The following is a 56,515-nucleotide window of genomic DNA, read 5'->3' on the forward strand; positions in this document are numbered from 1 at the left end:
GGACCGCGGACCCTACGCGGGTCCCGTGGGCTGGCTGGACGCCGCTGGGAACGGCGAGTGGGGCATTGCCCTCCGCGGCGCCGTGATCGAGTCGCCGGACACCGTGCGGCTGTATGCCGGCTGCGGCATCGTGGACGGATCTCAACCCGAGGCCGAGCTGGCTGAAACGTGGGCGAAGTTCCGCCCGATGCTGGAGTCCCTCGGCATCAGCACCTGAGCTGGCCTTCCAGCCCCAGGGTCTGGAATCGCAGACAAGTCACCGCCCGACCCGCTTGATTTTTGGTGTGGTTTAGTTATCCAATAGTGAAACTAAGTTTCCTGTGATGCACATCTCATAATCTGGGGCTACACTATGAACCGATTTAGAACCGCATACCCCTGCAACAAAAGGTAAAGAAACATGCAGCTCAAGTCCCTGGCCACGGCCAAGATCACCGCCAAGGCAGCAGCAGTCTTCGCCGTCGGCGCCCTTACCCTCACGGCGTGCGGTGGTGGCAGTTCCACGCCCGCCGCGTCCGAAGGCGGCATCCAGCTGATCAACGCAGGCAAGCTCACGGTCTGCTCCGACATCCCCTATGAGCCGTTCGAGTTCGAGAAGGACGGCCAGACGGTCGGCTACGACATCGACATCGCCAAGGAAATTGCAAAGGACCTCGGCGCTGAACTCAGCATCGTGGACAGCTCCTTCGAAGCGATCGAAACCGGCACCGCCCTGACCCAGTGCGACCTTGGCATCTCCTCGATCTCCATCACGGACACCCGCAAGTCGGTCATGGACTTCTCCACGCCTTACCTCGACGACGACCTGGCCCTGGTTGCCAGCGAGGGATCCGGCATCGAGAGCCTGGACGACGCCAAGGGCAAGAAGGTAGGCGTGCAGCAGGCCACCACCGGCGCCGACTACGCGCAGGAACAGGGCCTTGAGGCGCAGCAGTTCGAGGACACGGGGCTCCTGGTCCAGGCACTCCAGGCCGGCACCATCGACGCCGCACTGGGCAACCAGTCCGTCCTGGGCTACGCCATCAAGGACGACCCCAAGTTCAAGAGCGTTGAGGATTTTGCCACCGGCGAGCAGCTGGGCATCTCCGTCAAGAAGGGCAACAGCGCCATGCTGGAAAAGGTCAACGGCACCCTTGAACGCCTTGAAGAAGACGGCTCGCTGGAGAAGTTCAAGACCACCTGGTTCGGCGAGACCGCCAAGTAAACCAGAGCATGGGCCCAAGGCGTCCGTAGCCTTGGATCCTTTCCAGCCCTGAGAACCACGCAGCCGGGGCCCCGGACAAGCTGTACGCAGTCCGTCCGGGGCCTCTGCCACGCATAACGAATGTGAGCAACCCATGGCAATGGCAATGACAGCACGTCAACGCGCCAGAGTAAGCCTGTACGTCCAGGCCGGAATCTTTGTTGTGGCCGTCGCCGCGCTGATCCTGGCCACCGACTGGGAGACCATCGGCAACAGCGTCTTCAACTTCGCCAAGATCGGCCCCATGTTTCCGGGCATCTTCATCACCGGCCTGGTCAACACCCTGATTTACACCTTCCTGGGCTTCATCGTGGGACTCTCCGGCGGCCTGCTGCTGGCCCTGATGAAGCTGTCCAGCTTCCCGCTGTACCGCTGGATCGCCACTGGCTACATCGAGTTCTTCCGCGGCATCCCCGCCCTGCTCGTGTTCATCGCCTTCGGTTACGGTGTTCCGCTGGCCTTCGGCGTTTCGTGGAACGTCACGGTGATCGTGATGATCTCGCTGGGCATGGTTGCATCGGCATACATCGCTGAGACCCTCCGCGCCGGCCTGCAGGCTGTCCCCAAGGGTCAGCTCGAAGCCGCCCGTTCCCTCGGCATGCCGCAGTGGCGCGCCATGGTGACCATCGTGATCCCGCAGGCGTTCAAGATCGTCCTGCCGCCGCTGACCAATGAGATCATCCTGCTGACCAAGGACTCCTCACTGATCTACGTCCTGGGCCTGACCGCCTCGCAGTACGAGCTCACCAAGTTCGGCCGCGACGGCATCTCCAGCCTGGGCGCCGGCCTGACGCCGCTCCTGGTAGCCGGTGCCTTCTACCTGGTCATCACCATCCCCCTGAGCCTCCTGGCCCGGAAGTTCGAAAGCCGCTCCGCGCGGACCAAGCGATAGGCAGGGAAGACAATGAACGACGTCGTACATTCCTCCAGCGGCAGCACCAGTACCATCCACGCCGCCGGCGTAGCGATCAAAGACCTGCGCAAGTCCTACGGATCCAACGAGGTCCTCAAGGGGATCAGTCTGGACGTGGCACCGGGCGAAGTGGTGTGCCTGATCGGGCCCTCCGGCTCGGGCAAATCAACCCTCCTCCGCTGCGTCAACCTGCTGGAGCAGCCCAACCAGGGCACCATCCAGGTAGGAGGCTTCGAGGCCACCGATCCCGACGTGGACATCGACAAAATGCGCCGCAAGGTGGGCATGGTGTTCCAGCAGTTCAACCTGTTCCCGCATCTGGACGCGAAGCGCAACTGCTCCATCGCCCAGACCAAGGTCCTCAAGCGCTCCCAGGCCGAAGCGGACAAGGTGTCCATGCACAACCTGGAGCGCGTGGGACTCGGGCATCTGTCGGACCGTTTCCCCGACCAGCTCTCCGGCGGCCAGCAGCAGCGTGTGGCGATTGCCCGTGCACTGAGCATGGACCCGGAACTGATGCTCTTCGACGAGCCCACGTCCGCGCTGGACCCCGAGACGGTGGGCGACGTCCTCTCCGTCATGCGGAACCTGGCCCAGGAGGGCATGACCATGCTGGTGGTCACGCACGAGATGGGCTTCGCCCGCGAAGTGGCTGACCGCGTGGTCTTCATGGACGGCGGCGTGGTGGTGGAGGAAGGCGCGGCCGAGCAGGTCATCAGCGCCCCCACCCAGCCGCGCACCAAGGAGTTCCTGCGCCGCGTGCTCGACCCCACGCACATCGAGATCGAGGAGTAGGCCCTCCCCGCTTTCGCTACGCACAATCCCCGGCGCTATGGATCTTTCCGCAGCGCCGGGGATTTTGCGCGTCACGGGGCACTCTGCGCCCCGCTTTTGAAGGAGGTGTACGACGGCGGCACGCGCCTTCTGTGCGGGCATTTACTTCCGCGGTGCCGGGGCACACAATAGGTCCCACCACAGCCCTGGCTCAGCAGCGCGCTGCCCGTCCGGCCGCCGTCCCACCGTGCGGCGCATCCAGGAGCGCAGATATGAATCCCCAAGCCACACCACCGGCGGCGGCAGTATCCGAACGCGCTGCACGGCTGGCATCGGTACCATCGTTCCAGCGGGTTGACTCCTTCATCCGGCGGTACCTTAACCGGGGACAGGACCAGCGCACCGTCTGCGACTTCACGTTCGGCAACCCCCACCAGATGCCGCCGGACCGCTACGTCAACACTTTGCGGGATGCCCTGGTTCCCCGCAATGATCAATGGTTTGCCTATAAAACCAACGTGGAGACGGCGCAGGAGGCGGCCGCACAGTCCCTTGAACGGCTGCTGGACGTGCCCTTCAAGACAGAGGACATCTTCCTGACCACCGGCGGGTTCGCCGCGATCGCCCTGGCGCTGAAGACCGTGGCGGACCCCGGCGACGAGGTGGTCTACAGCCTGCCGCCGTGGTTCCTGTACGAGCCGCTGATCCTCGAAGCCGGGCTGGTACCGGTGAAGGTGAAGGTCGACACTGCCACCTTCGATCTTGACCTCGCCGCCATCGAAGCGGCCATCACGGCGCGGACGCGGGTTGTGATCGTCAATTCGCCCAACAACCCCACTGGCCGGATCTATCCCCCGGAGCTACTGCTCCGGCTCGCCGACCTGCTGGAAACTGCGTCTGCGAGGATTGGGCGGCGCATCTACCTCATCTCGGACGAGGCCTACAACCGGATTGTGTTCGGCGGCGCGCGGTTCCACAGCCCGGCGGAGTACTACCCGTACACGCTGCTGGCCTACTCCTATGGCAAGACGCACCTCTCTCCCGGCCAGCGGGTGGGGTATCTGGCCCTGCCCCCGGCCATGCCGCACCGGGAAGAGATGGCTCCGGCCATCAGCGGCCTGCAGGTGGCGATGGGCTGGGTCTACCCGAATGCGCTGCTACAGCACGCGCTTCCGGCGCTGGAGAAGTTCTCCATCGACGTCGGCCAGCTGGAGCGGCGCAGGGACCGCCTGGTGGACGCGCTCGGCAGCATGGGCTACCGCATGCAGCCGCCGGAGGGCACGTTCTACCTGTTCGTCAGCACCCCCGGCCCGGACGACGACGCCTTCACCGAGTCCCTCGCCCGCCGCGACGTCTTCGTTTTCCCGGGCACGCTGTTCGAGACGCCCGGGTTCTTCCGGATGTCCCTGACAGCCAACGAGGACATGATCGAGCGGAGCCTGCCCACATTCGAAGCAGCGATCAAGGAAAGCAGGAGCGGAACATGAACGGACGGGCGTACCCTCCAGGGGTGCCGTGCTGGATCGACACGACCCAGCCTGGAATCGACGCGGCAGCTACCTTCTATGCCGGACTCTTCGGCTGGACGTTTCGGGAGGCAGCTCCGGGCGGCGGGACGGACCGCTACCTGGTGGCCCAGCTGGACGGCGCGGACGTGGCAGGGATCGCCAGCGGCCGCGAAGATACAACGGCCTGGAGCACCTACATCGCGGTCGAGGACGCAGACGCCGCAGTGGATCGGCTGATCGCTGCCGGTGCCGGGCTGCGGGCACCGGCAACAGATGCGGGAGAGGACGGCCGCAGCGCGGCGCTAACTGATCCGGAGGGCGTCGAATTCCGTCTCTGGCAGCCGAACCGGCAAGGTGGGGCACAGGCCGTCAACCGGCCCGGGACCTGGAACTTCAGCGACCTCCACACACGCAATCCGGAGGCGGCCGTTAGCTTCTACCAGGGCGCGTTCGGCTGGCAAGTGGACAAGGTGGGCTTCGGGGCAGACGACGCCGGCTTCGGATTGATGGTCCGCGTGCCCGGGTACGGCGAGCACCTTGAAAAGACCGTCGATCCGGAGATCAGGGCACGGCAGTCCGAGTTCGCGGCTCCACCCGGATTTGCAGACGCCGTCGCCTGGATCGTCCCGATTGGACCCGACCGGACGCCGCACTGGCATGTCACGTTCGCTGTGGCCGACCGGGACCGGACAGCCCTCGACGCCGAACGGCTCGGCGCCCAGGTCCTTCGGCAGGACGACACCGGGTGGACCCGTGAGGCCGTGATCCGGGACCCGCAGGGGGCTGTCTTCACCGCCAGCCAGTTCACGCCGCCCACGGGGTGACCGGTCCCGCGGGGGACCTACGGCCTACGGCACCAGCACTCCCCCGACACCGGCCGCGACCGAGTCCTTGATCCGTGCGTGCAGCTGCCGCAGGGAATGACGGTCGGTGCGGACTTCCACGATGGTGCGTCCGGACACCGGCCGCGCGAGCGCCTCGGCGAGTCCCGCCGTCGTGCTGACCACCGAATGCCCCACGCCGTACGCCGCGGCGAGTGCCGCGATGTCCACCGCATGCGGGGTGCCGAAGAGGCGTTCGACGGCGTCTCCGTACTTCCCGCCTTCCTCCACCGCGCCGTGCTCGAGCAGCGCGAAGATGGCGCCGCCGGCATCGTTGAGGACCACCATCCGCAGATCCGGTTGCTCTTCCCCCGCGCCGAGGAGGAGGCCGCCGGCGTCGTGCAGGAAGGTGACGTCACCGAGCAGGACAGTGGTTTCCTGCCGCCCGCCCAGCGCGATGCCCGTGGCGGTGGAGATGGTGCCGTCAATCCCGGCCAGGCCCCGGTTGGCGTAGACGGTGGCGGCCGGTTCCGGCGCGGGCAGGCCGGCGAGGTCGACGTCGCGGATGCCGTTGGACGACCCCAGCAGCAGCTGCCCGCGGGCGTGGCGCCACACCAGTGCCCCCACGGAAGGACCGGTGGCCGCAGCCTCCGCGGCCAGAACGCCGTCCAAGGCGTGCTGTGCGGCGGACCCGGCGAGCAGCCAGGTGTCCAGCCAGGCGGAGGTGCCGCGGCCGGCAAAGTCGGCGAGGTCGGACAGGTTCTCCAGCGGCAGTTCCGTGCGGCGGCCTGGCTCGTACCAGGCCACCGGAACGGGCTGGTACAGGGCTGACTGTACGTCCGGGCGGGCCAGCAGGGCGGCGACGGGGCGCGAGAGGGTGGGCCGGCCGAACAGCACCACCCGCTCAATGGGCTGCCTTGAATCCGGCCCGAAATGTTCCAGCAGCAGCCGGTACGGGCCCACGGCGTTGGGGCCGAACCGGGAGTTGGATGACGGCTCGGCGAGCAGCGGCAGGTTGTGGGCGCGGGCGAACGCCTCGGCCACCGGTCCGGCGTCGTGGCCGGCCAGGACAACGGTCCGCCGCTCCGGCAGCTCATCCGCCGCCGGCGGCAGGTTCATGACCAGCGGCTCTGTTCCGATCCGGTAGCGCTGCCGCTCCACCACCGTCGGGAGCCCTTCCTCCGGTGCCGGAACCAGCGGATCCCGGAACGCGAGGTTGAGCTGCACCGGCCCTGGCGGGATCTCGGCGAAGGCGCCGGTCGCCGCGGAAAGCCCGGTCTGGATGGCGCGTTCGGGGTTGCTGCCCGCGGGGACGTCCGCAGCGAACCGGACCTGTTCGCCGAAGAGGTCCGGCTGCACGGTGGTCTGGTTGGCGCCTGTTCCGCGGAGTTCGTCCGGCCTGTCCGCGGACAGGACAATCAGCGGGACGGCGGCGTGGTTGGCCTCCATCACGGCCGGCAGCAGGTTCCCGACGGCGGTTCCGGACGTGGTCAGCACGGCGGCCGGGGAACCGGTGGACAAGGCAAGGCCCAGGGCCGTGAACCCGGCGGCACGCTCGTCGATCCTGACCAGCAGTTCCACCCGGCCCGCTGCGGACGCCTCGGCCAGCGCGTAAGCCATGGGGGCCGACCGGGAACCGGGCGAAACCACCACGTGCCGCACCCCGCCGTCGAGCAGGACTCCGACGGCGATGCGCGCCGCCGCCAGCGCGCCCAACTCAGGCGCGGCCTCCTGCGCGTCGGTTGTGTCGGAAGGGGCAGCGTCAGGGGCCGGTTCGTTCAGCGAAGTCACCAATCCAGTCTGCCACCCCCGGACGCCAGCTCACTTCTGGCGGTTCAAACCCAAACCCCCGCTCAGATCTGGCGGCCACAACCCAAACCCTCTCTCACCTACGGCGGCTTAAAGGGGTACGCTCTCTCACTGTCCGCCGCCCCAGCAGGCAGACAGTGAGAGAGCGTTGATCCCAAAGGCGCCAGAAGTGAGCGCGCGTGCGGAGGGTCAGTCGCGGACGGGGAACACCTGGATCACGGACGGACGCGGGGCGCGCGCCTGGCCGGGAGCCGGCGTCGTGCCTGCCGCAACGTAGTCGGGGAAAAAGGACACCTGGTTCTCGAAGGTTCCGTCCTCGCCCGGGTGCTGCACGGCAACGAACACGGTGCGCTCCTCGTCGTGGATGATGGGGCCGCAGGTCTCGGCGTCACGCGGGACGGCGAGGAACTGCTCCACCTTGCCGCGCTCGGCGCCCTCCAGCGTGACCTTGAACAGCCCGTCCGCCCGGCCGATGCCGGAGGGGGCGCCGTCGGTGGAGATCCAGAGGTTGCCAACGGAGTCGAACGCCAGGTTGTCCGGGCAGGAGATGGGCGAAACCTTGTCCACCGGGAAGCCGGAGAAGTAGGTGACGTCGCCCTGGGCCGGATCGCCGCAGACCATCAGCAGGTTCCAGGTGAAGGCGGTGGAGGTCTGGTCGCCGGTTTCGGTGATCTCCACAATGTGGCCGTCGCGGTTCTGGTTGCGCGGGTTGACCTCAGTGGCGCCCTCGTTCGTGCCGGCCCCGCGGTTGGAGTTGTTGGTGCAGGCCACGTAGACCTTGCCCGTGTGCAGGCTTGGCTCCACGTCCTCGGCGCGGTCCATTTTGGTGGGTCCAACCTTGTCGGCGGCCAGACGGGTGTACACCAGGACCTCTTCCACGGACATGCCGGGCACGGCGGACTTGCCGTCAAGCACCAGCGGCAGCCACTCGCCCGTGCCGTCGAAGGCACCGTCCGACGGAACCGCGCCGGTGCCGGTGATTTCGGCGGCGGGCGAGTTTCCGGTGAACTTTGCCACGTAGAGGCTGCCGGCGGACAGGAGGGTCATGTTGTGCTTGCGGTCGCCCTCGCGGTACTTGTCCTTGGAGACGAACTTGTACAGGTAGTCGAAGCGCTCATCGTCGCCGGAGTAGGCCACCACGTGACCGGACTTCGCGATGATGACGTTGGCGCCCTCGTGCTTGAAGCGGCCCAGCATGGAGTGCTTCTTCGGGGTGGACGTGGGGTCGAACGGGTCCACCTCCACGATGTAGCCGAAGCGGTTGGCTTCATTCTCGTAGCCGGGGTTGCGGGTGTCCCAGCGCGGTTCGTCCAGCTCCCACTGGCGGGCGGTGGGCTTGGACGTGATGCCGTAGCGCTTGTCGCCGGCGGACGTGCCGTTGCCTACGAAGTAGCCTTGGAAGTTTTCCTCACCGGACAGGATGGTGCCCCACGGGGTGGTGCCGCCGGCGCAGTTGCCGAGGGTGCCCTTGATGAAGCGGCCGGCAGGGTCCTCCGCGGTCTTGACCAGGGGTGAACCTGCGGCCGGCCCCGTGAGCTCGTACACCGTGGAGTTCAGGAAACGGCGGTTCAGTGCCGCACCCTTGACGTAGGTCCACGGCTTGTTCTTGTTCTGGCGCTCCAGCTCCACCACGGACAGGCCGTGCGCAGCTGCCCCCACAGCGCGCATCTGGTCTGCCGGCATGCTGGGCGGGAACATGATGGCGTCGTTGGTGTACTCGTGGTTGGAGAACAGCACCGCGCGGCGGCCCTTGCTGCCCGGGATCTCCAGGATGTCCGTGTAGTCGTTGTTGTAGCCGAACTGCTTCTCCTGCGCCGCCGCCGTCTGGTTGGCCAGGTCGAACTCCGGCGCGTCGTTGAACATGGGGTCGCCCCAGCGGATGACCGGCCGCCAGGTGAAGCCTTCGGGAACGGTGACCGCGTCAACCATGGCGTCAATGGACGGGATGGCGGTGAACTGGAGCTTGGACTTGCCGAAGCCTTCCTTGGCTGCCTTGGACAGGCCCGCGGCGGAGGCGGAGTCAGGCGAGGTCACTGCTGAACCGAGGACGACGGCGAGCGCACCGGCGGCGCCGAAGCCCAGGGCGGCGCGGCGGGACATGGTGGCGGAGGCGATGTCGCGGAAGTAGCTGTTGGAGCTGGTGTTGCAGACATCGCCGGCGCAGGCGTTGTCGCACTTCAGGGCGCAGGTGACGGCACTGCGCTTGCCCTTGGTATGGCCGAGCATCGGCAGCAGCGTGAATTTGCGGGTGGGCGTTTCAGACATGAGGGTGCCTTCCAAAATGTTCCTCTGGGGTCCGTGCCACCCTGTCAGGTGCTTTCTACGGGGAAACATCAGACAGGTGAAGCCAAGATTAACCGCATGTGACCTGCAGGAACGTCTGCGGAAGTGAGCGGGCGTCCCAGGGAAAGCCGCCACAAGTGAGCGGGCGTCCCAGGGAAAGCCGCCACAAGTGAGCGAGCGTCCCGGGGGAAGCCGCGGGAAGTGAGAGAGGGTCTCAGGCGGCGAGGACGCCGTGGACCCGGCGCAGCCTGGCAAGCCACCAGTCCCGCCGCTCCGGGGAGGCCGCATACCGCTCCAGCAGCCCGGGATCGGCCGTGACGTCGCGCAGGCGGATGGCGCCGTCGTCGGCCGTCAGGGGGTCCAGGGTGACGTCCGATTCAAACAGGGACACGGTCCCCAGCCCGCACGCGTAAGGCAGTTCCGGCAGTGCGGCGGCCAGGGCCAGGCCTGCACGGATGCCCACCGAGGTGTCCAGCGCGGAGCTGACGACGGCGGGCAGGCCGGCCTGCGCCACGATGTCCAGGGCCCGCCGCACTCCCCCGAGCGGCGCCACCTTGACCACCACCAGGTCGGCGGCGCCGGCCCGGGCCACGCGCAGCGGGTCGTCCTCCTTGCGGACGCTTTCGTCGGCGGCGATAAGCACAGGGATGCCAGCCGCACGCAGCTGCGTGCGCACTTCCGCGAGGCCCTCGATGGTGGGCACGGGCTGCTCGGCGTATTCGAGCCCGACGGCGGACAGTCGGGTGAGTGCCTTGACGGCCGTGGGCACGCCCCATCCGCCGTTGGCGTCCACGCGCAGGGCGGCATCCGGCAGGGCGGCCCGTACGGCGGCGAGCCGCGCAACGTCGTCCTCGAGGGTCTGGCCCCGCTCCGCCACCTTGACCTTGACGGCGTCCACCCGCCCGAACCGGGCCAGCACACCTGCCACCAGTTCAGCAGGAACCGCCGGCACGGTGGCGTTCACCGGAATGGCAGTCCGCAGCGGTGCGGGGAACCCGAGCCAGGCGGCCTCGATGGCAGAGGCAAGCCAGCGGGAGGCCTCGGCGTCGCCGTACTCGGGGAACGGGCAGAACTCCCCCCACCCGGCCGGGCCCCGCAGCAGCAGCGATTCGCGCTCCAGGATGCCGCGGAACTTCACCCGCATGGGCAGGCTGACCACGTGCGCGCCGGCCAAAAGGTCTTGCAGCAGGGGCAGGTCCGGCAGAGGCGAGGCGCTGGCAGGCATGGCATTCACCCTACCGTCGGTGGAAACCCTCCCGCAGAACGGTGACGGCTTGGTGATGGGTCTTCAAAACATATCAATATGGATATACGATGATGCAATGGCACGCGCAGCTACTACAGAGGACGCCTTCAATGCGGTGGCCGAACCGCGGCGCCGGGAAATCCTGGACGCCCTGGCAGCCGGCGAGCGCACGGTAGGTGAACTTGTGGACCGGCTTGATCTTGCCCAGCCGCACGTGTCCAGGCACCTCCGGGTCCTCCGCGAAGTGGGCGCCGTGCACGTGCGGGACGAGGGCAGGCAGCGCATCTACTCGCTCAACGCAGAGGCCTTGAAGCCCATCTATGCGTGGGTGGCGGGCTATGAGCACCTCTGGGCGGAGCGGTTCGACCTGCTTGAGGACGTGCTTGACGAACTGAAACAGCAGGACAGCTAGATAAGGAGCAGGACAGTGGCAGAAACAGGCAGGAGCACCATGGACGTCACGTTCCCCAGCGACGAGGAAATCCTGATAACCCGCACGGTCAACGCGCCCAGGCACCTGGTATACCGGGCCTGGACCACCTCCGAGCTGGTCCGGAAGTGGTGGCCCGGCCGCCGGGGCGAGATGACCGTCGCGGACATGGACTTCCGGGTGGGCGGTACATGGCGGTATGTCATGGTGGCCCACGGCGGGTTCGAGGTCGCCTTCCACGGCACGTACCGGGAGATCGTCCCCAACGAGCGGATCGTGCACACCGAGGTGATGGAGATGCCGGAGGCGGCGCCCGACAGCCAGGAAGGGGCCGTGGTTAACACCGTCACCTTCGAGGAGGCCGACGGCGGCGGCACCACGGTCAGCATCCGCACCAACGCGGGCAGCAGGGAGGTCCGCGACATGATTGCCCAGTCCGGCATGGAGGGCGGCGTCCGCGAGCAGTTCGAGATCATCGAAGAGCTGGCAGCGGCCCCCGCCTGACCCGGCTGCCTCCCCCCAGGGGCAGAGGCCCGGCCCTGCCTCAGGGCGGCGGCCCGGCCCTCCCCAGGGCGGCGGCACGCCCGTCAAGTCCAAGCGGTCTCCCAGCTTTCTGTGACACCCTTAAGCCGATGACAATTTCACGGCAGGCAGGCATCAGGACCGCATCCCGACCAGCTCCGGGCTCAGGATTCCTGTTCATGCTGGCAACCCTGGCCTGCGTGGCCGGGCTGGTCGCCACCTACTACTACTTTGTCCAGACCACCACGGGTCAGTTCATCGACGAGTCGGCTTTGGTGGAGGCCGTGGAACTCCATGGCCCGGCAGGCAAGGCGAGCACCAGGTTCCTGGATCTGCTGCCCACCATCTCGCTGGTGATGGCCGCCGTCGTGGTGCTGTTTGTGACCGTGATCCGCAAGCGCTGGGCGGAGGCCGGGATCGCGGTGGCTGCGTGCATCGGCGCCAACGTGGCCACTCAGGTGCTCAAGGCCCTGCTGCCGGCCCGGCCGGACAAGGGCGTGGTGACGCTGGATATTAACTCCCTCCCGTCCGGCCACACCACGCTGGCGGCCTCGGCGGCGGCCGCGGTGTTCCTGATGGCGTCCCCGCGCTGGCGCCCGATGGCCGGTTTTGTGGGCGGCACGTTCGCCATCGCCTCCGGGGTTTCGACGCTGATCAACCAGTGGCACCGGCCCGCGGACGTGGTGGCGGCGTTCCTGCTGGTGGGCGCGTTCATGATCCCTGCCGGCTGGCTCATCGTGCGGCGGGGCGCCTGGAACGCCTGGGACGGTTTCGGCGGGCACATCGGTTCGGCCCGGATCTGGCTGACGCTGCCGGTTCTGCTCGGACTGGCCTCGGCGGCGGTGGCCATATACTCGCTGATCCGGATCGCGCCGAGCCCCTGGCAGGAGGCCAGCACCACCAACTACTTCTGGGCCGGGATCTCGTTGATTGTCATAGCGGGGTACCTGGCCACGGTGGCCACCACCTCGCTGTTCGCGTTCGCGGCACGACGCCGGGGCTCCCCGCGCCGCTAGCAGGAACCGTTACAGCACCAGGCCGCGGTTCAGCGCAGCCGCCCTTCCAGGCTCGCGCGGCGCCGTGGCGGGCATGCACGTGGCGGTGACGGCGTCGGCCACCACTGTACGCAGGCTCAGGGCCCCTGCGTAGGAGTTCCGCTGCACTGCGGCACCCGTCCCCCGGTGCAGGACCTGGAACAGCAAAGACTCCACAACACTGAATTCGCCTGGCTCCTCCAGGACCGGGCGGAGGTGGTCCAGGAGGGCCACCAGCACCTCGAAGGCGCCCTTAGGCGTACCGGTGAACGGGTCCGCCAAATTGCCGTCCAGTCCGTAGCGGCTGGCCTGCCAGGACGCAAGCCGCAACTGCGTGGCCGAGGCCGGCACCGGCATGATCCCCTCCCGCCACTGCCGGGCCGCCGTCTCCACCAGGCCCCGCACCAGGGCTCCCATGAGGACGGCGTCGTCGGCAAACAGGCACACGTCCGCCACCCGGACTTCCACGGTGGGATGCTTGTGGCTCAGCCGCGCGTCGAAGTAGAGGTTGGCCTGGTCCAGCGGGACCCCTGAGCTGAGAATCTGTTTCAGCTCGTGCCGGTAGGCGGCAGCGGAACCGAAAATCTCGGCAGGCCCTGTGGTGGGCCACCGGCTCCAGGCTTGGGAACGGTAGCTCGCGTAGCTCGTGTCCGTCCCTTGCCAGTAGGGCGAATTGGCGCTGATGGCCAGCAGGACGGGCAGCCAGATCCGGATGCGGTCCAGGATGGCCACGCCCTCCTCCTCCGACTCGATCTCCACATGCACGTGGCAGCCGCCGGTCAGTTGCTCCACCGCGGTGAGCCCGAACTTCTCCATCAGCCGAGAGCAGCGCTCCCCCGGCGCCAGGGTGGACTGAACGGGCACGGGCGAGGTTGCCAGCGCAGCGGCCCGCGCGCCCACCCTCCTGGCCGCGGCGTCCGCGCTCTTCCTGCCGTCCGTGATGTCGTGGGCCAGCTCGGCAAGGCTGATGCGTGGCAGGGTGCAGGTTTCGATCTGCTCCTGCTTCATCTCGCTGGTGAGGCGGGGAAAATCGCTGAGCTGGTCAAGGACCGCACCCAGCGGCACGGGGTTGCCGCCGTCGTCGACAATCAGGAACTCTTCCTCAACACCCAGCCGGCGCGTCATTGCCCACCCTCCAAGCCGGACGGTCCCGGCGTCAACCAACGGGCATCTGTTTAGCCCGCATCAGCTTCACAGGTCGGCAGCCAAGGCGGGCGGCCGACAGGTGACGGACAGCTTACATGTTCATGAACGGATGGCGGCGGCCAGCACCGGTCGATAGCGCTCCCACCAATTCCTAGAAATCTTGACGGAAGTTTGATTGATTTCCTCCCTGTTCTTTGATCGAGCCAACGGAAAGTAGTTCTTGCCAGCCCGTTAGAGCCTGGCAGCACAGTCGGCCCGCTGGGGGGCGGCTGGCCCGCCTGGGGGTGGGCATCGTCGCAAAGGACTTTTCTCATGGCATTCAACATCAAAACCACTTCAGGCAAAATCCTAGCTTCCGTGGCCCTCGTAGGCACAGCCGCAGCAGTTGCGGGACTGGGCACTTACGGCGCGTTTACGGACAGCACCACCACCGTGGACGAGGCCGTGACGGCCGGCACCGTAGCCATCGACCTGACCGGAGCGGGCACCCTGAACGTCCCGGTCAACAACCTCCTGCCCGGAGACTCGGTGGAGAAGTTCGCCTCGCTGGCCAACACGGGCAACTCCGACTTCAACACGGTCACACTGACAACCGCCCTCGGGGCCGGCGTAGCATCCAACGTCCTGACCTCAGACGCAACCAAAGGCCTGCAGGTCAACATCGAAACCTGCAGCAACGCCTGGACGGCCGTTGCCAACGGGCCGGACACCTGCTCGGGCTCCAAGTCGGTCCTGGCCGAGAGTGCCATCCTGGGCACCGGCCGGGCACTGACAAACCTCTCCTCCGTCACGGCAGGGGGCACAGACCACCTGAAAATCACCACGTCGCTGCCCTCCACCGCCGGCAACAGCTTTCAGGGCCTGACCACCACCGTCGGTTTCACGTTCGACGCCACGCAGCGAACCGGCACCGTCAAGTAGCCCGTGCTGCCGTAGCCACCGGCAAATAGACTTGCTGGCGGTGTCATGAAGCCGGCACCGCCAGCAACCCCGTACCGTTTGGACACCCTCCGCCGAAAGGACACCGAGATGAGCGCACAGGTCATGGTTCCGGCCACGGCTGCAGCTCCTGGTGCCGGGGCTCTCGAAACGTCCCGGCACCGCCCTACCCCCAACGGCGCCGGGACATCCGAAGCCCGCCCTTGCAGCAGCCGCGCGCAGCGTCTCATTGTCCGAGCAGGGAACGTGGCGGGGCGCCTCCTGGGCATTGCATCCAGCACGATGGTGATCCTGGCGGTTGCGGCCTTCCTGCTGCTGGCCCTTGGTCCACGGCTGTTCGGCTACCACACCTCCACCATGCTCACCGGATCAATGGCACCGCTGATCAACCCTGGCGATGTGGTGGTCACCACACCTACGGCCGTCGGCGATATCCAGGTCGGCGACGTCATCACTTACCACATTCCTGTGGAGGACCATCGGGTGGAAACCCACCGCGTCACCGAGATCCTTGTGAACAGCAACGGGACGACGGCGGTGCGGACAAAGGGTGACGCCAATAACGGAGTGGACCCTTGGATTGCCACCCTGGAAAGCAACACAGTGGACAAGCACGTATTCACGGTCCCCCATTTGGGCCAGGCAATCCGCATCCTCCGCGAGCCAGTCATCCTCAATGCCCTCATGTACGGAGCCCCTGCTGTTTTGGTCGGTGGGCTGCTGGTATCCATTTGGCGCCGGGAACCGGAACCTGCAGCAAACGGTCAGTAGGGGCAGGACGTGAAGAGCAACACAGCCCGTTATACGGGTGTTGGCGTATGCCTGTTGATGGCCCTTGTGCTTTCTCCGCCTGCCCATGCGGCATTCACCAGCCTTACCTCAGCGAACACCAGCATCTCCGCTGCCAAGCTTGAAGCACCGGCTAAGGAACTAACCAACGTGACCATCACCTGCGGCCTTCTAGGCCTCACCATCACGGTGAAGGACTACGGGCGGGTCACGTATGCCAACTACCATGAGGTCACCCTTTACCGCGGCACGGAAACCACCCCGGTTTTCGTGGGCGACCTGAGCCAGGAATCCGGCAGGAGCTACAGGGAGCTGGTAAGGACGTCGAACAACTGGCGTACGGAGATCCGAGGCAGGTACAAGGTCAAGGACTCGGCTAATGTCTGGGACGGGCTTCCGCTGAAGCACTCGCTCAGCTGTTAGTCTCGCTTGGCCTGCCCGGCTCATACAGGTCGATGATGGGCAGGTGCCCGTCGGTGCGGATGGCGTCCCCGCCGCCGTTGCGGTGGTGGTAACCAGTGGAGTAGTTGAGGATGACGTGGACCGACTCCACGGCGCGCGCGGCCTCAAGCGTCTCGATGATGAAGTCCCGTTCCTCGTCCGTGCGGTCGGCGATCTTGTGCGTGATCTGGAACGTGAAGAGGGACAGTCCCACGCTCCGGTCATAGGTGCCGGCACCCACGAAATCGACAGGAATTCCGCCGGGCAGCATCCAGCCCTCGGGGCATTCCCAGAACCGGACGTGGTGGCGCTTGCGCGGGTTGCCGTCGATCTCGCGCTGGAACGCCAGGTCCTGGCGGTTGCCGAACACGTACAGGGAACTGACCGGCGCTTGCGGGTAGCTCCGCCCCAGCACTGTGGACGTCAGGGTCCGCCAGGCGGTGGCGGGTGTGATGGGGTCCGCCTCCACCCAGCCGGCGGAACGCATCGCCCGCCGCAGCTCGTCCCCGGTCCCCACCACCGCCAGGTTCACGGGGTCGCCCAGCACGCCGTCACCTGTCCTGGTCCGGCCGATGAAGTAGTCCGGGATGTAAAGGCTGCTGAGGATCTTGTGGATGCGCGGCAGCAGGGCATACGCCAGGATCAGCCACACGGGCAGGAACACCCAGGCCTGCTCGGGACCGCGGGACAGCCGCGAGAGCAGGAAGAACCAGACGGCCCATCCGACGGCGATGGTCACCAGCAGGTACAGCAGCCGCTGCAGCACCGCCAGCACGGTGGCCCACCGGCTCTGCCGCCGCTCGCTCGAACTCTCCGGACGCGTGTGGTCAGGCTCCTGCGGAGCCGGCCGCCCGGCGTCGTAATTCCTTTCCACGGAACTCACGGCTCGTCCGGGGTCAGCTGCTCCACGATGATCCGGGCCGTTTCCGGATCCCCAAGGATGCGGAAGTGCCCGGCCGTGGGCAGCTCGATGTTGGTGGCACCCGGCAGGATGCTGCCCTCCGGGATGTGGGGATCGAAGGGTCCGTAGATGGACGTGATCCGGCTGTTGATGGTTTCCTCGCGGGCCAGCTCCAGGGTCAGGGCGTTGCGCGGCGAGAAGATCCGCAGGCTGGGCAGCAGCATGTAGCGCGCGTAGGTGGAACCGGAGAAGGGCGTGCACACGGTGATCATCCGGGAGATCCGCTGCTCCGGGTCCAGGTTGAGCATGGCGTACTTTCCGATCAGCCCGCCCTTGCTGTGGGCCACGATGGCCGCGTCCCGCAGCCCGGCCTCCTCGATGTGCTGCGCCACCAGCCTGGCCGCCGCCGGCACCTTCAGCTTGTTCCGCTGCAGCACCGTGACCACGTGGACGGGATGGCCGGCGTCGTGGACGGACTGGATGAGGGGCAGCATGAACTGCCAGTTCTCGTACACGCCCGGGATGATCACCACGGGACTGCGGTGTCCCTGGTGGAACGACCCCGGCTGCACGCGGGACAGCATGCCCTCAACCTGGCATATCGCCGCATACACGTAGTCCTGCAGCCACCACAGGCCCTTCTGCAGCGCACTGATCCGAGTGGGAATCGCCGTTTCACCCATCTGTCGAGGATAACCGCCTCTTCAGTTGCGCTATCACTCCTGGTCCCTAAACCGGCGTTTTAGCCACCTCAAGTGATAGGGCAAGTCAGTAGTTGCGGCGGTGCTTCAGGCGGGGAATCACGACGGCGAACACGGCTGCCGCCGCGAACCCCAGGATGCCCGTGGCCGAGATTCCGGCGCCCAGCGAGGCCAGGGCCGTCACCCCGGACAGGAGCACTGGCCCGCCGGTGGAGCCGGCGTCAGCCATGAATCGCCACAACCCCAGGAACTGGCCCCTGCCGCGGTCGGGTGAGAAGTCGGCGCCAAGGGTCATCACCAGTCCGGAGCTGATGCCGTTGCCGAAACCGATCAGCAGCGCCGCGAGCAGCAGCCCCACGAAGGATCCGGTGAGCGGAATCAGCAGCAGCGCCATGCCCATGAGCAGGGTTGACGGGACGGCTACGAACTGCCGGCCCCTGCGGTCCATGAGCTTGCCTGCCGGGTAGAACACCAGCATGTCGATGGCCCCGGACAGCCCGTAGATCAAGGAAGCGGAGGTGGCGTCCATGCCCAGGTGGTCCGCCCACAGCGGGATCACCACCTGCCGGGAGGAACGCAGCGCGCTCAGCAGCAGGATGCCCACGCCCAGCGAAAGGAAGACCCCCGCGTGGGATACCGCCATGCTGCGGAGCGTGGGCTGGGGACCGGCCGTCGCGCCGTCGTGCGTTTCCGCCGCGGCCAGGTCCGGGATGGTGAGGGACAGCAGCGCCGCGGCCGCCATCGCCACCACGCCCACCCAGTACGCGCCGCCGATGCCGGCGAACTGCATCACGGCTGCGCCCAGGAACGGGCCTATGAACACACCGATCCGGTTGACCCCGCCCAGGGTGGACAGCGCCCGCGCGCGGAATTCCACCGGCACCGCCTCGGTGAGGTACTTCTGCCGTGCCAGGCCAAAGACGCTGCCGGTCATGCCGACGACGGCCATCGCCGCCGCGAGCAGCCACAGCCCGCTGGGCACCACGTAGGACAACCCGCCTGCGGCCATTGCCGCGGCGGCGGCGACGGCGGCACCCACGATGGACCATCGCTCACCGAATTTGAGGGTCACCAGGGAGGCGGGCAGGTTGAAAAGCCACGAACCGAGCCCCATCAGGGTGACAATCAGGGCTGCGATGGCAACGGATGCGCCGAGGTCCCGGGCCGTCAACGCCACCACCGGAAGGATGGCCCCCTGCCCGATCCCGAAGAGGAGCGTGGGCCCAAAAGCGGCAACCGCAATGCTGCGAAGGCTGAAGGGCTGGGGGTCGTCCGGGGAAGTCATCGGATTCATCCTATGGCGGCGCCGCTGTGCGAATTTCCCCGCTGCCGTTCCCCCACATCCACCAAAATTCGGGGGTCACAAACGGCCTGCACAGGAGTAGCGTTCGCCTTATGGGGCGCTGATCCGCGCCCATAGCCAAGGGGAGGTCATCTGATGGGTGAAGTGTGGATCCGAACGCTCGGCAACGGGCTGGTCCGGGCAGCAAGAGTCACCGAAATTTCATCCACCCGGGGATCACTCCACGAGGACCAGGGGTACTCCCTGAAAGTCATCGTGGACGGGAAAGGCCACGTCCTGATCGACGACGCCGAACTTCAGGGCAGCCTGGCTGAGCGGCTGGAGTACGCCCGCCGCATGGAGGACGCCCTGCTGCTCGCCATGGACGAGGCCCGCGCCAGCGACGCCTCCGTGGTGATCTCCTACGAGCCCGAACGCGAGCGCTGGTCTTCAGCGCCGGTGGCGGAGTTAAGCGGCAGGCTTCCCGAGGTAGTCGGCTGACCCTGCCGTAAACCCGCGGTCGGGGAACCCTGGGCCCGAAAATCTGATGTCCGTGCCGGCAGCCCGCTGATGCTGGTGCGGGTGAAGCACAGCGCCCAGAGTGCGACAACCAGCACCACCACCAGGACCCACGGCAGGTCCGGCCAGGCGAGCATGAACGGCACCGCCACCGCCACCACGGTCACAATCAGCAGGTACCAGGCGACGTACCACCATGGGTTTGCCGGCCGGTTGCGCGCGGGGTCGCTTGATTGCCGGACGGACGGTTTCCGCCTGCGCTGAAGCCGGTTGTGCAGCACTCCCCACGCCGGCCCGTTCAGGAGTCCCACCAGTACACCGGCGAACACGGCCGTGGTCACCGCCAGCACGCCCCAGCTCTGCCAGTGCCCCCAGTGGTAGGAAGGGCCGGAACACAGCCAGGAGGACCACCATGGGTCCTGGCCGGCCCCGGGCGGGCCGCATTGCACCAGGTTCCGCGCCCACCCCTGGGAGCCCAGCCAGGCCAGGGCCGCCGGGGCGCTGAGCCCTGCGGTGAGTACCGAGAGAAGCCGCGTCACGCCCAGGCTCTTGACCATGACGCGGTGCGGACGGAGGCGCCGGTCGCCGTCGAGCCCCCGCAGGGCAAGACCGTGAGGGTCGGAGGGCGGGTCCAGGATCAGCCGTGCCAGCGGATCCAGCACCTCCACCCTGTTGCTGGAGTAGACGATGTGGTCATAGATCAGGGCGGACCGGTTATAGACCGGATGCTCCTCCGGGCCGGGGCCGCCGTCGCCCGCGGTGTCCCGGGCATAGATCTTGCCGAAGACGGGCAGTCTGCCGTTGGCGTGGGTTGAAATGGGGCCTGCCGGCACGAAGTCGAACTTGCCCCACACATTGATCCACCGGGGCCGGTCCGGGTTCGCCAGCCAGTCGGTCACTGGGTCCTCCCCCGTTCCACCGCCCCACTGGGCGTACCCCAGCAGGTCGAGCCCGCTGCCCACACTGACGAAGTTTGTGGCCCGCGCCTGGTTCTGGAACAGGACCTGCCCGGTGATCGCGGCACCCTGGCTGTGCGCCACCACCGTCACCTGCGTCCCGCCGTCGTGGTCCCAGCGCTGCAGCGTGTCCACCACCCGCTGCCGCATCGCGGCCGCCTGCAGGGGCTTGCGCTTCCACACCTGGGGATCGCCCAGGAATTCGGCGAACAGGGAGACGATCTTGCCGATCCACCGGCCCGGCCCGGGAATCCAGGCCAGGACAATGGTCAGCAGCAGCACCACCAGCACGGCCAGCAGGATGAAGAACCCGGCACACGCCGCCAGGAAGGTCAGGATCGCCTGCCGCAGCCGGGCACCCAGCCATGCGAGGCTGGCCCGCCGCCGGCCCGGATGAAGGTTCCACCTGATCAGCTGCAGGGACCTTTTGTACACCCGCAGTGCGGTGCGCAGGGCCCAGGAGTACGTGGACGCGGCCGACGCCGGTTCGAAGTCCCTGCCCCAGGACGCCTCGGTCATGAGCACCGTAAGGTAGTCCGGCTTTGCGCCGGCATAGCCGCGCAGCACCTTCACCCATACCTCGGGTGCATCGCCCACTGCGTTGGCTTTGGTGATCACCAGGTGCGGGTGCGGGGCGTTCGGCGCCATGTCCAGGGAAAGATCATGGAGGCTGAGCATCAGCGGCTGAGCCCACTCCTGCAGCGTCCCGCCTTTCAGGGCCCGGCCCATGCCGTGGACAAACACCACCGCGTGGTCCGGGCGGGTCCGGGCATGTTCGCCGGCACCGCCGCTGCTATCCGTGTTCGCGTCCCCCAGGCCGTCGCTTGCGCGCTTGCCCATGGGCTAATGATGGACCTGCACCCGGCGGGAAGGAAGCTTCGAAGCTGGCGCGGCGCCACCGGCGGAACTCTGCGTCATGAAACAACAGTCGATGTAATAAACATCCTCATGTTGCGTGCGTCACATTCTGCCCCTACTCTGGATGAGGCTGATGCAAACGGCCATAGCAAGAAGCTGCAGCGTCGCAGCCAATGCCGGGGAAGGCTTTACATTTTGAACTCAAAGCTCAACATTGTTGTCCGTATCGATCTCGACCAAGCACGAGCCAAGGTGATTGCAAAGGGGCATATCACCGTCCATAGCGTCAACGCCCTTTATGTAGTGGCAAAGCGGGCCAATTCCCTTCGGGAAGGCCTGGATCTGGAACTGGATATCTCACATGCCCGTGTTGATGACGCGGCGCTTGAGATGCTCCGGACCTCATCGGAGACGCATCATCTTCCAACCCTGATCGATCCGCAGCAGGCACCGTGCACCATCAGCGTGCTGGCGCCGCGCAGGAAGGCCGCCGTTCCGGCAGCCGCAATGGCCGCATAGGCCACCGCCAAGGCAACTCCCAGCGCCCAGTACGGGGCCCCAGAGCCTGCCACCTCAACCTTCGATTTACAGTCTTTCGCCCTGCCCTCCACCACGGTTGTACCCGCCTATCCGGGTAGCCGTGCCGGGCAGGGCGAAATAGTGAAAACTTTACTTTTCCCTCCTGATGTCCGGCCGCCCGAGATCAGAAGGGATGATCAGGCACTGACCGGCCGGCCGCCCCGGTTGGCTTGCAGCCATTCCTCCAGGAGCGGGGCCGGCAGCGGGCGGGCGAACAGATACCCCTGCGCAAGGTCACAGCCCATGGCCCTCAGCGCCTGCTCCTGCCCGGACGTCTCCACGCCTTCGGCAACGGCACGGATGCCCACAGCGTGGGCCAGGTCGATGCAGCTGCCCACGATGGCGGAGTCACCGGAGTCCGATCCGAGTCCCGCGATGAAGGACATGTCGATCTTCAGTTCGTTGATGGGGAACTTCTTCAGGTACGTCAGGCTTGAATAGCCCGTACCAAAGTCGTCAACAGCCAGGCCGACACCCAGGTTCTTCAGGGCGGTCAGCGACTCAAGCGCGGCGGCCGGATCGGACATCAGAGCCGTTTCCGTAATTTCCAGCTGCAGGAGCGCCGGATCCAACGTCCAGAGCTGAAGGGCGCCCTTCACTTCATCCACCAGTTCGGGATCATTGAGCTGCCGGGCGGAAAGGTTGACGGCGAATTCCAGGTCCGCGTTCCGGGGGTCCTGCCGCAAGGCTGCAGCCTGCTTCAGCGTCTCGTTCAGCACCCAGGCACCCAGGGGGCGCACCAGCCCTGATTCCTCGGCCATGGTGATGAATTCCGACGGCGGCAGCAGCCCGCGCGTGGGGTGCTGCCACCGGACCAGGGCCTCCACGCCGCTGGCGGCGCCGGTCCGCAGGTCAATTTGGGGCTGGTAGTGCACCCGGAGGGCGCCGTCCCTGATGCCCCGGCGCAGTTCACCCAGTGCGCGGAGCCGGTCCACGGTGGGATCCGTTTCGGCGGGCTCGTGCAACTCCCACCGGCCGCGCCCCCGCTCCTTGGCCCGGTACATGGCGATGTCCGCGCGGCGGATCAAGTCTTCCAGCGTTTCATCCGTGTTGTCCGCCACCGCAATCCCGATGCTCGCGGACGTTACGATTTCCAGGCCCTCAATCTGCATCGGCGCCCGAAGGACATCCAGCAGGCCGGCGGCCAGTGCCACGGCCTCCGGGGTCTCGACGGCGGTCCGCACCACCAGGAATTCGTCACCGGAGAGCCGGGCAATGGTGCCCGTTCCCGAAACCGCGGCCCGCAGCCGCTCCGCCACGGCCATCAGCAGCTCATCCCCCGCCGAGTGCCCCAGGCTGTCGTTGACGGCTTTGAAGTGGTCCAGGTCCAAAAACAGGACGGCCAGCGTCGCCTTGCCCCTGCCGTCCAGGAAAGGCTCGAGCGCCATTCTCAGCCCTGCGCGGTTGGGAAGTCCGGTCAGGGAGTCGTGCAGGGCGAGCCGCTGCAGTTCCTTCTCCGCCTGTCCCCGTCTGGCCTCGGATTCCTCTGCGGCCCGGAGGGCGGCGACCAGTTCCTTTTCGAACATCCTGCGTTCATGGGCGCTGAAGATGATGACGCGGACACTGGCGGGTTCCTGCCCGGAGCCGGGAATCCGCTGTGCCGAGAGCAGCGCGGCGCGGCGTTCGCCGCCGGCGTCGATGATCTCCACCGCTATCTCCGACACTGAGCCGTTGATGCCCAGCTGCGGTATGCAGTGGGTTGAGTAGAGAATCTGGTCACCCACGGGCATGAGGTCCTGCAGCCTGCGGCCGAGAAGGTCGGGACGGGCGAAACCGGTCCACCGCACAAAGGTGTCGTTGACCGCGGTGATGCTGCCGCCGTCGTCCGTTACCAGGTATCCGCACGGCGCCTGGTGGAACAGCGCCTCAAAGTCGTCCGGCGTTTTGTCGTGGCCCGCGGGCGGGCCTGGGGCGTCCGTCACGGGCGGGACTCAAGGTATCTCAGGATGGCGCGGGCCGTGTCCTCGGGAGCACTGACATGCGGGCAGTGGCCGGTTGCCGTCAGTTGCACCAGTGTGCTCTGCCCCAGGTGCCGGTGCACGTAGGCGCCCACCTCCTGCGGTGCGAGCAGGTCATCGGAACATTGCAGGATCAGGCACTCGGAGCCGGCCTTGTCCAGCACCGGCCGGCTGTCGGAGAGGAAGGTGACCCGGGCGAAATGCCGCGCGATTGAAGGGTTGGTGCGGCAGAAGCTGCTCCGGAGTTCCTCCGCAAGCTCCGGGGCGTCCGGGTTGCCCATGGCCATCGGCGCGAGGGCTTCGGCCCAGGCAACGTAGTTGCTGTCCAGCGAGGCGAGCAGGCCCTCGATGTCCTCCTCGGAAAACCCGCCCACGTACCCGTCGGCGGCGTCGTTCGTGTAGCGGGGCGACGGGGCAACCAGGACCAGCCGGGAGAACCTGTCCGGTTCCCGGACGGCGGCGATCAGCGCGATCATGGCGCTCACACTGTGGGCCACCAGGATGACGTCCTGCAGGTCCAGGGCGGCGCAGATTTCCAGCAGGTCTTCGGCATAGCCGTCCAGGGTCCCGTATTTGTCGCGATCATAGGCGTCCACATCGGAGCGGCCCGCTCCCACATGGTCGAAGAGCACCAGGCGGTAGTCATCGGCGAAGTAGGGCAGCAGCCGCCGCCACATGTCCTGGTCGCAGCCGTAGCCGTGGGCGAACATCATGACGGGCCCGTCTGCGCGCCCGGAGACTGTGATGTTGTTCCGGCGGATCAGCTGCGACGCTGCCTCGGTTGCTGCTGTGACCATCCGTACCGGCCCCCAGGGTTAGTAAGCAGGGTGATTTCCTACCTCAGATAGTAGCGGCGGGAGAAAGTGAAACTCACAATTGTTGAAGGTTGTGGCTCTCGTGCTGAATACAGCTGGACCTGAATACATCCCTCGCTGTACATTCGCTGGCATGGAAACGCTGACGCATGCACCGGTCCTGGCGCGCTTCGGGTACGCGGTGTCCGACCCCACCCGGGCCCGGATCCTGTTGGCCCTGGCCGACGGCCCCGCCTACCCTTCCGACCTCGCCGAGTCACTGGGCGTGTCCCGCCAGAGCATGTCCAACCACCTGACCTGCCTGCGCGGCTGCGGCCTGGTGGTGGCGGTCCCGGACGGGCGAAGGACCAGGTACGAACTGGCAGACGGCCGTCTGGGCCACGCCATCCGCGACCTGCTGGGCGTGGTGCTGGCTGTTGATCCAGCCTGCTGCGCCCCGGACGGGACGTGCACGTCATGAGCGGCCTCCAGCTGTCACCGGCGCCCGCCCGGCGCGCGGTCCTCACCCGGCGCATCCGGTTCCTCGCGGCAGCCACCATCACCTACAACATCATTGAGGCCTCCGTTGCGCTGTGGGCCGGCGGCATCGCAGGCTCTGCGGCGCTGATCGGGTTTGGGCTGGATTCCGTGATCGAGGTGGCGTCCGCCGTCGCACTTTCCTGGCAGTTCGCCTCGAAGGACCCGGAGCGCCGTGAGCACCTGACCCTGCGGATCATCGCGCTGTCCTTCTTTGCCCTCGCCGCGTTCGTCTCCTTCGACGCCGTCCGAGCCCTGCTCAGCAACGAACCAGCTGAGCATTCGACGCCGGGACTCATCATCGCCGCATTGAGCCTGGCCGTGATGCCGGTGCTGTCCTGGCTGCAGCGCCGGGCCGGCCGCGAACTGGGATCCAGGACGGCTGTTGCCGACTCCAAGCAGACACTGCTGTGCACCTATCTCTCGGCCGTCCTCTTGGTGGGCCTGGTCCTGAACAGCACGCTCGGCTGGTGGTGGACCGATTCCGTAGCGGCCCTGGCCATCGCGGGCATCGCCGCCCGGGAGGGCATCAACGCGTGGCGGGGCGAGGCCTGCTGCGCCGGCTGCGCCTGACCTGCCTTCTGGATACGCCCGCTCACTTGTGGCGCCTCCTGGACGGACGCCCGCTCACTTGTGGCGCCTCCCGTACGGACGCCCGCTCCATATGCGCGCCCCTACCCTCAGGCGGCGCCGGCCCGGAGGCGGTAGTTCAGCAGCACGATGCCCGAGGGATAGGGCCGGCACTCCGCCAGTTCCAGCCTTGTCCATTGGCCGAGGCTGCCGAAGAACGGGACGCCGCCACCCAGGATGACCGGGATGACCGCAATCCCCAGCTCATCCAGCAGCCCGGCCTCGATGAACTCCGTTACGAGCTGGCCGCCGCCATAGACACAAATATCCTTGTCTGCCGGAAGCGTGGCCTTCAGCCGGGCCACCAGGTCGCCCGGGTCGCCACTGAACAGGTGTGTGTTCTTGGGTGTGGCAAGGGTTTCGTCATGCGTGACCACGTAGGTGGGGACGGCGGAGCCCCCCACGCCCATGCCGGCCACCTCACGGTAAGTGTTGGCGCCCATGACGTAGGCGCCCGTGCGCTGCTCCGTGGCCGCGAAACCATAGTCCTCAGTCTTCGACATGGCGTCATTCAGCCACGACAGGTTCCCGCTGGCCGAGCGGATGTACCCGTCGAGGCTTGCTGCCATTCCGCCGAACACAATGGTCACATCTGCAGACGCTAGGCACTGCTGCCTTCACGGTCAAGAGGACAAGCATTGCGGCGTTGTGATACTCCGCCGGCTCCCCTGCCTGCGTCTTCAGGCCAACGCCCGCTCACCTTGCTCCAGGAGACTGAAATTAAAGGTGAGCGGGCGTCCGCGGGAAATCCGCCATAAGTGAGAGGGCGTCACGGGCGGGTTTAGGCGCGAAAGGTGAGAGAGCGTCGCAGGGGTCAGCCGGTGACGCCGGTCAGCTCGTTCGGGGTGTCCTCCAGCGTGCCGGTTCCAGTGACCTTGCCGGACTCGATGTCCACCGCGTGGATGCTGTTGGTCTTCGGGTCCGTGATGAAGGCCGTGTGGCCGTTGACGAAAATCGTGGGCCGAGGCTCCTGCCATTTCAAGGGCTCCTCCCAGGCCGGGATGACCGGGAAGCTGTTGGTCACCTTCGCCGTTTCCGGGTCGATCACGTGCAGGGCACCGTCCGTGCCGAGCACCAGGGCCTCGCCGTGCGGACCGCGGGCCAGGGAGCGGAAGCTGTAGCTGGTGCCCAGGTCTACCAGCGTCAGGGACTTGGATTCGGTGTTGATCAGCGAGATCTGCTCAGGCCGCTCCAGTTCCGCGTCCTTGTCCTGCTTGTAGTCGCCCAGGGTCACCGGAGACTCGTCCGAGCCGGCCTGGTTGCCGATACGGCCGTACTCGGTGGGGCTGTCCAGCTTGGTGATGGCGCCGTCGGCGTAAATGAGGACGCCGGTCTGGCAGCCGATCACCACAGCTTCCCCGGCCGCGGTTGCTTCGCCGTGGACGCCGGGGCAGTCCTCATTGCGGGTGGTTTCCTTGCCGTCCTTGTCCAGTACCACAATGCCGGGGCGTTCTTTGTCGTTCCCCAGCGTGAGGACCAGTTCGCCGTTGGAGAGTTCGACGGCGACCCCGTGGTGGGCTTCTTCCGCCCGGTGGGTTTCAACCTCCGGCTGCCCCGAGGCAAGATCGTCGGATTCGAAGACGGTCACCTCTCCGGTGCCGTCGCTGAAGAGGATGGTCTTGCCCTCGTGCCGGACCACGTGTCCGGGCTTGCTGGTGGGGAACTCGATGTCCGTCATGGCCGGGTCCTGGGCGAAGTGCTTGCCGCCGTCGGACCAGACACCGGTGTCCAGGACTTCGAAGCCCTTGGCCGTGGAGATGATGACGTGGCGCCCGTCGCCGGCCGGGTTGATCCGGTTGAAGCCCTCGATGGGAAAGTCGCCGAGCACCTCGAAGGTTTCGGGATCCAGGACCTGGACGCCGCCGTCGTACGTGGTGACAATCCGCGGGGTGGCCGCGTCAACGGTCGCGGCAGCCGAGGCGGAGGATGCTGTGCTTCCGGCCGGGGTGGCGCCGGCGCAGCCGGTGAGCAGCAGGCCGGCGGCGGCCAGTGCAGCGAGCAGGCGTACGGGCGGGATGCGATGTTGCATGGAGTTTCCTTTTCGTCAGGGGTGCGGGTGGGACTTACGACAGTGCCTTGGTGATGCTTTCGGTGTTTGCACGCATCATGTCCAGGTAGGTGACGCCGCCGGAATCTGCGGCCCCCAGCGATTCGGTGAACAGCGGGACCACGGCGATGTCCAGGCCCGCTTCGGCGGCAAGGACCTGGGCCAGCCGCTCCGGCTGGGAGGAGTCGGCGAAAATGGCCACCACGCCGGCGGAGCGGATCTTGCCGGTGAGGTCGTTTAGGTCCGCGGAACTCGGCGAGGCCAACGTGGTGCCACTCGGAATCACGGCGCCGATTACCTCGAACCCGAACCGCTGGGCCAGGTAGCCGAAGACGTGGTGGTTGGTGATGAGCTTCCGCTTGGCGGGGCTGATGCCGGCGAAGCTGGCCTCCATGGACGCCTCGAGCTCGTGGAGCTGCTGCACATACGCGGCGGTGTGCGAGTGCACGGTCTCCGCGTCAACGCCGTCTACATGCTCCAGCACGCTGCCGGCAATTGCCTCGGCAGCCTTTGCCACCCGGGAAGGGTCGGTCCAGAAATGCGGGTCCTCCGCGCCGCCGCCACCTTGGCGGGATCCATCAGCGTCGCCGTGCGTGAACGTCAAAGGTTCGACGGCGTCCATCGCCACCACAGTCGGCACGCCTTCAGCCGTGGCTGCTTCCACGTGGTTAAGGACCCCCTCCTCCAGGCCGCCACCGTTATGGACGATCAGGTCCGCGTTCTCGATTACCGCAGCCTGCTTGGCGGAGATGCCGAACGAGTGCGGATCGGCATTGGCTTCCATCAGCACCACCACTTCCGCCTGGTCCCCCACCAGGTTGCGGGTGATGTCGCCCAGGATGTTGGTGGTGACCACCACTGTGGGCCTTTGGGCGGCGACTGCGGAACATCCGCTGAGCGCAAGGCAAAGCACCACAAGTGCGCTGGCAAACCGTGCCAGGACGCCGCGCCTCACAGCCCGGTCTCCATCACGAGGCCGGCGGCAGGCACCTCGAAGGTCCGGGCGATGCGGAGCCCGTCCGCGTAGTCGATCTCGTGGACGACAGAAAGGGCGGGGTCGCTGACGTAGGCGCGGGAGGCGTCAATGAGCAGCTGCGGGACCGCGCTCCCGGCCGGCGCCTCAAGCAGGGGAACCTGGGCGGCCACCTCGCCGGTGGCGGGGTTCAGGGTGAGGAGGGAACCGTCGGCGCCGACCGCCAGCACCCGCTTCCTGTCACCAACAGCCGAGGCTGCGGCAACCGGGACCGGGGAGGCCAGGTGGGTCCAGGTCCGCTTGGACACGTCCAGGTGCCAAACCCCGTCCTCCCCTGCAGGCCCGGCAAGTTCGTTCGAGCCCGGACGGTGCCCAAGGCTCGTCGCGGGCGGATGGCCGGCGCCGCCGTCGGGATATGGAATCCTCTCGACAGCGAAGGCGCCATCTTCCTCGGTGATCAGCAGGGCACCGTCAGAGCAGGCGAACACCACCCCAACACGGGTGGCGGCGTAGCCCGACAGGCCCGCGCAGTCCTGTGCGCCGAGCACGGTGTGGTCCTCCGCGTCACGGACTTCCACCCCGCCTGCCGCGGAACCGGAAGCAACAGTTGCCAGGAAGTGCCCTTCGTACGGCACCACGATGCCGTCATGCGGAGTGCTGGTTATCCGTGCAGACTCCGCCACGGTGCCGGCGTCAAGGTCCTTGTGCCTGTACACGGAGGCGTAGCCGCCGGATGTTGAGAAGACCGTGATGGATGTGCCGTCTCCGGCCATTGCCCCGGCCTCCGGCACCGCCAGGGTTCCAACCAGGCCGGGTTCGGCGCTGTAGTAGTGCACATGGTCTCCGTGGTCCACGGTCCAGGCCCCGGTATCGAAGACCTGCACGCCGTCCGCCGTGGTGAGCAGGGCGTAGCGGCCGTCCTGGTAGGCGGCGTCGATGCGGCCGTGGCTGCCGGCGTCGGACGTTTTCCCGGTGAGCAGGGAGAGCAGCTGCCCCTCCCCCGTTTCCCGGTTGAAGGTGAGCAGGCCGGTCTGCGGCTCAGGGTTTTCCTGCGCCCCGGCGACGTAGCCGTGCGGGGTGGCGGTTTCGTCCGGCTGCGGTTCGGCGCCGGTCGGGGCGCACGCGGACAGCAGCAGTGGAAGGCCGAGCAGGAGGGCGGACAGTTTAGGCGTGGTGCGGGGCACGGGGAAGCGGTTCCATTTCTAGCGAGGGGAATGGTTCGACGGCGGGCGCAGGCCCGGTGCCAGGCTTGCGGCGGACTGCGGCGCGGGCCAGGGCGGAGACGAAGTAGGACAGGGCGGCCACCAGGGCGATGGTGGCGCCGGCGGCAGTGGATGCGTACCAGGAGATCCAGAGGCCAGCCACAACACTGGCGGCGCCAATGAGGGAGCCGAGGATCATCACGGTCCTGATGGACGTGGCCCAGACCAGCGCGGCGGCGGGCGGGGCGATGAGCAGCCCGAACACCAACAGCGTCCCCACCACCTGGAAGGACGAGGCGACGGCCAGGGTGACCAGGCAAAGCAGCACGAAGTGGGTCAGCCGGGGACGCAACCCCAGGCTGGCGGCCTTCTGCGGGTTGAACGCCGCCGCCAGGAAGGCCCGGTGGAACACGGCCGCAAGCGCCAGGACCACGAGGCCGACGACGGCGAGCACAAGGATGTCATCCGTTCCGACGGCCAGGACGTCGCCGAACAAAGTCCCGGTGAGGTCCACGGCGAAGGAGCCGGAGGCAGACACGATGATTACGCCGGTGGAGAGCATGATGACGAACAGCAGGCCGATGGCGGTGTCCTGCGAGATGCGCCGGTTCCGGGTAATCGCGGAGACACCGGCCGCCGTCGCCGCCGCGCTAAGGGCCGCGCCCACGATCAGGTTTCCGCCCACCAGCGCCGCAATGGCAATGCCGGGCAGCAGTCCGTGGGACATGGCATCGCCCAGGAACGCCATGCCGCGCACCACCACCCAGGTTCCGACGACGGCGCACACCACCGCCACCAGGCCGCCGCCCAGGAGGGCGCGCTGCACGAATGAGGCATTCAGGGGATCAAGTAACCATTCCATCGCGGTTCATCGTACAGTATTAAATGAGACTCATTCGCAACAAGAAAGGCGGCGCCGTGCAGACGCTGACACTCAGCGGAGTGGGGTTTGCGTACCCCGACAGGCAGGTGCTGGAGGACGTGTCGCTGGCCCTCGCGCCGGGAACCCACACGGTCCTGACAGGCCGGAATGGATCCGGGAAGTCAACGCTGCTGGCCCTGGCGGCCGGGGTCCTCAAGCCTGGGCGGGGCACGGTGCAGGCCGCCGCCCGTCCGGCGTTCGTCATCCAGCACACCAGGATGCCCGAGTCCATGCCGTGCACCGTCCGCCAGGCAGTGGAGATGGGACGGTGGCCGCACCGGCGCGGACTGCTCCCCCTGCTGCGGACTGACCGGCAGAAGGTGTCCGACGCCATGGAACGGATGGGAATTGCGGACCTGGCAGGCCGGCAGCTGCAGGAGCTCTCCGGCGGGCAGCGGCAGCGGACCCTGATTGCCCAGGGGCTGGCGCAGGAGTCACCCATCCTGATCCTCGATGAGCCGACGGCGGGGCTGGACAGCAGGGCGCACGGGCTGATCCGCACGGCTGTCCAGGATGAGCTGCGGCGCGGGGTGACCGTGCTGGAATCGAGCCACGACGCCGGGGACATCGGCCGGGCGGACAGGGTGGTGATGCTCGACGGCGGCCGGGTCGCCGCGGATTCGCAGGCGGGCCAAGGCCGTTAAGGAAAGTATCCGCCGGCGCCCCGGGGGAGGCGCCGGCGGACGTTTTGAGACCTCGGCATGATTCCCGTTGACTGTCCCCCCAGCCCGGCTGGCCGGGCAGTGCCGCACACTGCTACACGGCGTGCCAATACTGTCGCCCCTGCTCCTCAAGAAAGGGTCAAGGCGAGCGCAAGACTTTGCGATTTCTGCGCCCTGCCCGACCGCCCGCGTTTTTCCGCGTGCAGTATAGGGACATCGATTGGGAAAACCCCGGTATGTTTCGGATGTGCCTCCGGCAATGAGGAACAAACCCGGGAATCAGCGGTGTCAGTCCTAGGCCCGGGAGCAAAATTGGCGAACTTTCCATTTCTTCGTAAGAACATGCGTGGCAGACACTCCAGGGGTTCCTGGGCACAGGTAAGGCGGGGGGATGATCATCCGACTGTTCATCGCCGGCGCCGGCCCGATCTGCGGCTCTACACGTTACTGACAGCGCTCCTGGTGGTCTTGGGCGGCGTCCTGGTGGCACCCGTTCCGGCGAGTGCTGAAACAGGGGATGTGGGGGTTGAAGGTCCCTCGCATGCGGGAACGGGAACGCCGACGGGTACCAAGCGCGCGAACAGTTCCCTGTGGTTCAACGACGGGACCTGGTGGGGGAACCTGTGGAACGCTGCCACCTCAGATTTTGAGATCTTCCGGTTCGACCCGGCGACGAACTCGTGGGCCAGTACCGGAGTGATGACCGAAACGCGGGCAAATACGCATCATGACGTGCTGTGGGACGGGAAAACCCTGTACGTCGCCAGCTACCGGTTCGTAAACGACGGGCTGCCGGCCGAGCCGGGATTTCCAACGAACATGCGCCGCTACAGCTACGACGTCGGCGCAGATAAATATACGCTGCTGGGTTCCACGCAAATCAACAACTCCAAAGTTGAACTCCTGACCATCGACAAGGATTCGACCGGACGGGTATGGGCCACGTGGCAGCAGGGCAACCAGATCTACCTCAATGTCACCGGCACGGACGGCGCCACGTGGGGAACCCCGTTCGCGCATCCTTCGGCGCTCGGCAACGTTTCCGTGGACGACACGTCGGCCCTGATCGCGTTCGACGGAAACAAGATGGGCCTGATGTGGAGCCGGCAGATCGGGGATGCCACCGACGGCGTCTACTGGAGCTACCACATTGATGGAGCGGCGACCTCAGAGTGGACCGCGCCTGTTGCAGCCGTGTCCGGGCTGCGCAGCGGTGACGACCACATCTACCTGAAATGGCTGGATGCCTCCGCCGGCGGAAGGGTTTTCGCTGCCATCAAAACGTCCTATACATCTGCGTCCCAGCCGTCGATCCAGCTGCTGGCATTGAACGGCACCACGTGGAGCGCGCACACCATAGCGACGGTATCGGAATGTCCCAACCGAGTGATCATCCTGATCGATGAATACGCGCAGAGGGTCCGCACCTTCGCCACCTACCCGAAGCCCAGTGGCACCACGGAGGCCGGGGTGTGCAGCACCTCCGGCGGAGCGATCTACGAGAAGTCCACGCCGCTGGACACTATCAGCTTCACTACTGAGAAGACGGCCCGCATCGTGGATGCCGACCAGTATGCGCACAACGTGACCTCGACCAAGCAGAACGTCAACAGCGCGGCCTGGGGAACTGCCAACAGCGGCCTGCTGGTGCTCGCCGATGTGAATGCCACAAGCCGGTACTGGCACTACTTTGACCCCACCGGAGGCACCGGCGGCAGCACTGACACCACGCCTCCAACGGTGACGGCCACGGCTCCCGCTGCCGGTGCCACCGGCGTGACAGTGACGGCGAATGTGACGGGGACATTCTCGGAGGGCATGGACGCGGCGACGGTTACGTCGAGCACGTTCATGCTGCGTGCAGGCACGACGGCGGTGCCGGCCACTGTGACGTACAACGGCACGGACAGGGTTGCGACGTTGAACCCCGGTGCGGACCTGGCGGCCGGCACTCAATACACGGCGACGATCAAGGGTGGCAACAGCGGGGTGAAGGACGCCGCCGGCAACGCGTTGGCAACTGACAGGACGTGGACTTTCACCACGGCCGCAGCCGGGCCCGTGCAGTCCCCCATCGCCGCCAAGGCGGAGTCTCTGAACGGCGCCCTTGGAGCAGCCACCACGCCGGAGGTGTACGGTCTCAAGGACAACGGCGGATATCAGTGTTTTGAACGCGGCTGCATCATGTACTCGCCGGCATCAGGCGCCCACGTCACCCTGGGCGCGATCCGTGAGAAGTGGGCGTCCACAGGATTCGAAAACGGCACGCTGGGCTACCCGGTCACCGACGAAATTGGCGGCCTCAAGGACGGTGGAGTCTTCCAGAACTACCAGGGCGGCGCGATTATCTACTCGCCGGCAACCGGGGCCCACATCTCTGTCGGGCCAATCCGTGAGAAGTGGGCGTCCACAGGGTTTGAGAACGGCGCGCTGGGCTACCCGGTCAGCGACGTCGTAGGCGGACTCAAGGACGGCGGGGCCTTCCAGAACTACCAGCGCGGCAGCATCATCTACTCGCCGACGGCAGGGGCCCACATCTCCATCGGCGCAATCCGCGAGAAGTGGGCGTCCACAGGATTCGAAAACGGCAGGCTCGGCTATCCTGTCACCGACGAAATTGGTGGCCTTAAAGACGGAGGGGTCTTCCAGAACTACGAGCGAGGCGCCATCATCTACTCGCCGACAACAGGTGCCCACATCTCCATTGGGGCAATCCGCGACCGGTGGGCAGCCACGGGCTTCGAAAACGGCAGGCTCGGCTACCCGGTCACCGACGATATAGGCGGCCTCAAGGATGGCGGGGTCTTCCAGAACTACCAGGGCGGCGCCATCATCTGGTCTGCGAAGACCGGGGCCCAGATCTCCGTCGGGGCCATTCGCACCATCTGGGCCTCCACCGGGTACGAATCGGGCCGCCTCGGCTACCCCACAAGTGGTGAATACGCCACAGGCAATGACGGAAGCGTGGCCCAGGACTACCAGGGTGGCGTCATCCATGTGGGCCCGGGCGGTTACCACATTGCCTGGCGGTAAGCGGTAGGGAGGAGCTCGAAGCAGCACGGGGGTCCCGCAAGTTAATAATTTCAAGGTAATACGCCGAATTAAGATAGCCTTACCTTGCTAAATTACCTTGCGGGAACCCCGCCCCCATGTGAGAAGAGCCCCCCTCCGTGCCCATTCGACGCCTGATCGCAGCCACCGCAAGCTTTGCCGCCGTCGCGGCCGCCCTGACAGGCTGCGGCATCATCGGCGGCCAGCCGGCCGATCTTCAGATCTACTCCGCACGCCACTACGACCTTGAGGGCGCGTTCGGTGAGTTCACCGACGAGACCGGCATTTCCGTGGAGTTCATCACCGGCGACGACGCAGAGCTCCTGGAACGCCTCAAGGCCGAGGGCGAGGACAGCCCGGCTGACGTGTTCATGACCGTGGACGCCGGCAACCTGTGGAACGCCGCGCGCCAGGACGAACTCGCCGCCGTCGACTCCGCCGCGCTTAACGAGGCCGTCCCCGAGGACCTCCGCGACCCGCAGGGCCGGTGGTTCGGCCTGGCCATGCGGGCCCGCACCGTCACCTACAACCCGGACACCGTGGATCCCGCCGAGTTCGACGCCGCGGACACCTATGCCGGACTGGCCGATCCCAAGTGGAAGGGACGGCTGTGCATGCGCGATTCCACTTCTTCCTACACCCAGTCGCTGGTGGCCAGCCTGATCGACCTGCACGGCCGCGAAAAGGCCCTGGAGATCGCCAAGGGCTGGGTGGCCAACGAGGTGCAGATCATGAGCAACGACGTCCTGCTGCTGGAAGCCATCGACGCCGGAACCTGTGACGTGGGCATCAACAACCACTACTACCTGGCCCGCACGCTGGAGGAGAAGCCGGACTTCAAGGTGGACCTCCACTGGGCCAGCCAGCAGGGCGCAGGCACCCACGTCAACATTTCCGGCGCCGGCCTCGTCGCGGGTTCGGACAACGCCGAGGACGCCCAGCGGCTCATCGAATGGCTCGCCACCAAGGGACAGAACGCGTTCGTGGACGCCAACCACGAGTTCCCCGTCAACCCCGCGGCCAAGCCCGAACCGGTCATCGCAGGATTCGGTGAGTTCAAGCGGATGCCGCTGAACGCTGAAGCCTACGGCGACCTCAACGCCGAAGCAGTCGACCTGCTCGCCGAGGCCGGATACAAATGACCGAAACGGCGGTCCTCGCGCAGTCGAGGGCGCCGAAGCGCCGTCCCGGCCGGACGGCCGGTGCCGGCCGCCCGGCGTGGTCCGCCCTGGTGGCCCTGGTGGCCGCCGTGGTTGCCACGCCCGTACTCGCCGTGGTCCTCGACGGCCTTGGCAGCCTGGGCAGCACCGCGCCCCCGCGCGGACTTGCCGGCATGGTGACCACCACCCTGCTCCTGATGGGCGGCGTGGCCGCGGGATCGCTGCTGGTGGGTGGCGGCCTGGCCTGGCTGGTGACCGCCTACCGTTTCCCGCTGCGCAATGTCTTTGTCTGGCTGCTGGTCCTGCCGCTGGCCGTGCCCGCCTACATCCTGGGCTTCGTATTCCTGTCCGTCTTCGACGTGTCCGGACCGGTGCAGTCGGCCCTCCGCGGCTTCCTGGGCGCGGACATCTGGGTGCCCGAAGTCCGCTCCCTTCCGGGCGCCGTGCTGGTGATGTCCCTGTCCCTCTACCCCTACGTCTACCTGCTGGCCCGCACGGCGCTCCTGGAGCACTCCCCCGGCACCTATGACGCGGCCCGCACCCTCGGCGCCGGGCAGGGCCGGACGCTGCGCCGGGTCCTGCTCCCGCTGGCCCGGCCGTCGCTGGCCGCCGGCATGTCCCTGGTGATGATGGAGACGCTGACGGACTTCGCCACCGTGCAGTACTTCAACGTCCAGACCGTCTCCGTGGGCGTCTACCTGGTCTGGAAGGGCACCTTCAACTTCCATGCGGCCACGCAGCTGGCGGTCCTGGTCCTGCTGTTCGCCGTCGCGGTCCTGGCTGCCGAGCGGGCACTGCGCGGCCGGGCGCGCTACCACCGGCAGGGCGGCCGCGGGCAGGGCCTGCAGCCCAAGCGGCTCGAGGGCGGCCGCGGCTGGGCAGCCACGGCCTTATGCACGGCAGCCGTCAGCACCGGCTTCCTGATCCCCGTCATCCAGCTCCTGGCCTGGGCCATCGGCGGAGCGGCCAAGAACCCGGGCTTCCTGGCAGATCCCCGTTTCGGCGAGTACATCCTCAACACGCTCCTGGTCGCCGCGGTCACCGCCGCGGCCTGCGTTGTCCTGGCGATGACGGTGGGACACGGAGTGCGCCTGAACGGCGGACGCTTCGCCTCCTCCGCGGCACAGGTGACCACGTTCGGCTACGCAGTCCCCGGCGCCGTGGTGGGCATCGGCGTGCTCATCTCCTTCGCCGCGCTGGACACCGCCCTGGAGCGGGCCGGTGTTCCCGGCGGCACCGGACTGCTCGTGACCGGCTCCGTGCTGGGCATCCTCTACGCCTACGTGATCCGGTTCCTCGCCCCTGCCTACCAGGCCGTGGACGCCAGCTTCACCAAGATCCCGGCAACCATCACCTCCTCCGCCCTCAGCCTCGGCGCCGGCCCGCGCCGCGTCCTGGCGCGCGTGCACTTCCCCCTGGCACGCTCCGGAATTGCCGTGGCCCTGATGCTGGTGGCGATCGACGCTGTGAAGGAACTGCCCATCGTGCTGCTCCTGCGCCCTTTCGGTTTCACCACGGCCTCCGTCTGGGTCTATGAGCTGGCGCGGGAAAACTTCTGGGAGAAGGCCTCGCTGCCCGCGCTGGTCATTGTCGCGGCCGCCATCCTCCCCGTCCTCGTCCTTGTCAGGCAGGCCCGCCGGGCTGAGATTGACCGAAAGGCCCGCCCATGACCATCCGTGCGAGTATCAGGGCGCAACGGGCACCGCGTACCGAGAACGACGGCGGGGCTCCCGCTGCGCTGGTGTTTGAAGGCGTCAGCAAGCACTACGGCCCGGCCGTGGGCGTGGAATCCGTGGACCTGGCAATCCCGGCCGGGGAACTGGTGACCCTAATCGGCCCGTCCGGCTGCGGCAAGTCGACCACGCTCCGGCTCGCAGCCGGCCTGGAACGCCCGAACGCGGGCACCATCCGGGTTGCCGGCGACGTGGTTGCCGACCAGCGCCGGTTTGTCTACCCCGAGCAGCGCCGGGTGGGCCTGGTGTTCCAGGACTACGCCCTGTTCCCCCACATGACCGTGGCCGGGAACGTCGAGTTCGGCCTGGACCGGCTGGGCCGCAGCGAGCGCCGGGCCCGGACCGGCGAAGTACTGGACCTCGTCCGGCTCTCCCACCTGGCGGACCGCTACCCGCACGAGCTTTCCGGCGGCGAGCAGCAGCGCGTGGCGCTGGCCCGCGCCCTTGCCCCGCGGCCCGCCGTCGTCCTCCTCGATGAGCCGTTCTCCAGCCTGGACGAATCCCTGCGCGCCCAGGTGCGCCGGGACACCGTGGCGACGCTCAAGGAGGCCGGCACCACCGGCGTCCTGGTGACCCACGACCAGACCGAGGCGCTGTCCGTGGGAACCCGGGTGGTGGTGATGCGCGGCGGCGTCATCGAGCAGGCGGACACACCGGAAAAGGTCTTCGAGCAACCCGCCACCCGCTTCGTCGCCTCGTTCATGGGCGACGCCGATTTCCTCCCGGCCAAGGTGCACCGCGCCCTGCTGACCTGCGAGATCGGCGTGGTGTCAACTGTCCCCGGCTGGGCCGACGTCGATGTCGACGTTGATGTGGTGCTGCGGCCGCACGAGGTGGCGCTGCTCCCCGATCCGGCCTCCCCGGCCCGGGTGTCCGCCGTCGAGTACCACGGCGCGTTCGTGCTGCACTACGTGACGCTGGCCTCCGGGCGGACCCTGCGGTCCTGGCAGCCGCACAGCGTCCGCCATCCGGTGGGCACAGCGGTTGCCGTGACAGTGGCGGCGGGCACCACGCCCACGCTGCTGCTCGGTGACACCGCCGTTACCTCCCCGCCTCCCGGCAGTTCCCTTCGGCAGCGCTCATCCGAGCCTGCAGCTTAGTTAGGCCCTTCCATGTCTCTTCACCCCAGCAGGGCTGCGCTGTGACCGCGCAGCCCGAACTCGCCCGGGTCGCGTTCACCGACCTCGCCCGGCACGGCGGCCGCCCGGCGGTCCTCACCGCTGACGGCGCCGTCACCTACAGCGAGCTTGCAGCCCTGGTGGACCAGACTGCTGCCAGGCTGGGAACCGAACGCCGGCTGGTGGTGCTGGCCGCCGGCAACGACCTGGACTCCCTGGTGGGCTACCTTGCCGCACTCTCGGGCGGCCATCCGCTCCTGCTGGCCCCGGTCGACAAGCCCGAGGCCCTGGCTTCCTTGGTCAACGCCTACGACCCCGACGCGCTGCTGTGGCCCGGCGGCGGCGACGGGACGCCCATGCTCCAGGAGCGTCGGACCGGCACCCGGCATGACCTGCACCCGGACCTGGCGCTGCTGCTCAGCACCTCAGGATCAACGGGTTCGCCGAAACTGGTCCGGCTCTCGCACACCAACCTCTCCGCGAACGCCGAGGCGATCGCCGAGTACCTGCACATCGGCCCGGACGACCGGGCCGCCACCACGCTCCCCCTGCACTACTGCTACGGCCTCTCCGTTGTCAACAGCCACCTGACCCGCGGGGCGGGGCTGGTCCTCACCGACCTTTCCGTGGTGGACCCCTGCTTCTGGAACCTGTTCCGGGACCAGCACGCCACCTCCTTCGCCGCCGTTCCCTACACATTCGACCTCCTGGAGCGGGTGGGGTTCGCGGACAAGGAGCTGCCGCGGCTGCGCTACGTCACCCAGGCAGGCGGGCGGCTGGCGCCCGAGAAGGTCAGGTCCTGGGCCGAGACCGGGCAGCGCCGCGGCTGGGACCTCTTCGTCATGTACGGGGCCACCGAGGCCACCGCCCGGATGGCCTACCTGCCCCCGGACCTGGCTGCGGACCACGCGGAGACCATCGGCGTCCCGGTGCCGGGCGGCACGTTCCGGATCGACCCCGTGGAGGACCTGGCAGACGGGGAACTGATTTACACCGGCCCCAACGTCATGCTCGGCTACGCCGAGTCCCCTGCCGACCTGGCCCTTGGCCGGGAAATCCACGAACTGCGGACTGGGGACCTTGCCCGCCAGCAGGAGAACGGCCTCTACCAGGTGGTGGGCCGGCGCAGCCGGTTCGTGAAAATCGTTGGCCTGCGCGTGGACCTGGGGCAGGTGGAGCGGATCCTCGCCGGCATGGGCATCACCGCGGCCGCGGCCGGCACCGATGACCTGCTCGTCGCCGCCGTCGAAGGCGAGCACGACGGCGGCATGATCGCCAAAGTCCTGGCCGGCAGCCTGGGGCTGCCGCGCGCCGCCGTCGAGGTCCACCCCGTGGAGCAGCTCCCGCGCCTGGCAACCGGCAAGATCGACTACCCGGCGGTCCGTTCCCTGGGCGTGGCTGAGACCAGCCTTGTTCCGGACAGCACCCGGCCCGCCGCGGCTGTCCCCGCAGCTGCTGGTTCCGGGGCGGCGAAGGAAGGCCAGGCCGACATCCGGCAGATCTTCATGGACGCCCTGGAGCGCGAGAGCGTGGCGGATGACGACACGTTCGTCTCCCTCGACGGCGACTCGCTGTCCTACGTGGCGGTCTCTGTCCGGCTGGAAAGCGTGCTGGGGAAGCTGCCCTCCGACTGGCACCTGCTGCCCGTCAAGGAGCTGGAACGCCGGCGCCCGGCACGCAACAAGAGGCGCTTCCTGTCGTTCTTGGAGACCTCCCTGGTGGTCCGGGCGGCGGCCATCGTGTGCGTGGTAGCCACCCATGTGGAGCTGTTCACCTTCCAGACCGCGCACCTGCTCTTCGCTGTGGCCGGCTACAACTTCGCCCGGTTCCAGCTGGCCGAGGAGCGCCTCCCGCGGCTGCGGCGCCAGTTCCGCGGGCTGGCCCGGATCGTGGTGCCGTCCGTGCTGTTCATCGCGGTGGCATACCTGCTGACAGACCACTACACCGTGGCGAACATCTTCCTGCTGAACGCCATGGTGGGCCCGGAGCAGGTGACAACCCAGTGGCACTTCTGGTTCGTGGAACTGCTGTTGTACATCCTGCTGGCGGTGGGAGCGCTGATGGCCATCCCCTGGGTGGACCGGTGGGAGCGCCGTGCGCCGTTCCTTTTCGCGCTGGGCCTGGTGGCCGTTGCGCTGCTGAGCCGGTATGACCTGGTGGATCCCGGCCTGCCCAAGCCCCCGCCCGTGTTCTGGATCTTCGCGCTGGGCTGGGCCCTGGCACGCGCCCGCACCAACCTCCACAGGCTGACGGTATCCCTGATCACCGTGCTGACCCTGCCCGGGTTCTTCAACAGCACGGTGCGGGAGATCACCGTGGCCGCCGGGATCCTGCTGCTCGCGTGGGTGCCGGCGCTGCCGGTGCCAGCCCTGCTCCGCCTGGTGACGGGGTGGCTGGCCGCGGCCTCGCTCTACATCTACCTCACCCACTGGCTGGTCTACCCGGTGCTGCTTCCGGTCAGCCAGGTGCTGGCGGTGGCCGGATCCCTGGTGTTCGGGGTGGGCTACTGGGCGCTGTGCCGGTGGGTGCCTGGGGCCTGGACTGCCCTGAAGACCCGGGGCCGGGGCCGCGTCGCCCTCCCCCGGAGCAGTTCCTGACGCCCGCTCACTTCCGGGCGTTTCCGCCCCACCCCGCGCTCACGTTGCCGGCGGTTCGTGCAGGCCAAAGGCCGAGCCCTGATCGTCCCTGCACAGCTTGAACCTGCCGTACTCGGCGGCGCTGCTGTCGCTGTCGCCCATGTCCGTGTCGTCCACGGAGCCGCCAAGTTCCCGCACCCGTGCGAGCGCCGCGTCCAGGTTGTCCACCTTGAAGAACAGGTAAGGCGACGCACCGGGGTCGCCTCCATGGATGCCCCCTGGGATTCCGGCCTTATGGATGGAGAAGCCGTTACCGGACGGTCCCGGGCTCAGGTCCCAGCCAAAAAGTTCCCCGTAGAATCGTTTGCCCCGCTCGGCGTCCTCCACGCCGATTTCAAAGAACACAGGTTCACCGGACATGTGTGCCTCCTCTGTTTGCATGCTGGAGCAAGAACCCTAGTCCTTTCGTGGCATGCCGGACAGTGGCGGGGAGAATTTCCGGCGAAGTGGGGCACATCGACACGGACACGCCGGGCATCAGGACCTCATCACCGCGGCAGGCGGCCAATGTGCCCCAGGACGGAGAACCAGGAAGTACGACAGCGGCCCGGAGCACGGCGTCGTCCCTCGCCGGAAAGGTGGGGCCTCAGCCCTCAGCGGGCTCGGATGCCTTTGCCTCCTCGGCCGCCTCTGCATACTCGGCCGAGACCCGCCGGTAGACCGGGGTGAAGAATGCCAGCACCGCGGCGATGACCATGATGATCCCGGCCACCAGGAACACCAGGGCGATGCCGCGGGACGTGCCCTCGCCCAGCAGCGGCGCCAGCTGGGCCGCCCCTTCGGTGGACCGCGCGTACGGAATGATCCAGAACTGGGCGATCGGCGCGATCAGGAACGCCGTGATGGGCGCTGCCGCCGACTCGAACGCCATGGCGAAGCCGAACACCCGGCCCTGCTTGGGCAGCGGCACCACCTGCTGAATGACCGTCTGCTCGGCCGCCTCCACCACGGGCACCAGGGTCAAGTACAGCCAGATGCCCAGAACGTACAGCCAGGCCCACTCACGCAGGGTGAACACCGCGCCGAGGAAACCCATCGCCACGACGGCGAAGAGCAGGGTCCGCAGCGGGTTGGCGCCGAGCCCGAACTTGCCGATCAGTGCCCCGCCCACCAGGAACCCGCTGGAGCCAACCGCCAGGAAGATGCCCCACAGCTCCACGGGGAACATCTCCAGGCCGTACGGGTCCATCAGGGCCATGTACACGCCGCCGATGAAGTTGTTGAACGTGGAGAACAGGATCAGCGCGAACAGCCCGCCGATGGCCAGGACTGCGGCGAGGGCACCCCGCAGGTCGAAGCCGCCCTGGGCATCCGTGGCAGCCGCCCGCACTTCCTCGGGCATGTGCAGGGTGAGCAGGTGCGCGAAGGCGAGCGCCGTGAGGACGACGGCGACGGCGATGGTCCAGCCCATGCCCAGCAGCCCCACCGACAGCCCGGACAGCACCGAGGTGACCAGGAACATCAGCCCCTGCACCATGCCCACCATCCCGTTCGCGTTGGCGCGCCGGTCCGGTTCGATGAGGATGGTGACGGTTGTGGACAGGGCAATGTTGCGCAGGTTCTCCACCACGGCGCCCACCAGGATAATCATGGTGAAGAGCCAGAACCAGGGCTGCCCCAGGTCCAGCAGCTGGGCTTCGGGTGTCAGCAGGAACATCACGCCGGACAGTACGAACATCAGCAGCGTGAAGACGGCGGCGAAGCGCATCACGGCCAGCTTGCGGTACCGGTCCACGAACGTGCCAAAGCTGATGCTGGAGAGCGCAATCAGCAACATGTACGCACCGCCCACCACACCGGTTGCGATCACGTTGCGGGTCTCCAGGTACACCCAGAACGTCAGGGCGAACCACAGGTAGCTGGTGGTGATGTTGGCAACCCCCGTGTTGACCAGGATCCCCAGGAACGTGCGGGACCGTTGCTTCGGAGTCCGCACAGACGTATCGACGGCGCCTGGATCGGCGAGGCGCGCGGCCTCGCCCTCCCCGTCCACCGCGTGCGCCATGGCGGGGTCGTCCGATAAGCCTGCCCCGCCGTCGGGAGTAACTGCAGCACGGCCCCCGGCCGGTTCCTGCTCAGTCATGCGTCCCAGTGTAGTGAGAAGGAACCGGCGGCACACGGGGAAAAGCCCCCAATAAATTGGACACGCCTTCCAAGAGGTGGAGCCCCGGCCGGACGGAAAACTCGAGTACCCACTACTCGTGTCCTGCGTACCGCATGGCCGTAGCGTCCTTTCTAGGCCTGGGGGCAGTCAGCGGTTCTTCTTCATGACGGGGAGGAGGGCCACTCGCTCCTGGTGAAGGGACAACTGCCGATGCAGGACGAAAACCTCCCCCGGCCCCTCCTTGACCCGTCCGTGCTCCAACGGCTGCGCGCCGAACTGGACGACGACGAGAGCATCTGGCGGGTCTTCGTGGAGAACTACATCAAGGAACTGCCCATAAGGACCGAGCGCTTGCGGCTGACACTGACCACCGGGGACCTGCGCGGCGCGATGGATGCAGTGCTCAGCCTGAAAACCTCCAGCCAGATGGTGGGCGCCGAACGCCTGGCCGGCCTGGCGTTGAACCTTGAAAAGGGGCTGCGCCAGGACTCCTCCCGCGCCGATCCCGGCGTTGAGCTCCCCCACCTGGCGGCAGCCCACCTGCGGCGGATCATGCAGTGCAGCAAACAGACCATGTATGCCCTCCGTGCGCAGTTCTGACATGGACAGCAAGAGGAGCCCCGCGGGCATAGGATTTTTCCTATGAGGATTGCCGTTGCAGGGGGAACCGGTACGGTCGGGCGCCACGTGGTGGAGCTCGCCAGGGAGCGCGGCCATGACGTGGCCAGCTTGAGCCGTGCCGATGGGGTGGACCTGGTCAGCGCCCGCGGGCTGGATGAGGCGCTTCGGGGCGTGGACACGGTGATCGACGTGTCTGGAATCAACAGCACGGCCACCAAGAAGGCCGTGGACTTTTTCACCAACGCCTCGCAGAACCTGCTGGCCGCGGAGAAGAAGGCCGGTGTGAAGCACCAGGTGGTGCTCTCGATCGTGGGCATCGACAAGGCCACCTCGGGCCTGTACGCAGGCAAGCTGGTGCAGGAGGACACTGTGCGGCACGGCGGCGTGCCGTGGACCCTGCTGCGGTCCACCCAGTTCCACGAGTTCGTGCCGCGCGTGGTGAAGACTGCCTCCGCCGGTCCTGTGGTGCTGGTGCCCAAGATGTTCACCCAGCCGGTGGCCGCCCGCGAAGTGGCCGAGGCCCTTCTGGCAGCGGCGGAGGCTGGGCCGCAGGGTCGCATCAGGGACCTGGGCGGCCCGCGGCTGGAGGAGCTCGACGGCCTGGTCCGCTCGTACCTGGACAGGACCGGCCAGCGGAAAAAGGTGGTGGAAGTCCCGCTTCCCGGCTTCATGGGAAAGGCCATGCGCAGCGGTGCGCTGATCCCGGCGCCGGGCGCCGCCGTCGGACGCCAGACCTTCCTGGAATGGCTGGAAGCAAGTAGCGGCAAGTACCGGCAGGAAAAGTAGAGTACCCACTACTCGTGCCCTGTCTTGGGGCGTCCCCTTAGATTCGTCTAAAGCCTGCTGCGGCGGGCGGGACCTGACGTTGAGTGGGGGAAGAAGCATGGCGGTACAGGCGGTATCCGGAGGCAAGCGGACGGGACACGCCGGTCTTCTGTTGGACCTGGTCACCGGCGCCGAGACGGACCTCGATTCGGTGCAGCGGCTGGCCGGGGCCGCCGCGGCGGCGCTCAGCGGTTCGGCCGGTGTGGACTGCGCCGCCACCCTGCACCGTGCGGGAACGCCGCCGGTGACGGCAGGGAGCACAGGGCCGGCGGAGTGCCTGGCATCCTCCGAGGAGCGGTACGGTGACGGGCCCATGATGCAGGCCGACGCGGGGCCGGTGCAGGTGGCAGCGGACGGTTCCTCCCAGCGGTGGGATGCATACCGACGGCGGCTGGTTGCGTCCGGCTACGGCGCGGCACTGGCGGTGCCGGTGGATGTGGGGACGCGCGTTTCCTGCACCCTGGTGTTCCTGGGGCCGGAAGGTTTCGACTTCACCCCGGACATGGTCAGCGAGGCCACGTCGTTCGCCGGGGTGGCGTCGCAGAGCATGCAGCTGGCGCTGGAAGTGCGCAGCATCCGGTCCGCCGGCGACAACCTGAAAGCCGTGCTGGAAAGCCGCACCTCCATCGACGTGGCGTGCGGGGTTGTTATGGGCCAGACGCGCTGCTCCTACACGGAGGCATTCAGTAAACTCGCCGGGGTGTCCCGGCAGCGGAACCTGAAGGTCCGCACCGTGGCCGAGAACATCCTCAAAGCCCTGGGCGGCGGCTCGCCGGCAACACGGTTCGAGCCCCCGGCGCTGGCCTAGGGCCAGATCTCTTATGCGTGCCCGAGCCCCGTGGCAGCATCGCCGGACAACCGCGTAGGCTGTTCCAATCACTGCAACCGGAAGGTGGAACGGATGAAGAATTTGGCGGTTGGGATCTTCATTCTCGCCGGGATCTGTTTCATCCTGGGGCTGGCAGTCGAAACATTGCGATTCCTCCTGGGAGTTGCCCCGGTACTGCTGATAGTCGCAGTTCTCCTGCTGCTCCTGCGCCGGTCCAGGGGGCGCCGTATCCCCCGCTAACGGCCGCCGGCCTAGCGGCTCAGCACGAAAATGGCGATGGCCAGGCCGACCACCAGGACGGCGTTCACGACGACGTAGGGTGGGACGCCCCGCTTGGCTTCTGTGGCCATCCTGCGGCGCCCGTGCTTGCGATTAATTACCTCTGCCATGCCCCGAATCTATGCAGCCCCCCGGGGCCGGCACCCGCGTAATGCCTACTCGTTTTACTAAACCCCACTACGTGCTCCCCCATCCTGCGGGCTTCCCCTCCTACAAGCCGATCGTCGGGGTGGCCCTGAAGGCGTTGGCGGTTTTGTCCAGGACAACCTGGGCGTCGCTTCCGGAATCAAGGATCGTGTTCCGGGCTGATGCGGCATCGACCATGACGGTCGTGACGGCCAGGCCCTCGGACGCTTCGGTTGCCAGCAGGGCGTCCACCTGGGCGGCGAAGCAGGAGTCACTCGACTTGGCGGAGACGTCCATGGCCACCACATGGTTGTTGGAGACAAAGTTGCCTGCCCCCGCCGCCAGCCTGATGATGACAGGCGTGGCACCGGCCGGCCGGATGCTCTGCGAGTCGACGACCTCGGAAAAGTGGTTGCCCACCACGGAGTTGTTGCTGCCGCTGATGCTGAGGAGCCCGGTGGAGTCGTCCAGTCCGTTGTCCACCCCCAGGAATGGGGTCCAAGGCTCGTGGTCGCGCAGGAAGTGGTTCGTGGCCACGAGGTTTTCCGAGCTGTTGTCCTCGAGGAGCACCATCCCCGGGTAGAAGGAATGCAGGCGGTTGTTGGTGACGCTGGAACGGGTGACCCCTTTGAAGTGGACGCTGCTCGCGCCCCGGGGGAAGACGTTGTTCGCGGTGATCAGGAGCCCGCCGTGGTTCTCGGCGTAGATCGAGCGGCCCTTGAAGCCGGCCCCCACCAGGTTGTCCGTGATCTTTGAGGCCTGTCCCCAGCCCCGCAGTTCAATGCAGCTTCCGCATTCGGCAATGAAGTTGTCGTGGATGGACAGCGCGTCTGCGTGGTAGATGGTGAGGGCGTGCTCCAGGTAGACGAACCCTATGCCGGTGATGCGGAACGAGTCGTTGGCACTCGCGGCATAGATGCCGGTCTTGCCGTTGACGTAGGTGTTTTCTGCATGCAGCTCCGAGCCGTCAGGGGTGAAGTGCAGCCCGTCGATGCAGAAGTTGGAGAACTCCACCGAGCTGATCCGCGGGCTTCCGCTCCGCTCGATGTAGAAGGCGGCGCCCTTGGCTTCCTCCCCATCCCCGGCAGGGGGAAGGTCCACGATGACCCGGCTTCCGCCCGGCCACAGCTCGTGCAGGTCCGGCCATTCATCTTCGGGCACGTTGAAGCGGATGCTCGACGACGTGAAGCCGTGCCCGGAGCCCTCGATCCGGAGGAAGCTGACGTCGATCAGCACCTGGGTGCGAAGGTGGTAGTCCCCCGGCGGAAGGTAGATCACCGCGCCCGGCTTGCCGCCGTCGTTCACGTCGGTGGCCGCCTGCCGTTCCTTGATGTCCGCGATGATGCTGTTGATGACTTCACCCACGTCCTTGGCCGGATTGCCGACCGGCCACGTGGTTACGTCGTAGTAGTTGTTGCTTGGCATGGGCTCTTCCTTTTGCGTTCTGGTTCTCATGGTGCCACCGTTTGATGCGCCGGGAGCCCGGCCTGCAGTTCCTCCGCCGTCGGCGGGTTGGCGCCGGGGCGGCTGACCGTGATGGCCGCTGCCCTGGAGGCCATCCGGCCCAGCGACTCCAGCACGGACGGCGCCAGCCCGTCCGCCCCGCGCATGAGGAGTCCGTAGACCAGGGCTGACATGTAGGAGTCGCCGGCGCCGATGGTGTCCGCCACTTCCGCAGCGACCGGGGGTACGGCCATCTGCGCGCCTGCCGTGGTGAGCAGGGATCCCTCAGCTCCGCTGGTGACGGCGACGAGCCCGGCCCCGAGGTCCAGGATGCGCTGTGAGACGTCCTCCAGGGACAGCCGCGGGTAGAGCCACAGTGCGTCCTCGTCGCTGAGTTTGACCACCTCCGTGAACGGGACGAGTTCCTCGAAGATGGTCTTCGCCTCGAAGTGGCTGCCGAGCAGGGCAGGTCGGATGTTGGGATCGTAGGTGACCATGCAGCGCCGGTGTGACTGCTCAAGAAGTTCCCTGACCACAGCCGCCCCCGGCGCCAGGAAGGTGGCGATGGAGCCGGTGTGCAGGACTTTGGGCAACGTCGCCGGGGCGATCCGCGCAAGGTCCCAGCGGATGTCGAAGTCATAGTGCGCCGACCCGTCGGACGCCAGTGTCGCCGTCGCCGTGGCGGTCCGGCCTGGCCCCTTGGAACCGGGCAGGAGTTCGACGCCGGCGCTGCGCAGGTGCTGCTCGATGGCCGCGCCGCGCGGGTCGTCGCCGATCGAGGTCAGCAACGCGGTGGCCGCACCTAGCCGCCCGAGCCCGTAGGCCACGTTTGCCGGTGACCCGCCGGGGTGCTCCACGGTGCCCGCGGACGAGACGACGATGTCCACAAGGGCTTCACCGACTACTACGACGTCAAGGCCCGGTTGGGGGTCATCGTTCGTGTACATTTCTTCGGACCTTTCTTGGATTGCCCATCCTGCCGTCAGGCAAGGGTTGAGACCGTGAGCTTCCGGACTATTGCCGGGCCTCCCGCGGCCGCCAGCCAGTTCTCCTGGCTTCCGGCGTCGGGGAAGATGAGGTCGGTCAAGACCACCGCCCCGCCCTGCGCAAAGACCTCCACCGAGCAATGGTCGGCGACGATCTGCAGCTTGAGGACGCCGTCCTCAAGAACCAGCGGCGCTGACTCCACGGACGAAAACTTTTCGTGGAAGCCCGTGTCCCCTGACCGGCGGCGGTCCAGGACGAGCCGGCCGGTGGCGGCGTTATAGCCCAGGACGGTGCCCGTGCTCCCGTCCTCGTTGGCGAACAGATGGAAGGCCACGTGCTCAGCACTGCCGGGCAGGATCTCCGCCTCGATGACCTGGGCGCTGCCGGGTGCCGCAGCCGGCAACCGCAGGACCGAGTCCTGCAGTTCGAACGCTTCCGAGATGATCCGCTCCGCGACTGCGGGCGGCCCGTCTACGGCAGGGTGGCCGGGCAGGACAGGCTGCTGGACCAGGCGGGCAGAGCCGCTGGCTGCGGTGAGGCGCACTTCGCGGGCGAGGGTCATCGAGGACCGCCAGGGAGCGGTGGGCAGCTGGTTGGCGTAGTCCCAGTTGTTCATCCAGCCGATGATGATGCGCCGCCCATCGGGAATGTTGCTGAAGGAGACGGAGGCGTAGCAGTCGCGCCCCCAGTCCAGCCACAGGCATTGCTGCAGGGCGGCAGCGGCTGCGGCGGAATCACCCAGGGCGCTGACCCCGGCCGGAGCCGCAACTGAAGAGGAGTCCGGGACGAACCGGGCGCCGTCGAACTCGCCCACGAAGTACTGGCCTCCGGAACCTCCCGCCACCGCACCCGGGTTGACGTTGACGATCAGGACCCATTTGACGTTGTCCTGGTCCCCGTCCACGGCAAGGGGAAAGAGATCGGGGCATTCCCATTCGCCCTGGTCTGCGTTCATGGGGCCAAAGTCGCTGAGGAAGTCCCAGGTCTTGAGGTCGTCCGAACGGTAGAAGACCACCTTCTGGTGCTGCGCTTCGACGGCCACCATAATCCAGCAGGGACTCTGCCCGCCCTCGTAGCGGAAGACTTTGGGGTCGCGGAAGTGCGCGGAGTTCCTGGTGAGGACAGGGTTTCCGCCGTACTTCTGCCACGTCATGCCGGCGTCGGTGCTGTAGGCCAGGGACTGCGCCTGCGTGCCGGAGTGTTCGGACGCGGCCTTGTAGGCGCTGGTGTAGATGGCCACGAGGGCAGGTGCGTCCGACGTGCCGAAGCCGGACGTGTTTCCGTGGTCCACCACCACGCTGCCGGAGTAGATGTCCTCGGTTTCGTCGCAGGCAATGGCCACGGGGTGTTCCGTCCAGTGGAGCAGGTCATGGGAGGTGGCGTGGCCCCAGGACATGTTCCCCCACACGTTGCCATACGGGTTGTTCTGGAAGAAGAGGTGGTAAAGGCCGTCGTGGAAGACCAGGCCGTTGGGGTCGTTCAGCCAGGTGTCCCGGGCCGTGAAGTGGATGGCGGGACGGAACCTGGCGGTCCCGGCCGGAGGTGTTTCCGGGCGTGCGGCATCAAGGAAGGTGGACATGTTGGTGCGGTCCTCTTGGAAAGTGGAAGGGGCTGGCTGCTAGGGCCGGGGAGCCGCGATGGAATCGCGGCGCACCAGCGGGCAGCCCAGGATGGTCGGGTGGAGTGCCATGAGGGTCAGGTCTGTCTTCCCTTCGACGGCGTCAATCAGGTGCTCGGTGGCCCAGGCACCCATCTCGTAGTGGGGCAGGGCCACGGTGGTGAGGCCCGGGTGGAGGTTGGCGGCGATCAGCTCCTGGTCATCGAAGCCGACCACCGAAAGGTCACCGGGGATGCTGAGTCCCAGCTCGGCGGCGGCGCGGTAGGCTCCCATCGCCATCCGGTCGTTGTAGCAGAACAGTGCCGTAGGCATGTGGGCGCGGTCCTTGCGTGCCAGGATCCGCCGGGCCGCCTCGTAGCCGCCGTGCACTTCGGAGACCTCGGACTCGACAGGTGCCGCGTCGCCGTCGAGCCCTGCTTCGGTCAGCATGGCCCGGAACGCCTGGAGCCGCTGGCGGGTGGCGGGGACATCGTCGGTGTTGTTGATGAAGCCCACCCGGGTGTGGCCCGCTTCGAGGAGCGCGCCCACGGCGGCGCGTGCACCGCCGTCCTCGTCCGGGATCACGGCTGTGATGTTTCCGCCTTTGGCCACCGAATCCACCAGCACGGAGGGCACGCTGCCGAGGTTGGCCGGCAGCTCCACGTTGCGGTGGTACATGGTGGCGTAGAGGATGCCGTCCACCCGGCGCTCCAGGAGGGCTTCGACGTCGGCCTGCCGGGATTCGAGGCTCGCCGAGCCGGAGGTGTTGATGATCATGAGGCCGTACCCCCGGGCCTTCGCGGCCTCGTCGGCGCCAAGGATGATGCGGCCGGCGTGGGGCGTGGTGGCAATATCCTCGCTCACCAGGCCCAGCATGCCGGTCCGCTGCGTGCGCAGGGCCTGGGCCAGGCGGTTGGGTCCGTAGCCGAGCTGCTCGGCGGCGGACTTGACCTTGTCCCTGGTTTCAGGGCTGATCCGGGCGTAGGAAACCTCGTTGAGCACGTGGGAGACAGTTGTCACGGAAACGCCGGCGGCGACGGCCACGTCCTTGATGCCGATGTTCTTGTTGCTCATCTGTGTCCCACGTCCTTATGGTTTGTCCGGTATGAGTAGGCTACCGACGAATGTCGGTTCCCCCTGGCTAGCCCTTGACGGCGCCGAGCGTCATGCCCGCCACGATCTTGCGCTGCAGGAGGAGCGTCAGCAGGATGACCGGGATGGAGTAGACGGCGGCCAGGGCCGTCATGGATCCCCAGTCCAGGCCGAACTGGGTCTGGAAGTTCGCGATGACCACGGGCGTTGTCTGCGAGCGGATGGCCGTCATCAGGAGGGCGAAGAGGAACTCGTTCCAGGAGGCCAGGAAGGCGAAGATCGCCGTGACGGCGATGCCGCCGGAGACCACCGGGATGACCACCCGCCAGAGGGCACCGAGCCTGCTGCACCCGTCCACGGTTGCCGCCTCCTCCAGGTCTTTCGGGACCGCTTCGAAGAAGCTGGACATCAGCCAGATGGAGAGCGGCAGGGAGATGGTGGTGTGGGCGATGGACAGCGCGATGGGTGTGTCGGCCAGGCCCACGGATCCCATCATGGAGGCCAGCGGAATGCCGATTGCCACCGGCGGGACCATGCGCGTCACCAGGGCGGCCATGATGAAGATCCGGCCGCTGAGCGTCTTGTACCGGGTGATGCCGTAGGCGGCGGGAACCGCCAGAACCAGGGAGAGCACTGTGCTGATGATGGCCGTCTGGATGCTGTTGATGAACGACGCCGGCACGCCGCTGCGGCCCAGCGCGTTGGCGTAGTTCTCCAGCGTCCACTCCCGCGGAAGGATGGTGGGCGGCACCGCAATGGTGTCGATCGGAGTTTTGAAGGACGTGAACAGCAGGTACAGGAACGGGAATCCGTAGAGCACCATGGCGGCCGCGAGGAGGACCCACAGCAGGGTGCGGGTGCTGCGCCGGCCGGCCTCCAGCCCTTCCCGGTTAACGCCGCGGCGCTTGCGGGGACGGACGACGGCGGGTGCTGCGGAAGGTGCCGCAGCCGCCCTGGCCGGGGTCCCGCCGTCGTGCGTGGTTTTTTCGGCGACGCGCATCAGTTGTCCTTTCCTGGCCGCCAGATGGTGGACACCGCGACGAACGCGACGGCCAGCATCGCCAGCAGGTAGATGGTGCCCATGGCGCTGGCCAGGCCCGGATCGCCGAAGCGGATCATGGTCCGGTAGATCAGCAGGCTCATGGTTTCCGAGGCGGACTGCGGGCCGCCGTTGGTCTGGATGAGGATGGTGTCAAAGGCCCTGGCCGCGTCGATGCCGCGGACCACCAGCGCGACGGCGATGACCGGCCGCAGCAGCGGAAGAATAATCCGGAACAGCAGGGCCGGTGCCCGGGCGCCGTCCAGCCGTGCCGCTTCGATCAGGTCACCCGGGATGTTCTGCAGCCCGGCGAAGAGCACCAGGCACATGAACGAGGTAGTCAGCCAGATGTCCGGGATGGCCACCGAGTAGAGCACGATGCCGGGGTCTGAGAGCCAGCCGATCTGGTTGGGGTTGTCCAGGATGCCCGCCTGGTGCAGGAGGGTTCCGATGAGGCCGAAGTTGTCGATCATCAGGAACTTCCAGAGCAGGCCTGCCACGATCGGGGCGATCATGAGCGGGTACATGAACACCGTCCGCCAGATCTGGGAGCTGCGGCCCAGCATGGTGAACAGCAGGGCCATGCCCAGGCCCAGGGCGAACTCGAGGGTGACCACCACCAGGGTGTACGCCAGGGTCCGCCAGCCCGCTCCCGTGAAGGCCTCAGATGCGAAGGCGCGGAAGTAGTTGTCCAGGCCCACGAAGTCGCGGGGGCCGCCGGCGATCGGGGAGATTTTGAAGAAGCTGTCCGCCACCAGGCGGAACAGCGGGAAGGCCACGAATATTGCCAGGAACAGCGCCGCTGGTGTCATCAGGAACAATGCGAAGCGGCGGTCGGAGATGCGCACGGTTTTCTCTTCCGCTGGTTGGGGCCGCGGCCGGCACCGGTGTGTGCAAGTGCCGGCCGCGGGGGTCTTACTTGAGGAGGTCCTCGATCTGCTTCTTGGCGTCGGCGAGGAGGGCGGCGGAGTCACCGCCGGCAACGGCCTTCTGCAGCATGGGAACCAGGACGGTGTCCACGATCTGCTGCCACTTCTCGGTGGCCGGGCGGGTGGCGGTGGCTTCACCGTTGAGGGTTTCGATCAGCGGCTTGAAGCTCTCGTAGCCTTCCTTGTCCTGGTACTTCTCGAACGCCGAGATGCGGGAGGCCAGGCCCAGGCTGGATTCGATGCCCTTGTCGTTGTAGTCGTAGGCGCACTTCACGAACTTCTTGGCCGCCTCGGTGTTCTTGGTGGCCTTCGGAACGGTCAGGTACCAGGGGCCGGGAACGCCGCCGACGCCGGCGGATCCGGCGATCATGGGGGCTGCGCCCACCTTGCCCGCCACCGGGGAGTCCTTGGGGATCTGCCGGTAGGCGTGGGCCCAGAACCGGGTCATGGCGGTCTGGCCCTGGTTGAACAGGTTCTGCGCTGCGGCCCAGTCAACCTGTGCTGCGCCGGAGGGAGCGTACTTGGCCAGGCCCACGTAGAAGTCCAGGGCTTCCTTGTGCGCGGCGTTGTCAACCACCACCTTGTCGCCGTCCAGGACCATGGGCGAGCCGGCCTGCAGGACGTGGGCCAGCCACTCGGTTTCCACGCCGCCCTTGACGTCCGTGCCGTACATGCCGTCCTTGGTGAAGAACTCGGAGATGTCCTGGTACTGCTTCCAGGTGGTGGGGGCAGCCAGCTCGTAGCCGTACTTGGCCTGGAAATCGGCCTTGTTCTTGGCGTCCTCGAACAGGTCCTTGCGGTACAGGATGATTTCGGCGTTGGTCCAGGCGGGCAGGCCCACGAAGTGCCCGTCCACGTTGGCTTCCTTGACCAGGGACGGGAAGATGTCCTTCTTGGCCTCATCGGTGAAGATCTCATCAATGGGCTGCAGGGCGTCCTTGAAGCTGGGCAGCCACACGGAGTCCAGGGCGGCCACGTCGAAGGAGACGTTGCCGGAGGAGAATTCACTGGAAAGCCGGTTGAACATGCCGTCGTAGGGCAGTTCGACGAAGTTGACGTCCACGCCGGCGTCCTGCTTGCACTGCTGGGCGACACCGGTCAGTTCGGCGTGGCCGCCTGCTTCGACCAGGACGTTGACGGTGTTGGTGCCGGCGCTTCCGGTAGACGTGGCCGGGCCTCCTGCGCCGCATGCCGAGGCGGCCAGTGCGACGGCGGTGCAGATGCCGCCGACGGCGAGCCTGCTGATGAATTTACGAGTGGACATCGCTGTCGACTCACTTTCTCTTGAACGGAATGGTGAGAGTGACTGGGGTCTGAAAAATCGTTTTGCCAAAACGACTTGGCACTCACGATAGGACGAGGAACCTGAGAGTGTCAAGGGTCACTGCTTTGCCAAAACCAAGAGAAATTTTGGCGTTGACAGCTGTTGCACCGCCCTCCTAGCCTCGAGGTATCCGGACGCCCAATCGTTTTGGCACACGCCTGGAAATTTCCGGCTCTACGGAGAGCAGGGACACTTCCATTTACAGACGCGTACACCGAGGCCATCAAGACCCGCCGCTCTGTGCTGCAAAAAACCAATGCCTTGCAGTTCCGGATAGCCCACACATTCCACTGTGCATTGAGGAGAAAAGCGTTGACTGACAAAAATTCGGTATCGGTGGACCCGAGCCGACGCAGGCTGTTAGGCGCTGGCGCTGTTGCCACCCTTACCGGAGCGCTGGCCTTCGGCGCTACAGCACCGGCACACGCCGCTGACAGCCCGGAAGAAACGAACATCTACGACGTCACCTCGTGGAAGATCAAGGGCCGGCCGGAGGTGACGGCACAGGTGGACATTGGTGCGGTCATCAACGACATCATCGCGGACATCAAGAGGCGCCAGACCACGGCGGACACCAGGCCCGGTGCCGTCATCACCATTCCCCCGGGAGACTACGATCTTCGGACCCAGGTGGTGGTGGACATCAGCTACCTGACCATTGCGGGATTTGGCCACGGGTTCTTCTCCCGCAGCATTAAGGACAATGCGGACACGTCCGGCTGGCTCGAGCTGCAGCCCGGCGGCAGCCACATCCGTGTCCTCACCCAATCAGCAGCGCCGCAGGCCTTCCTGGTTCGCGGGGCTGGAAGTCCCCGCCTGTCCGGAGTCGTTTTCCGCGACTTCTGCCTTGATGGCGTGGAGTTCCCGCCGGACGGCAACAGCTACAGGAACGGCAGGACCGGCATTGAAGTCGCCTCGGACAACGACTCCTTCCACATCACCGGCATGGGTTTTGCGTATCTGGAGCACGCGCTCATAGTCCGCGGCGCCGACGCCCTGCGCGTTCACGACAACATGATCGCCGAATGCGGCAACTGCGTAGAACTCACCGGCGCGGGACAGGCGACGATCATCAGTGACAACCTCATGGGCGCCGGGCCGGAGGGCGCCACCCTGCTGGCGGAGAATCACGAAGGTCTTCTCATCACCGGTAACAACCTGTTTCCCCGGGGCAGGAGCCTGGTCGAGCTGACCGGCTGCAACAGGTGCTCGGTGACTTCGAACAGGTTCCAGGGCTTCTTCCCCGGGATGATGCGGCTCACCAACAACTGCAAGGAAAACCTCATCACCGGCAACCACTTCCGCCGGGGCATGGAAGGTTTCCCGCCGTTCCTCGGAGTATCCAACGGCCTGGACGATCTGTACGGCGTGGTTCACATTGCGGGAGACAACAACCTCTTTTCCAACAACCTCATCGCCTACGATGTCTCGCCGGAGAGGATCGTCCCGCCGAATGCCCAGCCCACGATGGTCCTCATCGCCGGGGGCGACAGCAACGTGGTGGCCACCAACCATGTTGTGAGCAACGTCGAAGCACAGAACGTCGTCCTGGACGCTTCCACGGTCCGCTCGAAAGTGCTCGACAGCGGCCCCGCTTCCAGGGTCACTTCCTACAGCGCCGATACCGCCATCCGGCCTACCCCCTAGCCCGGAAAACGCCCTGCCAGAAGGCGGAACGCCCGGCAAGGGGAAAGCCCCTCCTAGGAGGGGCTTTCAACGTAGTGGTCAATTGTCATTCGGTAATGATCAGCGGTGATGCACTCCCCCTTCCCGGACGCCCCCGGCGCCCATCCGGACTATGACACGAACGATGTTAATAACACCGGACCGGGCGCGTAAAGGGGTTTGGGAGAGAAACTTCACCGGAAGTTGGACGTCACGAATCCTCCCGTTACCCGGCCAGGCACGCAGGCGGCTTTACGGACGACGGCGCCTTCGGTAGGCCTAAACCGGGCAGGGCTGTCGTGCAGATGATGGGAGACAGCGGCCCAGGCGCGACAAGCACGAGGAGCCTGCTCACCACTGCCCGGTGGCGAGCAGGCTCCTTGCATGAGGACATCCCGGAAGCCGTCCGTGCCGCTGCGGCCCGGATCACCGGAAGGGCCGCGGAGGACTTGGATGTCCATGTGGACTACTAGCACCTCATCAAACACCGCGCCCGAGTTGGTAGTTACTTCGGTCGGGCGGCCAAAGCCCGTGCCAG

General features: G+C 66.8%; 53 protein-coding genes (2 of these 53 only partly in view). 27 read left to right on the top strand and 26 right to left on the bottom strand.

Annotated features, from left to right (window positions below):
- The 6 genes from AC5RU7_RS03785 to AC5RU7_RS03810 form a co-directional block, all read left to right on the top strand.
- Window positions 1-217, top strand: partial view of an isochorismate synthase gene (locus tag AC5RU7_RS03785; RefSeq protein ID WP_494051116.1) — the 3' end only. Its footprint begins 1,190 nt before the window's first position; only the last 217 of its 1,407 coding nucleotides appear in the window; the start codon falls outside the window, past its left edge; the stop codon is at window positions 215-217.
- 183 nt (window positions 218-400) lie between these two features.
- A complete protein-coding gene (locus AC5RU7_RS03790) occupies window positions 401-1,204 on the top strand; it encodes an ABC transporter substrate-binding protein (RefSeq protein ID WP_494051117.1) in 804 nt (267 codons plus the stop codon).
- A 139-nt stretch (window positions 1,205-1,343) separates the two neighbouring features.
- Window positions 1,344-2,135 (top strand): amino acid ABC transporter permease, encoded by a 792-nt coding sequence (locus tag AC5RU7_RS03795; RefSeq protein WP_494010288.1) that lies wholly within the window; start codon window positions 1,344-1,346, stop codon window positions 2,133-2,135.
- Between the two features lie 12 nt (window positions 2,136-2,147).
- Entirely contained in the window at window positions 2,148-2,951 is an 804-nt protein-coding gene (locus tag AC5RU7_RS03800; RefSeq protein ID WP_494051118.1) for an amino acid ABC transporter ATP-binding protein, read from the top strand.
- A gap of 251 nt (window positions 2,952-3,202) precedes the next feature.
- Entirely contained in the window at window positions 3,203-4,417 is a 1,215-nt protein-coding gene (locus AC5RU7_RS03805) for an aminotransferase class I/II-fold pyridoxal phosphate-dependent enzyme (RefSeq protein ID WP_494051119.1), read from the top strand.
- Window positions 4,414-5,262: a VOC family protein gene (locus tag AC5RU7_RS03810; protein ID WP_494051120.1), complete on the top strand. Its 849-nt coding sequence runs from the start codon at window positions 4,414-4,416 to the stop codon at window positions 5,260-5,262. The genes AC5RU7_RS03805 and AC5RU7_RS03810 overlap by 4 nt, the downstream gene beginning before the upstream one ends.
- A 24-nt stretch (window positions 5,263-5,286) precedes the next feature.
- Here AC5RU7_RS03810 and menD read toward each other — a convergent pair whose 3' ends face one another.
- The 3 genes from menD to AC5RU7_RS03825 form a co-directional block, all read right to left on the bottom strand.
- Window positions 5,287-7,050, bottom strand: a complete 1,764-nt coding sequence (gene menD / locus AC5RU7_RS03815) for a 2-succinyl-5-enolpyruvyl-6-hydroxy-3-cyclohexene-1-carboxylic-acid synthase (protein WP_494051121.1) — start codon at window positions 7,048-7,050, stop codon at window positions 5,287-5,289.
- A 207-nt stretch (window positions 7,051-7,257) separates the two neighbouring features.
- Window positions 7,258-9,333, bottom strand: a complete 2,076-nt coding sequence (locus AC5RU7_RS03820; protein ID WP_494051122.1) for a PhoX family protein — start codon at window positions 9,331-9,333, stop codon at window positions 7,258-7,260.
- A gap of 232 nt (window positions 9,334-9,565) precedes the next feature.
- Window positions 9,566-10,576 carry an o-succinylbenzoate synthase gene (locus tag AC5RU7_RS03825; RefSeq protein ID WP_494051123.1) on the bottom strand — a complete coding sequence of 337 codons (1,011 nt, stop codon included), beginning with the start codon at window positions 10,574-10,576 and terminating at the stop codon, window positions 9,566-9,568.
- A gap of 97 nt (window positions 10,577-10,673) precedes the next feature.
- Between AC5RU7_RS03825 and AC5RU7_RS03830 the strand changes: the two genes are divergently transcribed.
- From AC5RU7_RS03830 to AC5RU7_RS03840, 3 genes are all read left to right on the top strand, one after another.
- Window positions 10,674-11,009, top strand: a complete 336-nt coding sequence (locus tag AC5RU7_RS03830; protein WP_494010281.1) for an ArsR/SmtB family transcription factor — start codon at window positions 10,674-10,676, stop codon at window positions 11,007-11,009.
- Between the two features lie 15 nt (window positions 11,010-11,024).
- Window positions 11,025-11,531 carry an SRPBCC family protein gene (locus AC5RU7_RS03835; RefSeq protein ID WP_494051124.1) on the top strand — a complete coding sequence of 169 codons (507 nt, stop codon included), beginning with the start codon at window positions 11,025-11,027 and terminating at the stop codon, window positions 11,529-11,531.
- 128 nt (window positions 11,532-11,659) lie between these two features.
- Window positions 11,660-12,565, top strand: coding sequence for a phosphatase PAP2 family protein (locus AC5RU7_RS03840; RefSeq protein WP_494051125.1), 906 nt, complete (start codon window positions 11,660-11,662; stop codon window positions 12,563-12,565).
- A 9-nt stretch (window positions 12,566-12,574) separates the two neighbouring features.
- On the opposite strand, the gene AC5RU7_RS03845 is transcribed toward AC5RU7_RS03840, so the two are convergent.
- Window positions 12,575-13,708: a glutamate--cysteine ligase gene (locus tag AC5RU7_RS03845; protein ID WP_494051126.1), complete on the bottom strand. Its 1,134-nt coding sequence runs from the start codon at window positions 13,706-13,708 to the stop codon at window positions 12,575-12,577.
- A 333-nt stretch (window positions 13,709-14,041) separates the two neighbouring features.
- Between AC5RU7_RS03845 and AC5RU7_RS03850 the strand changes: the two genes are divergently transcribed.
- The 3 genes from AC5RU7_RS03850 (at window position 14,042) to AC5RU7_RS03860 (ending at window position 15,880) form a co-directional block, all read left to right on the top strand.
- Window positions 14,042-14,650, top strand: a complete 609-nt coding sequence (locus AC5RU7_RS03850) for a TasA family protein (RefSeq protein WP_494051127.1) — start codon at window positions 14,042-14,044, stop codon at window positions 14,648-14,650.
- A 108-nt stretch (window positions 14,651-14,758) separates the two neighbouring features.
- Window positions 14,759-15,439 (top strand): signal peptidase I, encoded by a 681-nt coding sequence (locus AC5RU7_RS03855; protein WP_494051128.1) that lies wholly within the window; start codon window positions 14,759-14,761, stop codon window positions 15,437-15,439.
- A gap of 9 nt (window positions 15,440-15,448) precedes the next feature.
- Window positions 15,449-15,880: a SipW-dependent-type signal peptide-containing protein gene (locus AC5RU7_RS03860; RefSeq protein ID WP_494051129.1), complete on the top strand. Its 432-nt coding sequence runs from the start codon at window positions 15,449-15,451 to the stop codon at window positions 15,878-15,880.
- Here the strand turns inward: AC5RU7_RS03860 and AC5RU7_RS03865 are convergent.
- The 3 genes from AC5RU7_RS03865 to AC5RU7_RS03875 all read right to left on the bottom strand — a co-directional run bounded on the left by AC5RU7_RS03865 (window position 15,870) and on the right by AC5RU7_RS03875 (window position 18,785).
- Entirely contained in the window at window positions 15,870-16,781 is a 912-nt protein-coding gene (locus AC5RU7_RS03865; protein ID WP_494051130.1) for an LssY C-terminal domain-containing protein, read from the bottom strand. The genes AC5RU7_RS03860 and AC5RU7_RS03865 overlap by 11 nt on opposite strands.
- Window positions 16,778-17,482, bottom strand: a complete 705-nt coding sequence (locus AC5RU7_RS03870) for an esterase/lipase family protein (RefSeq protein WP_494051131.1) — start codon at window positions 17,480-17,482, stop codon at window positions 16,778-16,780. The genes AC5RU7_RS03865 and AC5RU7_RS03870 overlap by 4 nt, the downstream gene beginning before the upstream one ends.
- A gap of 85 nt (window positions 17,483-17,567) precedes the next feature.
- On the bottom strand, window positions 17,568-18,785 hold the full coding sequence (locus tag AC5RU7_RS03875; RefSeq protein WP_494051132.1) for an MFS transporter: 1,218 nt from the start codon (window positions 18,783-18,785) through the stop codon (window positions 17,568-17,570).
- A 153-nt stretch (window positions 18,786-18,938) separates the two neighbouring features.
- Between AC5RU7_RS03875 and AC5RU7_RS03880 the strand changes: the two genes are divergently transcribed.
- Window positions 18,939-19,283: a thioredoxin domain-containing protein gene (locus AC5RU7_RS03880; RefSeq protein ID WP_494051133.1), complete on the top strand. Its 345-nt coding sequence runs from the start codon at window positions 18,939-18,941 to the stop codon at window positions 19,281-19,283.
- Here the strand turns inward: AC5RU7_RS03880 and AC5RU7_RS03885 are convergent.
- Window positions 19,205-21,097, bottom strand: a complete 1,893-nt coding sequence (locus tag AC5RU7_RS03885) for a hypothetical protein (RefSeq protein ID WP_494051134.1) — start codon at window positions 21,095-21,097, stop codon at window positions 19,205-19,207. The genes AC5RU7_RS03880 and AC5RU7_RS03885 overlap by 79 nt on opposite strands.
- 6 nt (window positions 21,098-21,103) lie before the next feature.
- Here AC5RU7_RS03885 and AC5RU7_RS03890 point away from each other — a divergent pair, with 6 nt between their 5' ends.
- Window positions 21,104-21,634, top strand: a complete 531-nt coding sequence (locus AC5RU7_RS03890) for a hypothetical protein (RefSeq protein WP_494051135.1) — start codon at window positions 21,104-21,106, stop codon at window positions 21,632-21,634.
- A gap of 197 nt (window positions 21,635-21,831) precedes the next feature.
- Here AC5RU7_RS03890 and AC5RU7_RS03895 read toward each other — a convergent pair whose 3' ends face one another.
- Window positions 21,832-23,616, bottom strand: a complete 1,785-nt coding sequence (locus AC5RU7_RS03895; protein WP_494051136.1) for an EAL domain-containing protein — start codon at window positions 23,614-23,616, stop codon at window positions 21,832-21,834.
- Window positions 23,613-24,449: an alpha/beta fold hydrolase gene (locus tag AC5RU7_RS03900; protein WP_494051137.1), complete on the bottom strand. Its 837-nt coding sequence runs from the start codon at window positions 24,447-24,449 to the stop codon at window positions 23,613-23,615. The genes AC5RU7_RS03895 and AC5RU7_RS03900 overlap by 4 nt, the downstream gene beginning before the upstream one ends.
- Window positions 24,450-24,600: 151 nt before the next feature.
- Here AC5RU7_RS03900 and AC5RU7_RS03905 point away from each other — a divergent pair, with 151 nt between their 5' ends.
- Window positions 24,601-24,927: an ArsR/SmtB family transcription factor gene (locus AC5RU7_RS03905; RefSeq protein WP_494051138.1), complete on the top strand. Its 327-nt coding sequence runs from the start codon at window positions 24,601-24,603 to the stop codon at window positions 24,925-24,927.
- Complete coding sequence (locus tag AC5RU7_RS03910) at window positions 24,924-25,556, top strand: cation diffusion facilitator family transporter (protein WP_494051139.1); 633 nt, start codon at window positions 24,924-24,926, stop codon at window positions 25,554-25,556. Before AC5RU7_RS03905 ends, AC5RU7_RS03910 begins: the two co-directional genes overlap by 4 nt.
- Window positions 25,557-25,663: 107 nt before the next feature.
- Here the strand turns inward: AC5RU7_RS03910 and AC5RU7_RS03915 are convergent, their stop codons facing one another.
- The 5 genes from AC5RU7_RS03915 to aztB form a co-directional block, all read right to left on the bottom strand.
- On the bottom strand, window positions 25,664-26,203 hold the full coding sequence (locus AC5RU7_RS03915; protein ID WP_494051140.1) for a dihydrofolate reductase family protein: 540 nt from the start codon (window positions 26,201-26,203) through the stop codon (window positions 25,664-25,666).
- A 224-nt stretch (window positions 26,204-26,427) separates the two neighbouring features.
- Window positions 26,428-27,642, bottom strand: coding sequence for a zinc metallochaperone AztD (gene aztD, locus AC5RU7_RS03920; protein ID WP_494051141.1), 1,215 nt, complete (start codon window positions 27,640-27,642; stop codon window positions 26,428-26,430).
- Between the two features lie 34 nt (window positions 27,643-27,676).
- Window positions 27,677-28,615, bottom strand: coding sequence for a zinc ABC transporter substrate-binding protein AztC (gene aztC / locus AC5RU7_RS03925; protein ID WP_494051142.1), 939 nt, complete (start codon window positions 28,613-28,615; stop codon window positions 27,677-27,679).
- The gene (locus AC5RU7_RS03930) at window positions 28,612-29,817 is read right to left on the bottom strand and encodes a YncE family protein (RefSeq protein WP_494051143.1); all 1,206 of its coding nucleotides are present in this window, start codon (window positions 29,815-29,817) and stop codon (window positions 28,612-28,614) included. The genes aztC and AC5RU7_RS03930 overlap by 4 nt, the downstream gene beginning before the upstream one ends.
- Window positions 29,798-30,697 (bottom strand): zinc ABC transporter permease AztB, encoded by a 900-nt coding sequence (aztB, locus tag AC5RU7_RS03935; protein WP_494051144.1) that lies wholly within the window; start codon window positions 30,695-30,697, stop codon window positions 29,798-29,800. Before aztB ends, AC5RU7_RS03930 begins: the two co-directional genes overlap by 20 nt.
- Before the next feature lie 23 nt (window positions 30,698-30,720).
- Here aztB and aztA point away from each other — a divergent pair, with 23 nt between their 5' ends.
- The 6 genes from aztA (at window position 30,721) to AC5RU7_RS03965 (ending at window position 41,078) form a co-directional block, all read left to right on the top strand.
- The gene (gene aztA / locus AC5RU7_RS03940) at window positions 30,721-31,401 is read left to right on the top strand and encodes a zinc ABC transporter ATP-binding protein AztA (protein WP_494051145.1); all 681 of its coding nucleotides are present in this window, start codon (window positions 30,721-30,723) and stop codon (window positions 31,399-31,401) included.
- A gap of 480 nt (window positions 31,402-31,881) precedes the next feature.
- Entirely contained in the window at window positions 31,882-34,452 is a 2,571-nt protein-coding gene (locus AC5RU7_RS03945; protein WP_494051146.1) for an Ig-like domain-containing protein, read from the top strand.
- Between the two features lie 137 nt (window positions 34,453-34,589).
- On the top strand, window positions 34,590-35,612 hold the full coding sequence (locus tag AC5RU7_RS03950) for an extracellular solute-binding protein (RefSeq protein WP_494051147.1): 1,023 nt from the start codon (window positions 34,590-34,592) through the stop codon (window positions 35,610-35,612).
- Window positions 35,609-37,300 carry an ABC transporter permease gene (locus tag AC5RU7_RS03955; RefSeq protein WP_494051148.1) on the top strand — a complete coding sequence of 564 codons (1,692 nt, stop codon included), beginning with the start codon at window positions 35,609-35,611 and terminating at the stop codon, window positions 37,298-37,300. The genes AC5RU7_RS03950 and AC5RU7_RS03955 overlap by 4 nt, the downstream gene beginning before the upstream one ends.
- A complete protein-coding gene (locus AC5RU7_RS03960; protein ID WP_494051149.1) occupies window positions 37,297-38,463 on the top strand; it encodes an ABC transporter ATP-binding protein in 1,167 nt (388 codons plus the stop codon). Before AC5RU7_RS03955 ends, AC5RU7_RS03960 begins: the two co-directional genes overlap by 4 nt.
- Before the next feature lie 41 nt (window positions 38,464-38,504).
- Window positions 38,505-41,078 (top strand): AMP-binding protein, encoded by a 2,574-nt coding sequence (locus AC5RU7_RS03965; protein WP_494051150.1) that lies wholly within the window; start codon window positions 38,505-38,507, stop codon window positions 41,076-41,078.
- Window positions 41,079-41,117: 39 nt separating this feature from the next.
- Here the strand turns inward: AC5RU7_RS03965 and AC5RU7_RS03970 are convergent, their stop codons facing one another.
- Window positions 41,118-41,477 carry a VOC family protein gene (locus AC5RU7_RS03970; protein ID WP_494051151.1) on the bottom strand — a complete coding sequence of 120 codons (360 nt, stop codon included), beginning with the start codon at window positions 41,475-41,477 and terminating at the stop codon, window positions 41,118-41,120.
- 226 nt (window positions 41,478-41,703) lie between these two features.
- A complete protein-coding gene (locus AC5RU7_RS03975) occupies window positions 41,704-43,122 on the bottom strand; it encodes an MFS transporter (RefSeq protein WP_494051358.1) in 1,419 nt (472 codons plus the stop codon).
- A 309-nt stretch (window positions 43,123-43,431) separates the two neighbouring features.
- On the opposite strand from AC5RU7_RS03975, the gene AC5RU7_RS03980 reads away from it, so the two are divergent.
- From AC5RU7_RS03980 to AC5RU7_RS03995, 4 genes are all read left to right on the top strand, one after another.
- Window positions 43,432-43,821, top strand: a complete 390-nt coding sequence (locus tag AC5RU7_RS03980; protein ID WP_494051152.1) for an Hpt domain-containing protein — start codon at window positions 43,432-43,434, stop codon at window positions 43,819-43,821.
- Between the two features lie 42 nt (window positions 43,822-43,863).
- Window positions 43,864-44,628 carry an SDR family oxidoreductase gene (locus AC5RU7_RS03985; protein WP_494051153.1) on the top strand — a complete coding sequence of 255 codons (765 nt, stop codon included), beginning with the start codon at window positions 43,864-43,866 and terminating at the stop codon, window positions 44,626-44,628.
- 97 nt (window positions 44,629-44,725) lie between these two features.
- The gene (locus AC5RU7_RS03990) at window positions 44,726-45,475 is read left to right on the top strand and encodes an ANTAR domain-containing protein (protein ID WP_494051154.1); all 750 of its coding nucleotides are present in this window, start codon (window positions 44,726-44,728) and stop codon (window positions 45,473-45,475) included.
- Between the two features lie 93 nt (window positions 45,476-45,568).
- On the top strand, window positions 45,569-45,736 hold the full coding sequence (locus tag AC5RU7_RS03995; protein ID WP_494010250.1) for a hypothetical protein: 168 nt from the start codon (window positions 45,569-45,571) through the stop codon (window positions 45,734-45,736).
- An 11-nt stretch (window positions 45,737-45,747) separates the two neighbouring features.
- On the opposite strand, the gene AC5RU7_RS04000 is transcribed toward AC5RU7_RS03995, so the two are convergent.
- From AC5RU7_RS04000 to AC5RU7_RS04035, 8 genes are all read right to left on the bottom strand, one after another.
- Entirely contained in the window at window positions 45,748-45,885 is a 138-nt protein-coding gene (locus AC5RU7_RS04000; RefSeq protein ID WP_494051155.1) for a hypothetical protein, read from the bottom strand.
- 100 nt (window positions 45,886-45,985) lie between these two features.
- Window positions 45,986-47,326 carry a right-handed parallel beta-helix repeat-containing protein gene (locus AC5RU7_RS04005; protein WP_494051156.1) on the bottom strand — a complete coding sequence of 447 codons (1,341 nt, stop codon included), beginning with the start codon at window positions 47,324-47,326 and terminating at the stop codon, window positions 45,986-45,988.
- Between the two features lie 26 nt (window positions 47,327-47,352).
- Entirely contained in the window at window positions 47,353-48,291 is a 939-nt protein-coding gene (locus AC5RU7_RS04010; protein WP_494051157.1) for a carbohydrate kinase family protein, read from the bottom strand.
- A gap of 35 nt (window positions 48,292-48,326) precedes the next feature.
- The gene (locus AC5RU7_RS04015) at window positions 48,327-49,910 is read right to left on the bottom strand and encodes a glycoside hydrolase family 32 protein (protein ID WP_494051158.1); all 1,584 of its coding nucleotides are present in this window, start codon (window positions 49,908-49,910) and stop codon (window positions 48,327-48,329) included.
- Between the two features lie 39 nt (window positions 49,911-49,949).
- Complete coding sequence (locus tag AC5RU7_RS04020; RefSeq protein ID WP_494051159.1) at window positions 49,950-51,002, bottom strand: LacI family DNA-binding transcriptional regulator; 1,053 nt, start codon at window positions 51,000-51,002, stop codon at window positions 49,950-49,952.
- 67 nt (window positions 51,003-51,069) lie between these two features.
- Complete coding sequence (locus tag AC5RU7_RS04025; RefSeq protein ID WP_494010244.1) at window positions 51,070-52,020, bottom strand: carbohydrate ABC transporter permease; 951 nt, start codon at window positions 52,018-52,020, stop codon at window positions 51,070-51,072.
- Window positions 52,020-52,907 carry a carbohydrate ABC transporter permease gene (locus tag AC5RU7_RS04030; RefSeq protein WP_494010243.1) on the bottom strand — a complete coding sequence of 296 codons (888 nt, stop codon included), beginning with the start codon at window positions 52,905-52,907 and terminating at the stop codon, window positions 52,020-52,022. Before AC5RU7_RS04030 ends, AC5RU7_RS04025 begins: the two co-directional genes overlap by 1 nt.
- Window positions 52,908-52,974: 67 nt before the next feature.
- Entirely contained in the window at window positions 52,975-54,252 is a 1,278-nt protein-coding gene (locus AC5RU7_RS04035) for an ABC transporter substrate-binding protein (protein WP_494051160.1), read from the bottom strand.
- A gap of 372 nt (window positions 54,253-54,624) precedes the next feature.
- Here AC5RU7_RS04035 and AC5RU7_RS04040 point away from each other — a divergent pair, with 372 nt between their 5' ends.
- A complete protein-coding gene (locus AC5RU7_RS04040) occupies window positions 54,625-55,959 on the top strand; it encodes a NosD domain-containing protein (RefSeq protein WP_494051161.1) in 1,335 nt (444 codons plus the stop codon).
- A gap of 523 nt (window positions 55,960-56,482) precedes the next feature.
- Here the strand turns inward: AC5RU7_RS04040 and AC5RU7_RS04045 are convergent.
- Window positions 56,483-56,515 carry the 3' portion of a glycoside hydrolase family 26 protein gene (locus AC5RU7_RS04045; protein WP_494051162.1) on the bottom strand. Its footprint extends 1,236 nt past the window's final position, so only the last 33 of its 1,269 coding nucleotides appear in the window; the start codon falls outside the window, past its right edge — the gene reads right to left on this strand; its stop codon occupies window positions 56,483-56,485.

Source organism: Arthrobacter sp. K410C (genome assembly GCF_059090105.1).

Bases quoted from the DNA above. Each gene is read 5' to 3' on its own strand.
- AC5RU7_RS03825 (WP_494051123.1), bottom strand. From the start codon at position 10,576: ATGCCTGCCAGCGCCTCGCCTCTGCCGGACCTGCCCCTGCTGCAAGAC.
- AC5RU7_RS03905 (WP_494051138.1), top strand. From the start codon at position 24,601: ATGGAAACGCTGACGCATGCACCGGTCCTGGCGCGCTTCGGGTACGCG.
- aztA (WP_494051145.1), top strand. From the start codon at position 30,721: ATGAGACTCATTCGCAACAAGAAAGGCGGCGCCGTGCAGACGCTGACA.
- AC5RU7_RS03850 (WP_494051127.1), top strand. From the start codon at position 14,042: ATGGCATTCAACATCAAAACCACTTCAGGCAAAATCCTAGCTTCCGTG.
- AC5RU7_RS03975 (WP_494051358.1), bottom strand. From the start codon at position 43,122: ATGGCGCACGCGGTGGACGGGGAGGGCGAGGCCGCGCGCCTCGCCGAT.
- AC5RU7_RS03990 (WP_494051154.1), top strand. From the start codon at position 44,726: ATGGCGGTACAGGCGGTATCCGGAGGCAAGCGGACGGGACACGCCGGT.
- aztB (WP_494051144.1), bottom strand. From the start codon at position 30,697: ATGGAATGGTTACTTGATCCCCTGAATGCCTCATTCGTGCAGCGCGCC.
- AC5RU7_RS03890 (WP_494051135.1), top strand. From the start codon at position 21,104: ATGATGGACCTGCACCCGGCGGGAAGGAAGCTTCGAAGCTGGCGCGGC.
- AC5RU7_RS03800 (WP_494051118.1), top strand. From the start codon at position 2,148: ATGAACGACGTCGTACATTCCTCCAGCGGCAGCACCAGTACCATCCAC.
- AC5RU7_RS04015 (WP_494051158.1), bottom strand. From the start codon at position 49,910: ATGTCCACCTTCCTTGATGCCGCACGCCCGGAAACACCTCCGGCCGGG.
- AC5RU7_RS03995 (WP_494010250.1), top strand. From the start codon at position 45,569: ATGAAGAATTTGGCGGTTGGGATCTTCATTCTCGCCGGGATCTGTTTC.
- AC5RU7_RS03855 (WP_494051128.1), top strand. From the start codon at position 14,759: ATGAGCGCACAGGTCATGGTTCCGGCCACGGCTGCAGCTCCTGGTGCC.
- AC5RU7_RS03955 (WP_494051148.1), top strand. From the start codon at position 35,609: ATGACCGAAACGGCGGTCCTCGCGCAGTCGAGGGCGCCGAAGCGCCGT.
- AC5RU7_RS03830 (WP_494010281.1), top strand. From the start codon at position 10,674: ATGGCACGCGCAGCTACTACAGAGGACGCCTTCAATGCGGTGGCCGAA.
- AC5RU7_RS03875 (WP_494051132.1), bottom strand. From the start codon at position 18,785: ATGACTTCCCCGGACGACCCCCAGCCCTTCAGCCTTCGCAGCATTGCG.
- AC5RU7_RS03885 (WP_494051134.1), bottom strand. From the start codon at position 21,097: ATGGGCAAGCGCGCAAGCGACGGCCTGGGGGACGCGAACACGGATAGC.
- AC5RU7_RS03900 (WP_494051137.1), bottom strand. From the start codon at position 24,449: ATGGTCACAGCAGCAACCGAGGCAGCGTCGCAGCTGATCCGCCGGAAC.
- AC5RU7_RS03790 (WP_494051117.1), top strand. From the start codon at position 401: ATGCAGCTCAAGTCCCTGGCCACGGCCAAGATCACCGCCAAGGCAGCA.
- AC5RU7_RS03840 (WP_494051125.1), top strand. From the start codon at position 11,660: ATGACAATTTCACGGCAGGCAGGCATCAGGACCGCATCCCGACCAGCT.
- AC5RU7_RS04020 (WP_494051159.1), bottom strand. From the start codon at position 51,002: ATGAGCAACAAGAACATCGGCATCAAGGACGTGGCCGTCGCCGCCGGC.
- AC5RU7_RS03960 (WP_494051149.1), top strand. From the start codon at position 37,297: ATGACCATCCGTGCGAGTATCAGGGCGCAACGGGCACCGCGTACCGAG.
- AC5RU7_RS04010 (WP_494051157.1), bottom strand. From the start codon at position 48,291: ATGTACACGAACGATGACCCCCAACCGGGCCTTGACGTCGTAGTAGTC.
- AC5RU7_RS03980 (WP_494051152.1), top strand. From the start codon at position 43,432: ATGCAGGACGAAAACCTCCCCCGGCCCCTCCTTGACCCGTCCGTGCTC.
- AC5RU7_RS04005 (WP_494051156.1), bottom strand. From the start codon at position 47,326: ATGCCAAGCAACAACTACTACGACGTAACCACGTGGCCGGTCGGCAAT.
- AC5RU7_RS04000 (WP_494051155.1), bottom strand. From the start codon at position 45,885: ATGGCAGAGGTAATTAATCGCAAGCACGGGCGCCGCAGGATGGCCACA.
- AC5RU7_RS03985 (WP_494051153.1), top strand. From the start codon at position 43,864: ATGAGGATTGCCGTTGCAGGGGGAACCGGTACGGTCGGGCGCCACGTG.
- AC5RU7_RS04025 (WP_494010244.1), bottom strand. From the start codon at position 52,020: ATGCGCGTCGCCGAAAAAACCACGCACGACGGCGGGACCCCGGCCAGG.
- AC5RU7_RS03845 (WP_494051126.1), bottom strand. From the start codon at position 13,708: ATGACGCGCCGGCTGGGTGTTGAGGAAGAGTTCCTGATTGTCGACGAC.
- AC5RU7_RS03910 (WP_494051139.1), top strand. From the start codon at position 24,924: ATGAGCGGCCTCCAGCTGTCACCGGCGCCCGCCCGGCGCGCGGTCCTC.
- AC5RU7_RS03970 (WP_494051151.1), bottom strand. From the start codon at position 41,477: ATGTCCGGTGAACCTGTGTTCTTTGAAATCGGCGTGGAGGACGCCGAG.
- AC5RU7_RS03870 (WP_494051131.1), bottom strand. From the start codon at position 17,482: ATGGGTGAAACGGCGATTCCCACTCGGATCAGTGCGCTGCAGAAGGGC.
- aztD (WP_494051141.1), bottom strand. From the start codon at position 27,642: ATGCAACATCGCATCCCGCCCGTACGCCTGCTCGCTGCACTGGCCGCC.
- AC5RU7_RS03795 (WP_494010288.1), top strand. From the start codon at position 1,344: ATGGCAATGACAGCACGTCAACGCGCCAGAGTAAGCCTGTACGTCCAG.
- AC5RU7_RS04035 (WP_494051160.1), bottom strand. From the start codon at position 54,252: ATGTCCACTCGTAAATTCATCAGCAGGCTCGCCGTCGGCGGCATCTGC.
- AC5RU7_RS03820 (WP_494051122.1), bottom strand. From the start codon at position 9,333: ATGTCTGAAACGCCCACCCGCAAATTCACGCTGCTGCCGATGCTCGGC.
- AC5RU7_RS03810 (WP_494051120.1), top strand. From the start codon at position 4,414: ATGAACGGACGGGCGTACCCTCCAGGGGTGCCGTGCTGGATCGACACG.
- AC5RU7_RS03880 (WP_494051133.1), top strand. From the start codon at position 18,939: ATGGGTGAAGTGTGGATCCGAACGCTCGGCAACGGGCTGGTCCGGGCA.
- AC5RU7_RS03805 (WP_494051119.1), top strand. From the start codon at position 3,203: ATGAATCCCCAAGCCACACCACCGGCGGCGGCAGTATCCGAACGCGCT.